This window comes from Pseudarthrobacter sp. fls2-241-R2A-127, assembly GCF_030209355.1.
GTDB lineage: Bacteria > Actinomycetota > Actinomycetes > Actinomycetales > Micrococcaceae > Arthrobacter.
In genome coordinates this window covers 400486-454853 of the sequence record NZ_JARVSF010000008.1, presented here as the reverse complement: position 1 = coordinate 454853, position 54368 = coordinate 400486, and the positions used below count along the sequence as shown (strand labels likewise).

Annotated in this window: 43 protein-coding genes (1 of these 43 running past the window's edge); 28 read left to right on the top strand and 15 right to left on the bottom strand. The window is 63.5% G+C overall.

What is annotated here, in order from left to right; translation table 11 throughout:
• The first annotated feature begins 1008 nt into the window (after positions 1–1008).
• Positions 1009–2046, top strand: coding sequence for a YncE family protein (locus tag QRN53_RS06665; protein WP_285243222.1), 1038 nt, complete (start codon positions 1009–1011; stop codon positions 2044–2046).
• Positions 2047–2749: 703 nt separating this feature from the next.
• Here QRN53_RS06665 and QRN53_RS06660 read toward each other — a convergent pair.
• Entirely contained in the window at positions 2750–3493 is a 744-nt protein-coding gene (locus tag QRN53_RS06660; RefSeq protein WP_285243221.1) for a GntR family transcriptional regulator, read from the bottom strand.
• Positions 3494–3888: 395 nt separating this feature from the next.
• On the opposite strand from QRN53_RS06660, the gene QRN53_RS06655 reads away from it, so the two are divergent.
• From QRN53_RS06655 to QRN53_RS06635, 5 genes are all read left to right on the top strand, one after another.
• Positions 3889–5154: a RuBisCO large subunit C-terminal-like domain-containing protein gene (locus tag QRN53_RS06655; RefSeq protein WP_285243220.1), complete on the top strand. Its 1266-nt coding sequence runs from the start codon at positions 3889–3891 to the stop codon at positions 5152–5154.
• 1 nt (position 5155) lies between these two features.
• On the top strand, positions 5156–6454 hold the full coding sequence (locus tag QRN53_RS06650; protein WP_285243219.1) for a four-carbon acid sugar kinase family protein: 1299 nt from the start codon (positions 5156–5158) through the stop codon (positions 6452–6454).
• 53 nt (positions 6455–6507) lie between these two features.
• Positions 6508–7254 carry a zinc-dependent alcohol dehydrogenase gene (locus QRN53_RS06645; RefSeq protein ID WP_285243218.1) on the top strand — a complete coding sequence of 249 codons (747 nt, stop codon included), beginning with the start codon at positions 6508–6510 and terminating at the stop codon, positions 7252–7254.
• A complete protein-coding gene (locus tag QRN53_RS06640; RefSeq protein ID WP_285243217.1) occupies positions 7230–7550 on the top strand; it encodes an MDR/zinc-dependent alcohol dehydrogenase-like family protein in 321 nt (106 codons plus the stop codon). The genes QRN53_RS06645 and QRN53_RS06640 overlap by 25 nt, the downstream gene beginning before the upstream one ends.
• A gap of 70 nt (positions 7551–7620) precedes the next feature.
• Positions 7621–8652 (top strand): 2-keto-3-deoxygluconate permease, encoded by a 1032-nt coding sequence (locus tag QRN53_RS06635; protein ID WP_285243216.1) that lies wholly within the window; start codon positions 7621–7623, stop codon positions 8650–8652.
• Positions 8653–9091: 439 nt separating this feature from the next.
• On the opposite strand, the gene QRN53_RS06630 is transcribed toward QRN53_RS06635, so the two are convergent.
• The 4 genes from QRN53_RS06630 to QRN53_RS06615 all read right to left on the bottom strand — a co-directional run bounded on the left by QRN53_RS06630 (position 9092) and on the right by QRN53_RS06615 (position 14653).
• A complete protein-coding gene (locus QRN53_RS06630; protein ID WP_285243215.1) occupies positions 9092–11287 on the bottom strand; it encodes an alpha-galactosidase in 2196 nt (731 codons plus the stop codon).
• Between the two features lie 94 nt (positions 11288–11381).
• Positions 11382–12719, bottom strand: coding sequence for an ABC transporter substrate-binding protein (locus QRN53_RS06625; RefSeq protein ID WP_285243214.1), 1338 nt, complete (start codon positions 12717–12719; stop codon positions 11382–11384).
• 75 nt (positions 12720–12794) lie between these two features.
• The gene (locus QRN53_RS06620) at positions 12795–13697 is read right to left on the bottom strand and encodes a carbohydrate ABC transporter permease (protein ID WP_285243213.1); all 903 of its coding nucleotides are present in this window, start codon (positions 13695–13697) and stop codon (positions 12795–12797) included.
• An 11-nt stretch (positions 13698–13708) separates the two neighbouring features.
• On the bottom strand, positions 13709–14653 hold the full coding sequence (locus QRN53_RS06615) for a carbohydrate ABC transporter permease (RefSeq protein WP_285243212.1): 945 nt from the start codon (positions 14651–14653) through the stop codon (positions 13709–13711).
• Positions 14654–14808: 155 nt separating this feature from the next.
• Here QRN53_RS06615 and QRN53_RS06610 point away from each other — a divergent pair, with 155 nt between their 5' ends.
• The 3 genes from QRN53_RS06610 to QRN53_RS06600 all read left to right on the top strand — a co-directional run bounded on the left by QRN53_RS06610 (position 14809) and on the right by QRN53_RS06600 (position 18861).
• Entirely contained in the window at positions 14809–16041 is a 1233-nt protein-coding gene (locus QRN53_RS06610) for a Gfo/Idh/MocA family protein (RefSeq protein ID WP_285243211.1), read from the top strand.
• Positions 16042–16053: 12 nt separating this feature from the next.
• On the top strand, positions 16054–17103 hold the full coding sequence (locus QRN53_RS06605; RefSeq protein WP_285243210.1) for a LacI family DNA-binding transcriptional regulator: 1050 nt from the start codon (positions 16054–16056) through the stop codon (positions 17101–17103).
• Positions 17104–17313: 210 nt separating this feature from the next.
• Positions 17314–18861 (top strand): glycoside hydrolase family 32 protein, encoded by a 1548-nt coding sequence (locus QRN53_RS06600; RefSeq protein WP_285243209.1) that lies wholly within the window; start codon positions 17314–17316, stop codon positions 18859–18861.
• Positions 18862–19121: 260 nt separating this feature from the next.
• Here the strand turns inward: QRN53_RS06600 and QRN53_RS06595 are convergent, their stop codons facing one another.
• Together QRN53_RS06595 and QRN53_RS06590 are read right to left on the bottom strand one after the other, a co-directional pair.
• Positions 19122–19982, bottom strand: coding sequence for a 3-hydroxyacyl-CoA dehydrogenase family protein (locus QRN53_RS06595; RefSeq protein ID WP_285243208.1), 861 nt, complete (start codon positions 19980–19982; stop codon positions 19122–19124).
• A gap of 11 nt (positions 19983–19993) precedes the next feature.
• Positions 19994–21205: an MFS transporter gene (locus tag QRN53_RS06590; protein WP_285243207.1), complete on the bottom strand. Its 1212-nt coding sequence runs from the start codon at positions 21203–21205 to the stop codon at positions 19994–19996.
• A 94-nt stretch (positions 21206–21299) separates the two neighbouring features.
• On the opposite strand from QRN53_RS06590, the gene QRN53_RS06585 reads away from it, so the two are divergent.
• Positions 21300–21875 carry a TetR-like C-terminal domain-containing protein gene (locus QRN53_RS06585; RefSeq protein WP_285243206.1) on the top strand — a complete coding sequence of 192 codons (576 nt, stop codon included), beginning with the start codon at positions 21300–21302 and terminating at the stop codon, positions 21873–21875.
• Positions 21876–22273: 398 nt separating this feature from the next.
• Positions 22274–22420: a lmo0937 family membrane protein gene (locus tag QRN53_RS06580; RefSeq protein WP_285243205.1), complete on the top strand. Its 147-nt coding sequence runs from the start codon at positions 22274–22276 to the stop codon at positions 22418–22420.
• 149 nt (positions 22421–22569) lie between these two features.
• Here QRN53_RS06580 and QRN53_RS06575 read toward each other — a convergent pair whose 3' ends face one another.
• On the bottom strand, positions 22570–24978 hold the full coding sequence (locus tag QRN53_RS06575) for an alpha/beta fold hydrolase (protein ID WP_285243204.1): 2409 nt from the start codon (positions 24976–24978) through the stop codon (positions 22570–22572).
• 133 nt (positions 24979–25111) lie between these two features.
• Between QRN53_RS06575 and QRN53_RS06570 the strand changes: the two genes are divergently transcribed.
• Positions 25112–25681, top strand: a complete 570-nt coding sequence (locus tag QRN53_RS06570) for a TetR/AcrR family transcriptional regulator (protein ID WP_285243203.1) — start codon at positions 25112–25114, stop codon at positions 25679–25681.
• Positions 25682–25704: 23 nt separating this feature from the next.
• Positions 25705–26559 carry a 3-hydroxyacyl-CoA dehydrogenase gene (locus QRN53_RS06565; RefSeq protein ID WP_285243202.1) on the top strand — a complete coding sequence of 285 codons (855 nt, stop codon included), beginning with the start codon at positions 25705–25707 and terminating at the stop codon, positions 26557–26559.
• A gap of 15 nt (positions 26560–26574) precedes the next feature.
• Here the strand turns inward: QRN53_RS06565 and QRN53_RS06560 are convergent, their stop codons facing one another.
• Entirely contained in the window at positions 26575–26859 is a 285-nt protein-coding gene (locus QRN53_RS06560) for an FAD-dependent oxidoreductase (RefSeq protein WP_285243201.1), read from the bottom strand.
• 135 nt (positions 26860–26994) lie between these two features.
• Here QRN53_RS06560 and QRN53_RS06555 point away from each other — a divergent pair, with 135 nt between their 5' ends.
• From QRN53_RS06555 to QRN53_RS06545, 3 genes are all read left to right on the top strand, one after another.
• The gene (locus QRN53_RS06555) at positions 26995–28347 is read left to right on the top strand and encodes a bifunctional glycosyltransferase family 2/GtrA family protein (protein WP_285243200.1); all 1353 of its coding nucleotides are present in this window, start codon (positions 26995–26997) and stop codon (positions 28345–28347) included.
• Between the two features lie 8 nt (positions 28348–28355).
• Positions 28356–30500, top strand: coding sequence for a glycosyltransferase family 39 protein (locus QRN53_RS06550; RefSeq protein WP_285243199.1), 2145 nt, complete (start codon positions 28356–28358; stop codon positions 30498–30500).
• A gap of 236 nt (positions 30501–30736) precedes the next feature.
• Positions 30737–31591, top strand: coding sequence for a serine hydrolase (locus QRN53_RS06545; RefSeq protein ID WP_285243198.1), 855 nt, complete (start codon positions 30737–30739; stop codon positions 31589–31591).
• A 66-nt stretch (positions 31592–31657) separates the two neighbouring features.
• On the opposite strand, the gene QRN53_RS06540 is transcribed toward QRN53_RS06545, so the two are convergent.
• Positions 31658–32461, bottom strand: coding sequence for a glycoside hydrolase family 25 domain-containing protein (locus QRN53_RS06540; RefSeq protein WP_285243197.1), 804 nt, complete (start codon positions 32459–32461; stop codon positions 31658–31660).
• A 730-nt stretch (positions 32462–33191) separates the two neighbouring features.
• Here QRN53_RS06540 and QRN53_RS06535 point away from each other — a divergent pair.
• The 8 genes from QRN53_RS06535 to QRN53_RS06500 all read left to right on the top strand — a co-directional run bounded on the left by QRN53_RS06535 (position 33192) and on the right by QRN53_RS06500 (position 44433).
• Positions 33192–34220, top strand: a complete 1029-nt coding sequence (locus tag QRN53_RS06535) for a LacI family DNA-binding transcriptional regulator (protein ID WP_502934822.1) — start codon at positions 33192–33194, stop codon at positions 34218–34220.
• Between the two features lie 77 nt (positions 34221–34297).
• A complete protein-coding gene (locus QRN53_RS06530; RefSeq protein ID WP_285243195.1) occupies positions 34298–35605 on the top strand; it encodes an extracellular solute-binding protein in 1308 nt (435 codons plus the stop codon).
• A 6-nt stretch (positions 35606–35611) separates the two neighbouring features.
• The gene (locus QRN53_RS06525; RefSeq protein WP_285243194.1) at positions 35612–36571 is read left to right on the top strand and encodes a carbohydrate ABC transporter permease; all 960 of its coding nucleotides are present in this window, start codon (positions 35612–35614) and stop codon (positions 36569–36571) included.
• 154 nt (positions 36572–36725) lie between these two features.
• On the top strand, positions 36726–37481 hold the full coding sequence (locus QRN53_RS06520) for a carbohydrate ABC transporter permease (protein WP_285243235.1): 756 nt from the start codon (positions 36726–36728) through the stop codon (positions 37479–37481).
• A 6-nt stretch (positions 37482–37487) separates the two neighbouring features.
• Positions 37488–38570 carry a glycoside hydrolase family 130 protein gene (locus QRN53_RS06515; RefSeq protein ID WP_285243193.1) on the top strand — a complete coding sequence of 361 codons (1083 nt, stop codon included), beginning with the start codon at positions 37488–37490 and terminating at the stop codon, positions 38568–38570.
• Positions 38571–38604: 34 nt separating this feature from the next.
• On the top strand, positions 38605–40680 hold the full coding sequence (locus QRN53_RS06510) for a hypothetical protein (protein WP_285243192.1): 2076 nt from the start codon (positions 38605–38607) through the stop codon (positions 40678–40680).
• Positions 40681–40756: 76 nt separating this feature from the next.
• On the top strand, positions 40757–41824 hold the full coding sequence (locus QRN53_RS06505) for a glycoside hydrolase family 130 protein (RefSeq protein WP_285243191.1): 1068 nt from the start codon (positions 40757–40759) through the stop codon (positions 41822–41824).
• Between the two features lie 41 nt (positions 41825–41865).
• Complete coding sequence (locus QRN53_RS06500; RefSeq protein WP_285243190.1) at positions 41866–44433, top strand: glycoside hydrolase family 2 protein; 2568 nt, start codon at positions 41866–41868, stop codon at positions 44431–44433.
• Between the two features lie 108 nt (positions 44434–44541).
• On the opposite strand, the gene QRN53_RS06495 is transcribed toward QRN53_RS06500, so the two are convergent.
• From QRN53_RS06495 to QRN53_RS06475, 5 genes are all read right to left on the bottom strand, one after another.
• On the bottom strand, positions 44542–45798 hold the full coding sequence (locus tag QRN53_RS06495) for a phosphatidylserine decarboxylase family protein (RefSeq protein WP_285243189.1): 1257 nt from the start codon (positions 45796–45798) through the stop codon (positions 44542–44544).
• A gap of 23 nt (positions 45799–45821) precedes the next feature.
• The gene (locus QRN53_RS06490; protein ID WP_285243188.1) at positions 45822–46790 is read right to left on the bottom strand and encodes a magnesium transporter CorA family protein; all 969 of its coding nucleotides are present in this window, start codon (positions 46788–46790) and stop codon (positions 45822–45824) included.
• 161 nt (positions 46791–46951) lie between these two features.
• Entirely contained in the window at positions 46952–47587 is a 636-nt protein-coding gene (locus tag QRN53_RS06485; RefSeq protein WP_285243187.1) for a hypothetical protein, read from the bottom strand.
• Between the two features lie 62 nt (positions 47588–47649).
• Complete coding sequence (locus tag QRN53_RS06480; protein WP_285243186.1) at positions 47650–48096, bottom strand: hypothetical protein; 447 nt, start codon at positions 48094–48096, stop codon at positions 47650–47652.
• A 232-nt stretch (positions 48097–48328) separates the two neighbouring features.
• Positions 48329–49699, bottom strand: coding sequence for a NosD domain-containing protein (locus QRN53_RS06475; protein ID WP_285243185.1), 1371 nt, complete (start codon positions 49697–49699; stop codon positions 48329–48331).
• A gap of 290 nt (positions 49700–49989) precedes the next feature.
• Here QRN53_RS06475 and QRN53_RS06470 point away from each other — a divergent pair, with 290 nt between their 5' ends.
• The 4 genes from QRN53_RS06470 to QRN53_RS06455 all read left to right on the top strand — a co-directional run.
• Positions 49990–51273: an ABC transporter substrate-binding protein gene (locus QRN53_RS06470; RefSeq protein WP_285243184.1), complete on the top strand. Its 1284-nt coding sequence runs from the start codon at positions 49990–49992 to the stop codon at positions 51271–51273.
• A gap of 84 nt (positions 51274–51357) precedes the next feature.
• Positions 51358–52245 carry a carbohydrate ABC transporter permease gene (locus tag QRN53_RS06465; protein WP_285243183.1) on the top strand — a complete coding sequence of 296 codons (888 nt, stop codon included), beginning with the start codon at positions 51358–51360 and terminating at the stop codon, positions 52243–52245.
• Positions 52245–53276: a carbohydrate ABC transporter permease gene (locus tag QRN53_RS06460; protein WP_285243182.1), complete on the top strand. Its 1032-nt coding sequence runs from the start codon at positions 52245–52247 to the stop codon at positions 53274–53276. Before QRN53_RS06465 ends, QRN53_RS06460 begins: the two co-directional genes overlap by 1 nt.
• A 70-nt stretch (positions 53277–53346) precedes the next feature.
• Positions 53347–54368, top strand: the 5' portion of a protein-coding gene (locus tag QRN53_RS06455) for a LacI family DNA-binding transcriptional regulator (RefSeq protein ID WP_285243181.1). It continues 22 nt past the right edge of the window; only the first 1022 of its 1044 coding nucleotides appear in the window; its start codon is at positions 53347–53349; the stop codon falls past the right edge of the window.

Genomic DNA, 54368 nt, shown 5'->3' with positions numbered 1-54368 from the left:
TCGGACCCTGGCGCTAACCCGCACCACACATGGACCCCTCAAGAGCGAATATTCATGTGCGCCAAATACCCAGTTGGCGAGAATTAGGTCGACCGGGCTCGTACCAAGCAGTGCAATACGGGTGGCTCAGCGCTGATTCAACACTGCCTGGGCCTCACGGCTCAGCGAGGCTGTCAGAGATATGTCGACGAGCAACGGTCAATACGTTGCCAGCTGCAGGATCAAGTACGGCCGCCATAGCCACAGGGAATCGCTGTAGGCCACCTGATTGGGATAAGTCCGCGCACGGTGGCAAAGCACCTGGAGCACGCCTATGCAAAACCCGGCTGCAGCAGCCGCATTGACGCACTTAGCCGTTTACGGGGCGAGTAATGGATCCATTGACAGATGGGCGAGCTGGCCCGGAGCTGCCGGAACAGCAGTACGTAAAAGAGCGTATGTACCGTGTCTCTTCACCTCGGGAAAATGAGGTCAACGGCGTTGTATCCCAATGGCCGCTGTTCTGACCCGACCTCGTAGACCCAATCCATGAAACCAAAATGGAGTAGATAATGTAACTCGTCATTAAGCGCGTCCTGAATACAGGCATCGCGGTCATCGAAGCCGACTTTGCTTCCGCTGCACCCGGCCTCGCCGGGGCCCGGGTCAGCCACCCCTAAGCCGACACTGAGCGCTCTCCGCCCCCGGCCACCGACCCCGTGCGCCGGGGCGGACCCACGATCCTCGCAACTATGTTCGCCCCCACAGCCGCCCAGGCGTTGCTCTCCAAGCCACCGACTTGGACCAATTGGCCCCCGACCTTTCCGCCCTCGCTTGGCCTGCTCGGCAGCGAAGGACGCAATTGTCCTCTTCGACCTCACAAGGGCCTGCTTCCTGGGATAGAACCACCCGCACACCTCGTGCTGCTCGACGAGGCGCGCGGAAACCCCGGTCGACTCCGCACGCACATACGCAGGGCAAAACGCCGGGTCGCCGTCGACTACGTCACCACCCGAAAAGGAGATTCCCATGAAATCAGCGTTCCCTGCCTCCGTACCGACGGCGCGGACGCGACACTGCGCGCTCACGATGAAGCGTATCTCGGCCGTGCTGCTGCTGGCAGCAAGCCTTGTATTTCCCGCGGGCCTGGCCAGGGCAAGTGCTGCGGTAAAGTACGTCACCCACAACATCCCCGCCGGGCAGTACCCGATGAGTTTGGCTGTGGACCCGGGGACCCACAACGTTTACGTGGCCAACGAACAGTCGAATACTGTAACCGTCATCAACGGCTCGTCAATCATCGCGACTATCCCCGTGGGACAGTACCCGGTCGGCGTCGCCGTCGATCCCACGACCCATACCGTCTACGTCGCGAACCTGACCACTGCCAACGACCCGACGACCAACGGCAGCATCTCGATCATCAACGGGACCTCGGTCACCGCGACTGTGTCCGTGGAGTCTGGCCCCACTGGCGTCGCCGTTGACCCGACGACCCACACGATTTATGTGACCAACACATCGAGCAACACGGTGTCCGTGATTAACGGGACCGCCGTGACCGCTACGATCGGCGTCGGCTACCATCCTGTCGGTGTGGCGGTGGACCCGGGCTCGCACACCGTGTACGTGACCAACGCCTACACCGAAGGCTACACATCGGTCATCAACGGGAACATTGTTAGTGCCACGATTCCAGCAGATGACCCCTACGGAGTCGCTGTCGATCCCACCACGCATACGGTCTACGTCACCAACCTCAGTGACAACGGGCTCCCCTACAGCAACAGCGTTTCGGTGATCAACGGAAACACGATCACAAGTTCTATTCCGATGAACTATCCGATGCCTTGGGCGGTCGCGGTCGATCCAACCACTCACAGTGCCTTCGTCACCGTCTCCGGGACCTCTTCGGGCAACTTCATCGAGGTGATCAGCGGGACGGGTATTACCGCCGACGTTCCTGCCGGGAATTATCCGGTCGCAGTGGCCGTGGACCCGACACCGCATAAGGTGTACGTCGCCAACGTCTACGACGCAACCCTCACGGAATTCAGGGGCAGGTAAAAGGACTGAGTCGGAGACCGGGAGGAAAGGCGGCTACCGGGTCGCGAGCCTCCCGGTAGCCGGGTCCGCCGGATATAAGTGGAACAACCACCTGCAAGAAAGGTCGGGTCGAATCTTATATGCGTCGCCTTCATACCCTCGCGGTAGCGGCGGACTCCGTACCCACACCGTCTACGTTTCCAATCCCCGCTACGGCACAGTATCTGTGATCAATGGAACCTCTGTCATTGCGACCCTCGCGGCGGCAAATACGCCACGAGGGGGTAGTCGTGGATCCGACCATAAAAGGCAGACTCACCGTACTGCTGTGCGTGGGCGGTCTACGATTGGACCTTGAGCTGGAAGCATCCCCCAACAGCGCTCCTTGGCCCATCTTGAATGACCCCCTACTACCCGGACGCCTGGCGCTATAGGCCTACCCGTTTAGTGTTGGACAGCCAGAGGGCAATTGCGCGGACTTCAAATAGAACGTGCACTGCCCTCTTCGCGGTGATCCGGGGGCGTGAATTCGACCAGAAGGCGACCGACCGAGTTCGGGATAATCTGCCCAGGGGAGGGTGTGGACAGTATCCACACTTTTGGTAGGGGAGTACCGCGTACCGCCCACGAACTGCTCCGGATGCCGCATTTTTTCGCGGGGTCCGCTCGTCGTGGGGCGACACGCTTTCGCCACGAGGTGTCTCTGTGCGGCGGCATCGCAGCCTTAGTGTGCCCCTCGCTCAAGATCTGCTAGTTCAGATTCCAGTTGCTGGGTCAGGGTCCGAAGGCGGCGGATGTGCTCTTGGGAGATGCCTCCGGGCTGCGTGGTGACTTGTGCGTCGACGTCGAACACGGTGTTGGGGCTGTGCCAGACGTTGAACCACTCGAGGCCGTGGCCGAGGGCGTCGCGGGTAACTCCTTGGAGCAGGAGCAGAGGTTCGCGCGTGGCGATGCTGAGCTTCCCGGCCAAGTCGGCGTCCGATGAGACTGCCTGTACTTGGCGTGGTCCGCCGGCGGGGTGGTAGCCGTGGTCGCGCATCAGGTTCAGGAGTGATGCATTTTCCAGCAGTTCTGCAGTGAAATGCGGGAAGAAATCCCGAGGGACCCAGGTGCGCATGAAGGCTACGGGAAGGCCGTCGAGGTAACGGACCCGCTCGATCTTCCAGGTGTTCGTGGTGTTGAGGGCCTCGACGCCGGCCCTGGGCGGCTCGGATGGTTCCACGGTGAGGACATGGGTGCGTAGACGCTGGCCATGTGCTGCCGCTTGTTCGTCCAGACCGCCCGCGCGCTGCACGTGCCGGCGGAGGACCGGCATCGCTGCCACGACACTCCCGCGGCCGCGCTGACGGCGAATCAGGCCCAGATCGGCCAGTCCAGACAATGCCTGGCGGACGACGCTGCGGGAGACGCCGAACTGCCTCGTCAGCTCATCCTCGGTAGGGAGCGAAGAGCCCGGGGAGAGTCGCAAGTCAACAATTTGCCGGTGGAGAATGTCCCGGATTTGGGCGTGGAGAGGACCCCCCTCCTCCCGATTCAGAGGGCTGGTGCGTCCGGCCTGCTCTGCCGCTGTTTCTGTTGGTTCCAAACTCACTTTGACTCCCTCGCCACTGTGCACATCTTAGCCCTGGGGGCGCCCCTTCGAAGCTGAGCAATACCGGACGGCCATCTTGACGTGATCCATGACACCTACTATTGTACGTATCAAAGGTACGTACAACTTCTAATTCCGGAATCACAGAAGATGCCGCGAAAGCGAAGTCCGAAGTCACCTGCTTAAGCCCGCATCGGCGCGTGAGCGAAGTGAATGTACCTGCAGGTGACAGTCGGATACGTAAGTTTCAAGCCCCCACATTGGAGAGTTCCATGCGCGACCCGCGCTCGGTGCGTTGCACCTACTACCTAGAATCTGAAATTGACCCGGAGAAGGCCGCCGCTATCATGGCCGGCGAACAGTCAAGCGGCACCTTCCTGCCGGTCCCGGGCGAATCCGCCCGGATCCGGGAGAGGCACGCGGCCCGGATCTCGGATGTCCAGGAACTCGGCTTTTGCCGCCCCTCCCTGCCATCACGGGCCAACCCGGAAAAAGTCCGGGCTGCACTGGTGACCGTGGACTTCCCCATGGAGAACGTCGGCACCGACCTGGCAACGCTGCAGACCGCCATCGCAGGCAATCTCTTCGAGTTGGGCGATCTTTACGCCTGCCGTCTTCAAGACATCCAGCTGCCGGAGGACTTTGTCGCCGCCCACCCGGGGCCGGCCTTCGGTATCGAGGGGACCCGCAAGCTCATCAGCGATGTCCAAGGCGTGATGGTTGGCACCATCGTGAAACCCAACGTCGGGCTGTCCGAAGAGGAGTTCCGACTGGTTGTCCGCGAGCTGGCCATGGCATCCATCGACCTGATCAAGGACGATGAACTCATGACTGATCCGGCCTATCTGCCGCTGGAACGCCGGGTCGCGGTCGCCACCGAAGAGATCCGCGCCGCCGAACAGCACACAGGGCACTCCACCATGTACGCCTTCAACATCACCGGTGACATTGCCGGCCTGCAGAAGCGCCACGACCTGGTCGTCGAAGCCGGCGGCCGCTGCGTGATGCTGAACATTCCCGTGATGGGACTGCCGGCCCTCGCGCTGTTGCGCAGCTTCGCCGAGGTTCCAATCCACGGCCACCGGGCAGGCCTCGCAGCATCCATGCGGTCCAAAGCCCTGGGCATGGACTACCGGGTGTGGCAGCAGATGGCCCGCCTGGCCGGTGCCGACCACCTGCACGCCAGCGGGTTGGGCAGCAAGTTCTACGAACTCGACGAAGAAGTGGCCTCGAACATCCGCAGCCTGCTCAAACCGCTGGGCCAGACTATTTCACCGCTGCCCGTGTTGTCTTCGGGGCAGAACGTCACCACTCCGCACCCGACGTTTGACGCAGTGGGTTCTACCGATCTGATGATGCTCGCCGGAGGCGGAGTCGCCGCACACCCGGATGGCCCCGGAGCCGGAGTGCGCAGCCTCCGCCAGGCCTGGGAAGCAGCCGTAGACGGAGTGCCGCTGCAAAGCGCAGCCGAGAAGCTGGCCATAGCCGGGAACACTGACCTCCTGCACGCAGTCCAGACATTCGGGAAAGGTGCATGAGATGCCAACCTTTGGTTTCGTCGCCGACGACCTCACCGGAGCCGCCGATGTCCTCGCCCAAGCCCACCGCTACGGACTGGAAGCAGCCCTCGTCATCGGGGACGCCCCACTGCCCACGGATACCGACGTCGTCGGGTTCGCCGGCCCTGCCCGCTCCCTGTCCGGCACGGCCTTCGACAACCTGGTCACCCGCGACCTGGCAGGCATCGCCGCACTGAACCTCGAGGTATTGCTCTACAAGGTCTGCTCCACGTTCGACAGCTCCACCACCATCGGGAGCATCGGCCGCGGTATCCAACTGCTCCACCAGCAGTTCCCCCTGCATGGGTCTATCCCGGTAGTCCCGGCCCAACCCGCATTCGGCCGCTACACCGCCTTCAGTAACCACTACGCCACCTACGCCGGCCAGATCTACCGGTTGGACCGCCACCCGGTCATGTCCCGCCACCCTTCCACACCCATGTCTGAAGCGGACCTGCGCCAGGTCCTGGCCGAACAGCTCGGCGACGAGATAGTACCGGGGGCCATCCAACTGCCGGCTTATGACGACGGAACCTTCAAGGACGCCTGGGCGGACCGGAGGCGGGAACCGGGCGCACAAGCGTTAGTGATCGACGCCGTCGGCGAACACCACATGGACGCCGTGGCAGAGGCACTAACCCGGGAAGAGCACGGGCACGGCTCCTCGATCGTCGTCGGATCCGGCGGCATCATGGCTGCCCTGGCCAGGTGCGTCTCCGACCAGCCCGCACGGACGCCCGGCCAACAGAAGCCATCGGGACCGGTGCTGGCCGTCAGCGCCTCAGCCTCCAGCACCACGGCAGAGCAGATTAACGACGCAACCTCCAACGGCTGGGAGGACGTCCCGGTCCCGGCCGAGCTGCTGCAGCGTGATGACCCAGCCCTGATTGCGGCACTGGATAAGCAAGTCTCAGCGGCCCTCCGGTCGGGGCGCAACGTCGTCGTTCACACCACCCGCGGCGCGGCTGACCCACGCTACGGGGCCAGCACACCAGTGGACGCCGGCTACGTCGGGACCCTGATTGGCGGCATTGCTGCCCGTATGGCCGATGCCGGGCTCACCCGAGACCTCGCCGTCTGTGGTGGCGATACCTCCAGCCACGCACTCATCGCCATGGGCGTAAGGCAGCTCCGGGTATCCGACCACTTTGTCACCGCCGGCCCCATCCTCCGGGCCGATGGTGCTTCCGCGGTCGGCGGATGCCGGCTCCTGCTCAAGGGCGGACAGGTAGGACCCACCGACATCCTGCGCCGCTTCGCCGGCCAGACCCCCAGCTGACACTCCACACAATTTCCTCCACGCATCACCAGAACCAACGAAAGGCGGCCCCAATGCGGGCAGTAGTCAAGAACGCAGCCGAACGAGGAGTCAAGTACGTCACCGACGCCGGCGACCCCAAGGCAACAGAAGGTTCCGTCGTCATCGAAGTCGGCGCAGCCTCCCTGTGCGGGACCGACCGTGAACTCTACGAATGGACCCCCTCCGCCCAGGCCTTCAACCTCAACCTCCCGGTCACCCTCGGCCACGAAGGCGCCGGGACCATCGTTGAGGTCGGCCCCGGAGTCACCGGTCTGAAGGTGGGCGACCAGGTCGCCCTCGAAAGCCACCTGACCTGCGGTCAGTGCTTTCCCTGCCGCACCGGTGACGCCCACACCTGCGAACGCACCGGCATCCTCGGCATGCACATCGACGGCGTCTTCGCCGAATACGCCGCCGTCCCCCAGGACATCTGCGTCAAGCTCCCCACCGGCCTGTCCCTCGAATCCGGTGCCCTGCTCGAAGCCGCCGGCGTCGCCGTGCACGCCATCCAGCGCGCCAACTACTCCATCGCCGGCCGGGCAGTACTCGTCAGCGGCGCAGGCCCCGTCGGCCTCGTCGTCGTGAACCTGGCACTGCTCATGGGAGCCTCCCATGTCATCGCCGTCGACCCCAACCCCTACCGCCGCGCCCAAGCCGAAAAGCTCGGCGCCACCGCCCTGCACCCGAACGACGGAATTATTGAACGCTGCCGCGAACTCACCGGCCGCCGCGGCGGATTCGACGTCGCCTTCGAATGTTCCGGAGCCCCGGGCACCTGACCACTCTCTTCGAAGCCGTCCGCCGCGAAGCCACCGTCATCACTGTCGGCCACCCCAGCCGCCCAGCAGAGGTCGACATCGCCGCCGACATCAACAAAAAGGGCATCACGCTGCGCGGTATCTTCGGCCGCAGGCTCTGGGAAACCTGGGAACAGAGCCTGCTGCTGCTGGACTCCGGAAAGCTCGAGCTCGACTGGCTCATTACCCACCGCAAGAAGCTCAGCGAGATCGACGACGCCGTGGAGCTCCTCACCGGCGACGCCTGCAAAGTCCTGCTCATCCCTGGCCTCGGCTAACCCTACAAACTACGGAACTGACGGACAGAACAGCAGTTCCCACCACACAGCTATTCACTAGGAGAAATCAATGTCGATTCCCATCAAGAAGGCTCTGGAAAAGGTCCCTGGCGGCATGATGCTCGTGCCACTCGGCATCGGCGCCGTCATTCACACCCTGGCCCCGGACGCAGGCAAGTTCTTCGGATCCTTTACAGGAGCCTTCTTCACCGGCCTGGCGCCGCTGCTGGCCGTGTTCTTTGTTTGCCTCGGCGCCACGCTCGAGGTCAAATCAACGCCCTACATCCTCAAAAAGGGCGGCGTGCTCCTCGGCTCCAAAATACTCTTCGCGATCCTCATCGGCGTCATCGCCGGCCGCTTCCTCGGCGAGGCCCCCATCGACTCCGGAATCCTCGCCGGCCTGTCCACCCTCGCACTCGTCGCTGCGCTGAACGACACCGACGGCGGACTTTACATCTCCCTCATGGGACAGTACGGGCGCAAACGCGACGCCGGCGCCTACTCCATCCTGTCCCTGGAATCAGGCCCCTTCCTGACCATGGTCACCCTGGGCATCGCCGGCCTGTCAGCCTTCCCCTGGCAGGCACTCGTCGGCGCCATCCTGCCCCTGGCCCTGGGGATGCTCCTCGGGAACCTCGACAAGAACATGAGGAATCTCCTCGCGCCACTGGTGCCGGCGATGGTGCCGTTCCTGGGCCTGGCCCTCGGCCTGACCATCAACCTCAACGCCGTCGTTGAAGCAGGCCTGCTCGGCATCGTCCTCGGCCTTTTCGTGGTCTTCGTCGGCGGAGCAGTGCTCCTCCTCGCCGACAAACTCACCGGCGGCGACGGTGTCGCCGGCCTCGCTGCAGCAACCACGGCCGGCAACGCAGCCCTCGTCCCCGCCATCATCGCCACAGCCAACCCCGTCTACGCCCCGGCCGCCGACCACGCCACCGTCCTCGTGGCAGCATCAGTCGTCGTGTCCGCTGTGCTCTGCCCGATCGTGACCTCAGCATGGGCAAAGAGGGTGCAAAAAAAGGCCGGCATCCAGGACAACGAAGACAACGCCGCCGAAGAGAAGACCATCTTCCCCAACCACGCAGTAGAACCCCAGAACTGAATCTTGCCAGGTCAAAGTATGGAGGCGGGGCGTGAATAGAGCACGCCCCGCTTCCTTATGCCATGTCTGTCACATATGCCGCCAGTTTGGGCGGTAGCAGCGGGTCTCAGCCCGTGGCTGTTGGGTCTTCCGACTGATGAGCTGGCAATATGAGCGTCCTCGTTCCGGTTTTGTTGGGAGGCCGGAGTTGGCCTATACCTATTCATGCGCCGGGGGGGCGGGGGCGACATGACCTCCGCGATGTCGATCTACAGAATTCCGGCGAGATATCTGCTGCGTCCATGGCGCGCTTCATGGCGCCGTCAACTTTGGCAGCCTTCTAAAGCGGTGCCGCCAGTGACCAGAACGTTCATGGATTCCCTTTGTGTACCGAGCAGGCTGCCCCGCCGCTTCCGCTGCTGCGGAGAGCAGGGGAGCGGCGGGGCAGGCCCTTCCGTTGCTACAGTGCGGTGAAATTCAGCAGCAGTGCGTGTTCCGGGTTGAGGGCGGGCATGGGCAGACCGACCTCTGCAAGGAACCGTCCGTTGGCTACGGCGCCGTCCGCCAGCCACGCCGGGGGGCGGACCTGCGTGAACGTGTGCGAATAGTCCGCGTCACCCGGAACAGGGAAGACGGCCTCCACGCGGTACTCTCGGTCCGGCTCGAGGCCGGGTATGGAGATCCGTCCCGGTTGTTCCGCGAAGGCGGTGCGCGTGCTGACTAGGGCAAGAAGCGCCGCCGTCGCACCCGCGACAACGGAACCGTCACCAGCAACTACGCCGTGAAGCATCAGTGAGTCATCGGGGACGTCGGCCCGCACCATACGCCCGGAGTGGATGAGGTTCCGGTGCTCTTTGTAGAGGGCAACGAAGCGCTTGAGTTCTTCCCTTTCAGCGCCCTCAACGCTCCGGACATCCCATTCCATGCCGAAGTGCCCGAACAGGGCGGTGATCGCGCGGAATGACAGGTCGTGGGTGCGTGCCGTGGTGTGCGAGGTGGTTGGGCCGATGTGGCTGCCCACCAGCTCCGGCGGCACCACGACGCCGGTCCAACGCTGGATGGACTGGCGCTCCAGCGCATCGTTGCAGTCCGAGGCCCAAATGCGGTCGGTCCGCTCCAGGATGCCCAGGTCCACGCGGGCGCCCCCTGAGGAGCAGCTTTCAATTTCGACTCCGGGATGCGCCTTACGGAGTTCATCAAACAGCCGGTAGGCGACGAGGGTCTGTTCGTGGACGGAGGAGCGGCCGGCGTGCCCGTGTTCGAGCAGGTCGCGGTTTTGGTCCCACTTGAGGTAGCTGATGTTGTTTTCGCGCAGCAGCGCATCCACGCAGTCGTAGATGTACTGCCACGCGTCGGGGTTGACGAGGTCGATGACATGCTGCTGCCGCCATTCGAGCGGAAGGCGGCCGCCGTCCTTGTAACTCCGGACGGCCGGCCCAACAATCCATTCGGGATGCGCGCGGACGACGTCGGAGTCGAGGTTCACCATTTCCGGTTCCACCCAGAGGCCAAACTCCATGCCACGGGAAGTCACGGCGTCGATCAGCGGGGTGAGGCCGTCGGGCCAGAGTGTTTCGTCGACGTACCAGTCGCCCAGCCCGGCCCGGTCGTCCCGGCGTCCGCGGAACCAGCCGTCGTCGAGCACAAAACGCTCAACACCAAGGTCCGCGGCGGACTCGGCCAGTTCGATCAGGGTGGCCAGGTTGTGGTCGAAGTAGACCGCTTCCCATACATTCAGCACAACCGGCCGGGGCTTTCCAGCGGGCAGGCCGGCGCTTGCCGTCGGCAGTACATGGTGGGGGCGGGAGCGGAACCAGCTGTAGAAAGCCTCGCTGATGCCGTCCAGGCCGCGGTTCGAGTAGGCGGCGAACAGGGCCGGAGTGGTGTAACTCTCTCCGGGTGCAAGGATGACCTCGGCCGGGCCCAGGAGCTCGGAGCCGCCGATCATGGTGCGGCCGTCACCGATGCTGTCCGAGAACTGCTCGTGGTTGCCACTCCAGGCCAAATGGGTGGCCCAGACCTGCCCGCGCCTGTTGCCGAAACCGGTGGTGCCGGCGGCGAAGAGCAGGGAGGAGTCGTGCCCGGTGCGGCCGTGCCGGCCGGTGCGGACCCAGGTGCCCTGCTGGATCGGGCGGCGCTGCGGGTGGCGTTCCCGGCACCAGCGGCCGGTCAGGTCAAGGAGTTCGACGGCGTCGGGTGCCACGGGGAGGACTGTTGCCAGTTCGTCGACTTGGTATGGCGTGTTGGCGTCGTTGGTGACGGTGTGCCGCAAATCCAGCAGGCCGCCGTCGTGCATGGCGAGGGTGGAGGATACGGTGAGGCCGGCGTCGGGGTCGGACTGGACGATGACAGCGGAGTTGCCTTCGGCGCTGGCAGTGAGGACGCGGAGACGGGCTGAGAAGTCAAGGCCGGAGACGCCGTCGGTGATGCGGTGCCCGCGGAGGGCAGGCCTGCCGCGCCAACCGGATGAGGCCTGGGGCAGGAGACCTGTGGGTACGGTGGCATCGATGGATGAGGGCGGGATAGCGGCTGTGAGGATGGCGAGGTCCGGCAGCGTGATGCCAAGGTCAGCGCCCCAGTGGATGATCTCAGCCTCTCCGCTGTCGAAGCTGATCACCAGGCTGGTGCCGGCGGAACGGAGGTGGAGCGGGTCCATAAATGACGTCCTTTGCGGGTGGTGACGTAAGGGGTGGGCTGCGCGCCGCGGGGAAGACGATGCCCGCGGCGCGCAGCCGGTATGGCGGATGGCCTTACTTGAAGAGGGCGTTGACCTTTTCGTTGGCCTGGGTGAGGGAACTGGCCGGGGCCTTGCCTGAGACGACTGCGTCCATGGCAGGGTTCATGATGCCGTCCACTTTGGCGGCCTTGTCCGCGATCGGGAAGAGGAACGTCGTTCCGTCCTCCACCTGTTGGGTGAAGGGGGTGACGTCGACGCCCTTGGCTTTGAAAGCCGCGGCTGCCTTGTCGGTGGAGGACTTGATGGCGGGAAAAACGACTCCCTTGGCCGCGACGACGTCCTGGCAGGCTGAGGAGGCGAGGTACTCGACCCATTTGACGGATGCTGCCGGGTTCTTGGTACCGGCCCAGATGGAGTCGGCCAGGCCGTTGAACATGGAAGCGCGCTTGCCGTTAGGTCCTGTCGGGGTGGGTGCGATGCCGGTCTCGATGCCCTTGTAGCTGGTGTATTGACCGATCGTCCAGTCTCCCGCGGTGTTGATCGCGGCCTTCCCGGCGCCAAAGTTGTCCTGCATGCTGGCGCCTACCGTTGTTTCCAGTTTGGGCATGTAGCCCTTGTCCGCCAGCCCTGCCCACCAGTTGATGGTGTCCTGGAACCGGGGGTCGTCGTAGTTGAATTTGGTACCCCAGGGGTTCTTGTCCGTGTGGGTCCAGCCGGTGGTGGCCGTCAGGAAGCTCCACTGGGTCTGGCCCTGGCCCGAGCCCGAGGACTCCAACCCCAGGCCGTAGACGGCCACGTTGTTCTTATCGAAGCCGGCTTCGTCGCCGCGTTTGCCGTTCTTGTCCACGGTCAGGTGGGCGATGGCCTTTTCGTAGCTGCCGCCATCCTGGGGGTTCCAGTCCAGCTTGGCCATCTGCTCAGGGGTGATGCCGGCGGCGTCGGTCATGGCCTTGTTGTAGAAGAGGCCTACGGTGTCCCAGTCCTTGGGAAGGCCGTAGCGCTTGCCGTCCTGGCCCACCCAGAGATCGGCGAGGCCCTTGTTGTAGATCGAAAGATCGACGTGATCCTTGGCTACGGCGTCGTCGAGGGTCAGCAGCTGCTTCTTGGCGGCCAATTCCGGGTATTTGGACAGGTGGTCGGCGAAGACGTCCGGGGCGTTTCCCGCGACGAACCCGTTGGTGAGTGTGGTCCAGTAGTCGCCCCAGCCGCGCTGGGTTACTTTGACCTTGATGTCCGGGTTGGCTTTGGTGAAGTCGTCCGCGCACTGCTGGTATGCGGGCAACTGATTGGCATCCCACAGCCAATAATTGATTTCACCCTTGGCCTCGGTGGAGGTGGATCCGCCGCCGCAGGCGGAGAGAGAGATGGCGATGGCTGCGGCGGCAGCAACGGCGCCGAGGGATTTCTTCATGATGGACCTTTCGAATTGGGCATGAGGTTGCCTCAGGGATGGTGTTGAGGAGGACTTAGCTGGGGTCAGGGGACGTTATTTGATGCCGGAGAACCCGATGGAGTTGACCACTTTCTTGCCGAAGGCGAGGAAGAGGATGAGGATGGGCACGGCCGCGACGATGGTGGCGGCCATGAGTCCGGACCAGTCGGGGGCGCCCTGGGGGGACTGGGACTTGAAGACGCTAAGGCCCACGGTGAGGACGCGGATACTTTCGTCGTTGCCGACGAGCAGCGGCCAGAAGTATTCGTTCCATTGGCCAATGAATGTCAGCAGCGCGAGGGTGGCCACGGGCGCGGCGGCGTTGGGCAGGACGATCTGGAAGAAGATGCGGCCGTGCTTGGCGCCGTCGAGCATTGCTGCTTCCTCTACTTCCCGGGACATGCTGAGCAAGAACTGGCGCAGGAAGAAAATGGCGAACGCGGACATGAACAGGTATGGCAGTGTCAGCCCGGCGAAAGTGTTGAGCAGGCCAAGGTTCTTGACCATGAGGAAGTTGGGCAGCGCGGTGAAGATCCCCGGGATCATCATGGTGGCCAGAAATACGGAGAAGACCGCGTCACGGCCGGGCCAGCGGAGCCGGGCAAAAGCGTAGGCGGCCATCGCACTGAACAACACTTGGCCCGCGGTAGTCACGGTGGAAAAAAGTATTGAGTTGCGCAGGTACAGCCAGAAGTCGATGGCTGCCCCGGAACCGCCTTCGGCGATGGCCTCCTCTGTCGTTTGCATTCCAAAGACACGCTTGAATGCGCCCCAGGAGAAGTCAGCCGGCAGGAGGTTGGCAGAGTTGGAGGCCAGCGAGTGGTTGCTGGAGAGGGCCGTGCGGAGCATCCAGAGGAACGGGAAGATGGTAACGGCCAGTGCGACGGCGATGACAGCCCATGCACCGATACGGTGCCAGTCCAGGGCTTTGCGGGTCGGGAGCGTTTGAGTGGTCATGGCTGGGTTCCTTAGTCCAGGTCCGATTCGTTGCCCTTGAGGAACTTCATCTGGACGAAGGCCACAAGCGCGAGAATGACGAACAGAATGACGGACAGGGCGGAGGCGTAGCCAAAGTCCGATTCGCCGAAGGCTTTTTGGTAGATGTACATCTGGATGACGCGGGTGGCGTTGACCGGGCCGCCTTGGGTGGTGACGGCGACGGTGTCGAAGACCTGGAACGATCCGATGACGGTGACCACCAGGACCAATACCAGGACCGGACGGAGGAGCGGCATGGTGATGCTCCAGAACGTCCTGGTGGGGGAAGCCCCGTCAAGTGATGCCACTTCGTAGACGTGACGGGGAATGGCCTGTAGCCCGGCGAAGATCAGCAGGGCCGTGTAGCCCATGTGGCGCCAGACGTTGACGAAGGCGATGGTGGGGATGGCCCATTGCTCGCTGCCAAAGAAGGCGACGCGGGGAAGACCCAGCCAGCTGATGAATTCGTTGACGATGCCGATCTGGTAGTCGAGCATCCAGAACCACAGCAGAGCGACGATCACATTGGCGACCAGGAAAGGGAGCAGCAACGCCCCGCGGATGAACGTGGACTTGGCTACGCGGTGCATCAGCAACGCCAGACCGAGGGCGATGACTGTCTGGAAGACGATGTTGATTGCGACGTACTGGAGGGTCACCGCCATCGCGTTCCAGAAAAGGTCGTCTTTGAAGACCGCTGTGTAGTTGTCGAGGCCGATCCAGGTGGGCTCCCCAAGGATGCTGTACTCGGTGAAGCTCAGGTAGATGCCGCGGATTGTCGGGACGAGCGAGAAGACGACGAGGCCGATCAACGCCGGGAGGATGAACAGCAGCGCGATCCTGAAGTCGCGCAGTTTGGCCATCCGCAGGCCTGGCTTTGATCGACGCGGCGCCTTACGCGCTGTGGCTGGTGGGTGCTTTGTAATGGTGGTCATCTTTGATCCCTCTCCTGTGAGGCAGGTAACAATTGACGGATACTCTACGCGCGTTGCGTTGGGATGAGCAACTCTTTTCTTCAAAAAACTAGCAATTTGGGCCTTCTTATTTATTTGGTTGACGCGCGTAGATTTGCGCGTGCATACTCTTTGCCATGACTTCTTCACTTGGAATCGTTGGCGCCGGACAGTTCGCGGGCGTCTTCGGCAAGCTCTTCGCTGCCCACCCTGGAATCTCCGACATCTATTTCACCGACCTCATTCAAGAGCGGGCTGAGGCCCAGGCCCGCAGCGCCGGTGCGGCCGGCACGTTCGACAGCTTCGAATCAATGCTGGAAAGCGATGTTGATGCCGTTGCGATCTTTACCCAACGATGGACTCACGGTCCTTTGGTGGTGCAGGCGCTGCGGGCCGGCAAACACGTCTACTCAGCCGTGCCAATGGCAATCTCTGAAGCCGAGATCGCCGACATTATCGAAGCGGTCCGCGAAACCGGCCTGACCTACATGATGGGCGAAACCAGTTACTACAACCCGGCAACAGTTTTTGCCCGCAAGAAGAACGCAGAGGGCGCGTTCGGCCGGATCTTCTATGCAGAGGGCGACTACGTCCACGACATGGACCTTGGCTTTTACGATGCGTACCAGTACAGCGGCGGGGAAAATTGGAAGAGCACCGCCAGCTACCCGCCCATGCTCTACCCCACGCACTCAGTTGGCGGGGTCCTCGGAGCAACCGGAGGCCATGCTGTCAGTGTCAGCTGCGTTGGCTACCGGGATGAACGCGGTGACGGCGTCTTCGACCGCGACGTAAGCATGTTCGCCAACGATTTTTCCAACGCCAGTGCACTTTTTGAACTTGCCGGTGGCGGGTCTATGCGGATCAACGAGTTCCGCCGTGTGGGCTACCCCTCCCACTTGCGCGAAAGCCGCTTCCGCTACTTCGGTACGGAGGCCAGTTTTGAACAGCTTGCCCTGGTAAGTGTGTGGCAGGACAAGCAAGCCGTGACGGACATCAGCGGAGAGCTGGAGACCGTGGCCACCATGGATGTGGATGACCCCTTGCTGGCTGATGTGGCTCCTGCGCTTCGCGACGCCTTTATTTCCGGTATGTCCGCCGTGCACGACTCCGGCCGCCTGCCCGAAGAGTTCCGTGGGCTGCCCAACGGGCATGAGGGCAGTCATCACTTCCTCGTCGATGACTTCGTCACTGCGATTAACACCGGCACACTGCCGCCGGTCAATGCCTGGGAAGCGGCTCGTTACACGCTGCCCGGCATCGTAGCCCACCAGTCGGCCCTGCGCGGAGGCGAACGTCTGCCCGTACCCGACTTCGGCGACGTCCCGGCCAGCCTGGCGCGCCCGGCGCTCCGCGACTCGGTCAAGTAAAACGCCGCTAGCATGGTTGCCATGCCGCATCCGACCCCGCACGCCAGGCCCGCTGTCACACGCGACGATGTCGCCCGGCGGGCCGGCGTCAGCCCCGCCGTCGTCAGCTATGTCGTCAACGGGGGGCCGAGGCCAGTTTCCGCTGCGACCGAGGCCAAGGTGCGGCAGGCTGTCAAGGCATTGGGTTACCGGCCCAACTCGGCAGCCAGGGCTCTCGCGCTGGGTTCAAGCGAAATGCTGGCCATGATCGTCCCCGACGCCATCAATCCGTTCTACGCCTCGCTCGCCCGCGCAGTTGAAAACGCCGCGGCCGAGCGGGGCTTCACCCTCCTTTTGGCGGATTCCCAGGACTCGCTGCGCACAGAACGCCGTCTCATCAAGAATTTTGCCGCTCGCAGGGTGGATGGCCTGTTCCTCTCGAGCGTGCTGTTCGAACCCGATCTGATGGATTTGGAACAGGCCGACATTCCCGTCGTCCTGCTGAACCATCCCGCTGATGTTGTCCTGAAAGGCGGTGTTGGCGGGCGCGGCGCCAATGCTGTCGGAGTGGACTTTCAGGAAGGTGGGCGCCTGGCTGTGGAGCACCTTATCGGCCATGGGCACGAAAGGATCGGACTGGTGATGGGCGGCAACGCCGACAGCGAGCTTGACGCACGCGAGGTCGGCTGGCAGCAAGGCATCCGGGACGCCGGCCTCACTCCAGGCCCAATCATTCGGGTGCCGTTTACCCGTCAGGGCGGCTACCGGGCCGGGCAGGAACTGCTGGCCCGTACCGAGCGGCCCACCGCCGTCTTCGTCTGCTCCGACCAGCAGTCCGCGGGTCTCCTCTGCGCCCTCCACGAGGGAGGCCTTCGACTGCCGGAGGACATGGCCGTGTTCTCCTTCGATGGCGCGCCCGAATCTGAGTACACCTGGCCACGGCTCAGCACCGTCGCCCAACCCTTGAAAGACTTGGCACAGGGCGCCCTTGACGCACTCCTAAATCCCAAGCCCGGACCGGAAAACAACACCAAAATTTTCCCCGCTGAGTTGATTCTGCGCGCATCCTGCGGCTGTCACTGATAGATACATCCCTCACCGGCCGTGCTGGAGCAGTCACCGGCCCGGGATAGTGCCATTTCGCACACTGCGGGAAACCGGCACTTCCCCCTCGTGGCCGGCATGATTCAGCCGGCATCAGCGGCGACTGTGCTTTCTTGCTGCCCGGAAGCCACGCGGCAGCCCCGACTTCACCCCGCGAACACCATCAACGACCCTTAGGCACCAATCGACATGACTGCGCTTTCCGTCCACGACGATGACATTTTTCGGCCCGTTTTCCACTACAGCGCCAAGAACACGTGGCTGAACGATCCGAACGGACTCGTACACCACGAGGGCATTTACCACGTCTATTACCAGAACAACCCCTTTGGAAGCGTGTGGGGCAATATGTCCTGGGGCCATGCAACCTCCACGGACCTGCTCCACTGGGACGAGCAGCCCGTCGCCATCCTCTGCGACGCCGAGGAGGACATCTTTTCGGGCAGCATCGTCATTGACGAGTACAACACCAGCGGCCTGGGCGACGGGCAGACCGCCCCGCTGGTGGCAATTTACACCAGCGCCTACAAAGACAGCTCAGTCCGACGCGGCACACAGGCCCAGTCCTTGGCCTGGAGCTCTGACGGTGGCTACACCTGGACCAAGTACCAAGGCAACCCCGTCCTCGACAGGAACTCCGCGGACTTCCGCGATCCGAAAGTTTTCCGCTACAACGGGCTTTCGGGCAGCTATTGGGTGATGGTGGCCGTCGAAGCCAACGAGCACAAAGTAGTCATCTATAGCTCCGAGAACCTTCGGGACTGGCACTATCTCAGCAGCTTCGGACCCGCCAACGCCACCGGGGGCGTCTGGGAATGCCCTGACCTTTTCCCTTTGCCCCTGGATGGCGACGAAGGGCAGACCAAATGGGTTCTCACCCTGAACCTCAATCCTGCAGGGCCCAACGGCGGGTCCGGAGGCCAGTACTTCGTCGGCCACTTCAACGGCGTGGCCTTCACATCCGAAACAACCGTCACCCAAGGGATAAGCAAACGGGCTGATCTCGACGCCTACCAATGGCTCGATTGGGGACGTGACTACTACGCGGCGGTGTCTTTCAACAACGCCCCCGACGGGCGCCGTCTCATGGTCGGCTGGATGAACAACTGGCAATACGGCGCAGCCATCCCGACCTGGCCATGGCGCAGTCCAATGTCCCTTGTACGCGAAATGTCCCTCGTTACCGACCAGGGCCGGCCGCGACTGGCCCAGCGGGCCGCCGACGAGTATCTAGCCCACAACCCAGAATCGGTGGACACCTGGCCTGGTCTTGCGATAGCTGAAGGAATCCACCATCTGGGCGCGGGAGTAGCGGTAGGGATCATCGAGGTGACCTTCACCCCGGACTCCGCAGAGGAGTTCGGACTCATCATTCGAGGCAACGGCTCCGACGGCACACGCATCGGCATTCGCCCCTTAGAGAACCGGCTCATCACGGACCGGACACGCTCTGGAGACACAGAATTCCATGACGCCTTTGCATCAGTAGACACAGCCCCAATAAGACCAGCCTCCGACGGGTCCTACACGCTCACCGTCTTCATCGACCGCTGTTCCGTGGAAGTCTTCGCCCAAAATGGCCAAGTCACCATGACAGGACTCATCTTTCCAGAGCCGGACAACACCGATATTTCGCTGTATTCCGAAGGAGGATCCGCCACTGCCTCCTGCCTGAAAGTGACGCGCCTCGCGGAGCTACCTGCGCACGTGACAGAGCCAATGCTTCTGCGTGGGTAGACATCGCCTAGCCACAGAGAATCCAGGCATGCAAGATTTCGCCTTCCGAATTACACCCCCCGGGGGGGGGGGGGGGGGTCCCTCATGGTCTGCGAGCCAGTACCCGCCAGCCCCAGGGTCATAGATACCGACTGGGCCAGTTGCCCTTTTACTGTTGATAAAGCGGCATATTGCTGGGCTCCTGCTTCAGCGCGGGGCCAGGTGCGGCCGGCGCCCGAGGGCGCGACGGCTGCAATTGGGCCCCGCATAGCTAGTGGAGGTTAGGCGTAGTCGTTGTAGAAGCCGCGGCCGGACTTGATTCCCAGCCAGCCCTTGCCGATGTATTCCTGCAGCAGCGGGGCGGACTTGTTTTCCATGCCGGCCAGTTCGCAGTAGTGGTTCTCGATGTCGAGCACCACGTCCAGGCCCACCTGGTCCATGAAGCGGAACGGTGCCGTGTCCGCCTTGAAGACGTCCACGAACAGGGCGTCCACGTCCTCCGGCTCGGCCACGCCCTCGGCCACCACCAGCAGTGCCTCGCGCTTGATCGCGGCCCAGACCCGGTTGAAGATGAAGCCGGTGCTTTCCTTCCGGACCAGGTGCGGGGCCAGCGCGTAGCCGGGCAGTTCGGCCATCAGCAGGTCCAGGACAGCCGGGTCAGTCCGGCCGCAGGACATGAGTTCCACCGAGCGCACGGCCGGCGGCATGTAGAAGTGCATGTTCAGGACCCGCTCCGGGGTGGACACGCCGCCAATGAACTCCGAGGACGCGAACGACGACGAGTTGCTGGCCAGCAGCGCGTCCGCCGGGGCCAGCCGGTCCAGGTCCGCGAAGATCCCGCGCTTGAGCTCCAGCATTTCGGGCACCGCCTCGACCACCAGCCAGGCGTTGTCCAGGGCGGCAGCGAGGTCGCCGCCGGCGGTGATCCGGCCGGCTGCCGCGCCGCCGTGCTCGGCCGCGACGGCGGGCCGCTCGGCCTCGATGAAGTCGACGGCGGCCTGGCCGACGGCCGGGTTGAGGTCGAAGATGCGCACGTCGGCGCCGCGCAGCGACAGCATCAGGGCCACGCGGCGGCCCAGGGTGCCGCCGCCAATGACGGTGATGGGCCGGACGGCGGTGTGGGCGGGGAGGGAAAAGGTCATGGCGTTTCCTTTCAGGACGCTGCCGGGGAATCGGTAGCCAGGGTGGGACGGTGGGCGGGGTTTTTCCGGATGGTGCGAAGCAGGGCCGGAATGGCGGCGAGCACGAGGGCCACGCCGTAAATCAGCGTGGTCCCCTTCATGCCGGCCACGGCCACCAGCAGCCCGGCGGCCACGGCGGGGACGCTGAAGCCGAGGTAGCAGATCAGGTAGATGCTGGAGAGCATGCCCACGCGCTCGTGCGGACCGCAGAGCGGGAGGGTCATGCGCATCGCGCCGAAGTACCCGCTGCCGAAGCCGACGCCGGCCACCACGGTGCCCGCGAAGTACAGCGGCGCGGATCCGAGCTGGACGGCCAGCACGGTCAGGGAGATGCCGGTGATCAGGGAGACGACGCCGGTCAGCAGCGTGGTCCGGTCCGAGCGGCGGCGGACCACCAGGATGGCCAGGGCGCCGGGAACGAAGAGGGCAAAGAGGGCCAGGCCGCCCACCAGCACCGAGTTGCCCCGGGTGATGGCGTGCGCCAGGGCCGGCCCCAGCGAGAGGTAGAACCCTGCCAGCGCCCAGGTGGCCGCGGCCACCGGCATGGTGGCGGCCATGGTTTTCCGGGCGGAACCGGGCATCCGGGCCTCGGGTATCAGGGAGCGCAGCCAGCCAGGGGCCACCTGGCCGGCGCTCGGCAGCCGGAGCAGCGCCACACCGAGGACCAGCAGCAGCACGGCGAGGAAGAAGTAGACCGTCTTGGTCGGCTCCGGCAGGAACCTGACGACGGAGGCGGATCCGAGCGCGCCGATTGAGAGTCCGATTGGCGAGGCGGCACTGTTGACCAGGGACCCGCGGCCGCGGCGCTTCGGGCCTTCAAACGCCAGCAGTGCGGCGCCCGCGGCACCCATCGCGGCACCGGTGGCAACACCCTGCAGCGCCCGGGCGGCCAGCAGCATCTCCGGGCCCGGCGCGAAGGCGAAGGTCATCATCGCGCCGATCTGCAGCGCCACCGCGCCCAGGAGCACCGGCCGCGTGCCCACGTGGTTTGCCAGCGAACCGACCACCAGCAGGGTCAGCAGCACGGCCAAGGCGTAGACGGCGAAGATCACCGTGACGGCCGCGGAGCCGAGTCCCCACTCGCGGGCGTAGAACTCGTACAACGGCGAGGGCGCCGACGAAGCGCCGATGAAAACCGTCAGGAGCGCCGCGTGAAGCCAGAACGCGGTACCGGTGTTCTTCACAACTAATCCTGCCTACTCGAAATATCCAAACGCACAATCTGTGCATTAAGAGGCTATACCCGCTAAAGCGGATAGTATGCCTTAGGCTGGTGTGATGATGACGACAGCGACCCCCCGCCCCGGCGGCCGGAGCGCCCGCGTCCAGCAGGCCGTGCACCAGGCCGTGCGCTCGCTGCTGGCGGAGAATGACGGCGACCGGACCGCCCTCTCCGTCCCGCTGGTCGCGGACCGGGCGGGCGTGAACTCCTCCACCATCTACCGTCGCTGGGGCGACCTGCCCCGGCTGCTCGCCGCCGTTGCCTCGAACCAGATGCTGCCGGAGCAGGTGGAGGACACCGGCTCGCTCAGGGGCGATATGGAGGCGTGGTTCGTCCCCTACGTGGAGGAATTCTCATCACCACTCGGACGGCAGGTGCTCAGGGACATGCTCGCGGACGGCGCAGTAACCCGCGACTATTTCCAGTCCATGCAGGGCCACGTCGAAGAGATCCGCAGGCTGGCCGGACTCCGAGGCGAAAGAGCGCCGGCGACATCGGAGATTGTCGATGCTGTTGTCGCCCCGGTGATCTACCGGATTCTCTTCAACCATGAATCAGCAGCCGCCCTGGAGGTCCAGGGCCGAATCGAACGGCTGCTGGGGGAGCGGTCGAAGGGTCCCGCTGAGACTTAGATTCCAAAACCCTCCTTCAGGCAAACGTGGTCGGCCGTTGGATTTGGCTGTCGGTATCCGTCCAGACAATCCGCCGCTGGTCTGTTCGCGCTCTTTGGGCAGCGTTGGCGAAAGCGCCAGGCCCACACAGTCGGAGCGGCGGGAATCACCTGGGCCGCGAGCTCTGCCCAAGCGGGATGCCAGAGGCGCGTCCCGGCCCCCTCGCGCGCTGGTGCGGGCGGCCAACGAGCACCGGACGGCGGGCTGGATTCCAAGCCATGGAGTCGACACGAAACATAGAGCCCAACGAATCACACCATTGGCACTAAGCATGCTTAGTATTAAGCTGAAGCTGTCCGAACTCAAGCGCCCGGACCACGGGACTGCATTTCGGCGAGTAACAACTAAGGGAGACACTCATGTTGCTTTGGATTGCCATAATCATCGCCGTTCTTTGGCTGCTTGGCCTGCTGGCCAATATCGGCGGAGGATTGATTCACATCCTGTTGGTGGTTGCCGTGATCGTCCTGATTGTCCACTTCGTCCGTGGCAGGTCCCGGGTCTAACCACCGCGACATCACGAAGGCCCGCATCCTTGATGCGGGCTTTTGTTTTGGCTGGAAATTGGCCGCGCCAACATCGGCGTGTGACTAATGCCTTTTTGGAACCTATCCTGACGGTCGTTCCCCAGCCTGGCCGACGTCGAGAAGCGCCTTTAGATGCTTGCCGCCTGACGGTCTGCTGAGACCCTCGTGAGGAAGTCCTCCACTACGGCCGCGAACTCGTCGGGCCGTTCAATCTGCGGCATGTGTCCGGTTTTGGCGAAGACGTGCGACTCTGCGCGGGGCAGTGCCGCCACGGCCGCTTCAAGGTGGCTGAACGGCAGGACGTGGTCGTGGTCGCCCCACACCACCAACGCCGGAACGTCGGACTTGGCGAGCGCCCCGATCAGAGCGGTACGCCACCCGGGCCGGACACCGGAGATCGTTCCGAGGTCGCGGGCCATGTCGAGCAGTGTCCGGCGATGCGCCTCACGCTGCGACAGGGCTAACGCGTGGCCGATGCGGTCCTCCGTGACCAGCGTTTTGTCGTAAAAGATCGCTCGGACGGTCCGGCGTGATGCTTTCTCGTCGGGCCGCAGGAGCAGGGCCGCCAGCGGGCGGACCGAAAGAAGGCGAAGGACCAGTGCCACGTCCTTGCCGAATCCGGCGCTGTTGGCCAGGACGAGCGCGGAGACGCGGTCCGGATGGTCGGTGGCCAACTTCATTGCCACGGCACCGCCCAGCGAGTTGCCCATCACGGGCAGCGGCCCGGAAACCCCTACGGCGTCCAGGAAGCCAGGCAGGATCCCGGCCAGCCTCGCGAGCGTCGTCGTGCCGGGGAGCCGTTCGGAATACGCGAAGCCGGGAAGGTCGACGCTGTAGACCGTGTGTCGGTCCGAGAGCCGCTCGTGCTGTTCGTTCCAGTCCTCGAGGCTTTGGCCGATGCCGTGCAGCAGCAGGACCGGGTCCCCGCTGCCGGTCTTCCGGTAGCGCAGGCGTGTCCCCGCGACGGTGGCGTAGCCCGTTCCCGGCAGCGAGAGGGGATCCCGGGCAGGGGCCGCGGGTTGCCGGTCGGTTGCCCGCACCGGCTGGCCGCGCCGGCCGAACCGGACGTGGTCGGTCAGCCTGCCGGCCCGGAGCAGGGCGAAGTCGCGGAAGTAGTTCTGGTGCAGCCGCCACGGTGAGCCTTCGCCCTGCCGGGGGAGTTGGTCGGCGCCGCGGAAAATGTAGCCGGCCTTCAGGTCGATCAGCGAGGACAGCGTGCCGTTGGCGACGTCCGCGGGCGCAACGGGCACCACCCACTGGAGGTTCCGGCGGTCGAGCTGCTTGATCAGCCTGCAGATGTAATCGGCGACCAGGTCCGCCTTGAGGGTCCAGGACGCGTTGGTGTAGCCGATGGTGAGGGCGAAATTCGGAACACCCTCGAGCATCATGCCCTTGTAGGTGAGGGTTCTGCCGACGTCCACGGGCTCGCCGTCGACGGAGAGCTTCGTGCCGCCGATCACCAGCAAGTTCAGTCCCGTGGCCGTGACAATGACGTCGGCGGGCAGCGATGTGCCGGAGGCCAGGTCAATCCCGTCCGGGGTGATCCGGGAGATCGTGTCGGTCACGATCCCGGCAGTGCCGGCACTGATGGCCCGGTACAGGTCCCCGTTGGGGATTGCGCAGACCCGCTGGTCCCACGGCTGGTACGACGGGGCCAGGTGCGTGTCCACCGGGAATCCCGCCGGCAGTTTGGCTACTGCCGACTTGCGCAGGATCGCCTTCATCGTCTCGGGCCGCCGTCGGCTGAGCTGGTAAGTGAACATGGAGAAGAGAATGTTCTTGGAGCGTACGACGTCGTACGCCAGTTGCGCGGGCAGCTTGCCCCGGAGACGGTCGGCCAGGTGGTCCCGCGCGGGCACGGGGGCGATGTAGGTGGGGGAGCGCTGCAGCATCGTCACCTTGGCCGCCGACTTTGCCATGGACGGCACCAGGGTCACGGCCGTAGCGCCGCTGCCGATGACCACCACCTGCTTTCCCGCATAGTCGAGGTCTGCCGGCCAGTGCTGCGGGTGGACGATGCTTCCAGCAAAGGTGTCGGCCCCCTCGATAGCCGGGGCGAAGCCCTCGTCATAGCGGTAGTAGCCGGAGCAAACGGACAGGAACGAGCAGGTGAAAGTGACCGGCTCGGGGGAGGAAGCGGTGTCGCCGGCCCGGAACTCGCCGCCGGAGGTGCGGACCGCCGTCACGGTCCACAACGCGGTTTCGCTTGACCACGCGGCGGAAACGACCCGGGTGTTCAGCCGGATCCGCGGCGCCAGGCCCTCGTCGGCGACCGTTGCCTCGATGTACTCGCGGATGGACTCGCCGTCCGCGATCGCCTTTGCGCCGGCCCAAGGCCGGAAGGAGTAGCCGAGCGTGTACATGTCGCTGTCGGACCGGATCCCGGGGTACCGGAAAAGGTCCCACGTCCCCCCGATGGCGTTCCGCGACTCCAACACGGTGAAGGTTTTTCCGGGTACCTCGCGCTTCAGCCGGCTGGCGAAACCCACGCCGCTCAGCCCGGCGCCGACAATCAACACATCTACGTGCTCGCTCATGCCGCCAAGCTATCGACTTAGTGTTGAGATAGTCAACACTGTGTTGATAACCGAGGCTAGGATGGGACGCATGGTTCAAAGAGGAAGACGCAGCGCGAGGGTTTCGGGGGATGAGCGGCAAGACGCAATTCTGGTGACCGCGGAGGCCCTCCTGGCCAGCCGTGCCTTTGACGACGTCTCCATCGAGGACCTGGCCCGGGGTGCCGGCATTTCGCGCCCCACGTTCTACTTTTACTTCCCCTCGAAAGACGCCGTGCTGCTGGCCCTGCTGGACCGGGTCATCACCGAGGTCGAGCACCGGGTGGGGCACCTGCCGCGCGATTTCGAGAGCGACCCCGCGGGTGCGTGGACCCGTTCCATCGGAATGTTCGTAGAGGTATTTGTCTCGCACCGCGCTGTGTCGACCGCCGCCATCGGTGCCCGCGCCCGCAACGACGAGGTGCGCGGACTCTGGTCCAGATCGATGCAGTCCTGGGTCGACTTCTCAAGCGACGTCATCCGTGCCGAACAGGCCCGCGGGGCCGCGCCGGCGGGCATCGACGCGCACGACCTCGCGGTGAGCCTGAACCTGATGAACGAACGGGTCATTACTGCTGCCCTTAATCGGGAGAGTCCCGCCATCGCGGAGACCGCCGCCCTGGACGTCCTGTCAACCATCTGGATCCGCAGTATTTACGGGTCCGACAACCCCGGCGGGCGCTAAGCCCGCGCCGAAAGGAAACCAGAATGCCCTCCATCAAGACGCTCACGGTGCTCGGCACCGGAGTGCTCGGCTCCCAGATCGCCTTCCAGGCCGCATTCCACGGTTTCGCGGTCACCGCCTACGACGTCGACGAGGACGCGCTTGCCAAGGCGCGGGACCGTTTCACCCGCCTGGCCGGCATCTACCGGGCACAGGTAGCGGGCGCGTCCGGGGGCAAGACCGAAGCAGCCCTGGCAAACCTCCGCCTCACCGCAGACCTCGCGGACGCCGTCGTCGACGCGGACCTCGTGATCGAAGCCGTTCCCGAACTGCTGGAACTCAAACGCGGCGTCTACCGCAAGCTCGCTGAGCTGGCACCGGCCAAGGCCATCTTTGCGACCAACTCCTCCACCCTGCTACCCAGTGACCTGAAAGACTACACCGGACGCCCGGACCGCTTCCTCGCGCTCCATTACGCCAACAACATCTGGGCGCAGAACATCGCCGAGGTCATGGGCACCGCGGAGACCGACCCGTCGGTGTACGCCGCCGTCGTCGACTTTGCCCGGAACAGCGGACTGGAACCGATCGAGATCAAGAAGGAGAAGGCCGGCTACGTCCTGAACTCGCTGCTGGTTCCGCTGCTGAACGCGGCCGCCGGACTGCTGCTGCAGGGTGTCGCTGACCCGCACACCATTGACAGGACCTGGCGCACCGCCACGGGGGCCCCGAGCGGACCGTTCCAGATCTACGACGTCGTTGGCCTCACCACCGCGTACAACATCGCCTCGGCCTCCCCGGATGCCGGTTCCCAGGCGTTCGCCCAGTACCTGAAGAAGCACTACATCGACCAGGGCAAGCTGGGCGTCGCCTCGGGAGAGGGCTTCTACAAGTACTGAGCCGCCGGGGGACCATTATTGCTGCTGCAGTTCGTCCCGTGGCATCCACGGTTGTGCCGGCTGGCTTGTTGGCTTCATGGCAGCGCGAATCTGGGCTGCGACCCGTTCTCCTTCGGAATACGCCCCATGGGTGCCGGCGGTTTCCGACGTATAGTCACCGGCGAAATGCAGCCAACCCACGGCGCGCTGGAGTTCGGGAAGGACGGATGCCCGTTCCGGGCTGAGCAGGGCGAAACAGTGCTGCCAGGTCTGGGCGTGCACGCCGAGCACCCGGCCGCGAAGCTCGGGAGCTGTCCACACCTACTTACGCTTTATTGATCCGACGGCGGTAAGTGCCGGCATGGTCTACCACCTCACCAATCGCAGGGCATACCTAAGCGCGGATTTACAGGATCTCTTCGGGAAGGGCACAGCTTCGCCGCTTAACTTAAGCGCATGCCCAGTACGACTACTACCCACTCCGGGGGCCTGATCGCCGAACCCCCCGGCGGACACGAGCCAGCAGGCGTGTCCGCGGGCGGTCGCGTGCCTGCTGTCCGGCCCGAGCGTGCTCCGGTTCCTACCTCCAACGGCATCGTGGTTCTCGATGTCGCGCTCCCGGTCTACAACGAAGAAGCGGCTCTGGAAACTGCGGTCCGGCGTCTGCATTCCTACTTGAAGGACAGTTTTCCGCACCGCTTTGTCATTACCATTGCGGATAACGCGAGCACGGACTCGACCCTGGAGATTGCCCACCGTCTTTGCGCTGAGCTCGGTGACGTGCGCGTCGTGCATCTAGACCGGAAGGGGCGCGGACGGGCGCTTCGGACGGTTTGGCTTGCCTCTGAGGCTGCAGTTGTGGCCTACATGGATGTTGATTTGTCGACTGATCTGGCTGCACTGGGGCCGCTTGTCGCACCCCTGCTGTCGGGCCATTCGGACTTGTCCATCGGGACGAGGCTGAACCGGAACTCACGCGTGGTCCGGGGGGCCAAGCGTGAGTTCATTTCCCGAAGCTACAACCTGGTTCTCCGGGGCTCCTTAGGCGCCCGGTTTTCAGACGCCCAATGCGGCTTCAAAGCTATCCGATCCGACATCGCCCGGGCCCTCCTGCCATACACCGTCGATGACGCATGGTTTTTCGACACCGAGCTTCTGGTCATCGCCGACCGGGCCGGATTGCGGGTGGCCGAAGTGCCGGTGGACTGGACTGACGACCCGGACTCGTCGGTTGATATTTTGCGAACTTCCATCGATGACCTGAAGGGGATCGTACGGATCGGGCGGGACATGATCACCGGACGCATCCCCGTCACCGAGCTGCGCGACGCCCTGGGCCGCAACGCCCCGGACAGAAGCAGCGGAGCTCTCCTGGGGCAAATGGTCCGCTTTGGTGTCATCGGGGCCTTATCAACCTTGGCCTACCTTGTACTCTTTTTGACACTCCGCACGATTGCCGATGCCCAGGCTGCGAATTTCGTGGCGTTGCTCATCACTGCCGTCGCAAACACGGCAGCCAACCGGTTGTTCACCTTCGGGGTCTCCGGGCGCTCGGGCGCCTTACGACATCAATTCCAAGGCCTCGCAGTGTTTGTTTTGGGCCTGGCACTGACGTCCGGAGCGCTGTTCTGGCTTCACTCCGAACACGAACCCTCCAGGGGTGTCGAAGTGGCGATCGTCGTCGGCGCCAACCTCCTGGCCACCTTGCTGAAATTTATCCTGTTCCGGTCCTGGGTTTTCAAACACCCACGCCGCCACCCCGCCGCGCCAGCCCCGCCGGGGCCCACTGATGCGCCCGCAGTCAAGTGAAAGACACCATGAGCACCGAATCCATCACCAACACCAGCCCCATACCGGACCCGTCCCGCGACGCATCCCGGCAGGCCGCGTCCGCCGCCCAGTGGAAGCGCCTGGCCTTCGGCGAGGGGCAACCCCGCTGGGTGCGGCCCTCCGCCGCGGCGCTGCTCCTGCTGACAGGGCTCATCTACTTGTGGAATCTGACGAACTCGGGTTATGCCAATGCCTTCTACGCAGCAGCCGTCCAGTCCGGGACAAAAAACTGGACGGCATTGCTTTTCGCATCCCTGGACCCGTCCAACGCCATCACTGTAGATAAACCACCGGCAGCTTTCTGGATCCCGGCCTTGTTGGGCAGGATCTTCGGATTCAGTTCCCTCACCATGCTCCTGCCCGAAGCCGTTATGGGAATCGCATCCGTGGGGCTGCTCTACCTCGCCGTGAAGCGGGCGGCCGGACCGGCCGCAGGTCTTCTCGCTGGAGCCGCACTCGCCGCTACACCCGTCGCTGCCCTCATGTTCCGCTTTAACAACCCCGACGCCATGATGGTTTTCTGCCTGATGGCCGCTGCTTGGATGACGACGACGGCCATCCAAAAGGGCAGCCCCGCCTGGCTCTTCTGGGCAGGAACCTTTGTGGGCATGGCCTTTCTAAGCAAGATGCTCCAAGGATTCATGACTGTCCCCGCTTTCGGACTCGCCTACCTGATAGCGGCCCCGGTTTCCCTGAAGAAGAGGTTTCAGCACCTGCTCGCCGCCGCCGGCGGTATCACGGTTGTCACCGGAGCCTACGCGCTGGTATTCCAGCTCTTCCCGGTCTCGGCCCGGCCATACATGGCCGGTTCCCAAACTAATTCACTTTGGGAACTCGTCTTCGGCTACAACGGACTCAGCCGCATCCTCGGTCGCGGCGCCGGGAGGTCCGGTGGCGGTGTGGCACCGGATTTCGCCGGTAATCCCGGGGCCGCGGGCGGCTTCCCCGGCGCAGCCGGGGGTGGGGGCGGATTTTCCTTCGGGGGCCCTCCGGGCGTCCTCCGCCTGTTCGGAGGAGAGTTCAGCGCGGAAGTGGCATGGCTGCTGCCCGCGGCAATCGTCCTTCTCGTCGCCACGCTGTGGTTTATGCGGCGACTGGCGAGAACAGATATTGTCCGCGCGGCACTAATCATGTGGGGCACTTGGCTGCTTACAACCGCGGCTGTTTTTTCGTTCATGAGCGGCACAATCCATGCCTATTACACTGTCGAACTTGCTCCCGCTGTGGCTGCCGTAATCGGTATCGCCGGAGTCCAACTCTGGAGGCAACGGTCCATGGCCGCAGTCCGGGCTGTCCTGGTGTCGGCCCTATTGCTCACGGCAGCCTGGTCTTTCCTCCTTCTCTCCAACAGCCCAGGCTGGCTCCCGTGGCTCCGTTGGACCGTGCCCGCCGTCGGCATACTCAGCGCGGCCCTCATCGCGGCCGGTCCCGTCCGGACCGCGCGCGCCGGTGTTGCGGCGGCAGTGCTGGCTCTCGTTTCTGCAGGCCTTGGCACGGGTGCATGGACTCTCGCGACGGCGGCAACCGGCCATACCGGCGGCTCTCCTTCTTCCGGGCCGGCCTCCGCGGCCAACAACCAAACAATGGGACTGGCCGGCATCAGCAGCCCGAACGTCGCCGGCGGCCGCGGCGGGGCAGCACGCGGACGTCCCGACTTCCGTGCCCCGGCCAACTTCGAACCGGGGGGAGCACCCGGAGGTTTGGCGGATGCTGCCCCTAGCGACCCGGCACTGAATGCACTGCTGCAAAAGGAATCGACAACATGGTCCGCCGCTACCATCGGGGCGAACAGCGCCGCCGCTCTTGAGCTTGGTTCCAATACGTCAGTCATGGCCATCGGCGGGTTCAGTGGCACTGATCCTTATCCGACGCTGGACCAGTTCAAACAAATGGTGTCCGCAGGACAGATAGCCTATTTCATCCCCGGCAGGCCTTTCGGGGGCCCCGGAACGCCTCAAGGAACAGCGGGCGCCCGGCCGCAGGACAGCGGCCCGGGTGCCGGAGCCGGGGGTAATAATGGGGCTGGACGGTCCGGAGCGGGCGGCACTTCCTCGGCCATCACCCAATGGGTCCAAGCGACATTCCCGGCCACAACGGTCGGCGGGAGCACCGTCTACCAGCTGCGCAAATAGCAAAAAATTCCGGACCGTACCGGGAATGACAGGGACGACTCTCTGCACGGCGGCGAGATAACAGCCGGTTCAAAGCTTCGGCATAGGTTCCACGTTTATCGTTACCGACTGTGGACGAACCAAAACCCCAGCGGCCTGACCGACAGTCATCCAGGATCGGCCGCGGCCGCCACGGATCCAGGGCGTTTCGCCGCCGCCGTGCGCTCATACTGGGGGCGTGCGCCGTTCTTCTTGCCGTGGCAGTTCCCGTCAGCGTCCACGTGGCGGCGCAGGCCCGATCAACACCCACCGTGGGGTCGGGCAGCACGACGACGACGGTTTCGGGCCAGAAGCCGGCTCCACCAGCGAAAGCTGCGTCCGGGGCGTCCGGGGCGTCCGCCGTCATCGACGCTGCCCTGGACGCCACGATTAACGGCATCATCGACGCCCACCCGGAGTATCAAATCGGGGTGGCGCTCATGGAGATACCGGCCGGGGCTGCCAGCGATCAAGTCCACCTGTACGGTGTCGAGGAACCATTTGAGGCTGCCAGCACCGCCAAAGTCCTGGCAGCCGAAGCGTATTACCACCTTGTTGAAACCGGCGAAGCATCGCTGAACGAGCCCCTGGGGGCCTATCCCGCGTCCTTTCAGCTGCAGGCAATGATCCAACAAAGCGACAACGACTCCTGGTCGCTGATCATGGACGCCGTCGGCCACCAGGAGCTGACCGACTACGCCAGTTCTTTGGGCGTACAGTACGACCCGGAAAGCAACACGCTCACCCCCGCGGACATGGCCCACATCCTCGCGGGGCTCTACTCCGGGAGCCTGCTCAATGCCGCGGACACCTCACAGTTGTTATCCACCATGCAGAACACGAACGATGAAACTCTCATCCCGGCCGCAGTTCCCGCAGGCGTCACGGTTTACCACAAGTACGGGGAGCTTGACGGGGAACTTCACGATGCCGCGGTCCTGGCCAAGGACGGACACGCCTACACCCTGGTGGTCTACACCAAGGGTGAAGACTTAGGCAGCGTCCCCGAGCGCACCGACATCATCCGTCAGGTGACAGCGGCAGTGGCAGACGCCCTCTTCCAGGCTCCCTGATTCACTGGCCCGGAACGTTTCCTGCGTCCTGCACCAGGAGTCCCGCCCACCATCGCGCGGCTATTCTCACTGACCCGACGGGCTGCGTGCCCACGGCACCCCCTCGGGGAAGGTAAGCAGTCCGCCCAAGTCAAGGGAATTTCGCTCGTCACGGCCTGCAGTTCCGGGACCCTCCCCCTGGCCGGTGCCGGTGCGGGCGTCGGGTTGCAGGGCCGTATGGCTTGGGCAGGCGAGGTTGTAGTCAAAGGATGCGGTGGTGAACTGGGTCTGCGTCACGGTCCCACCGGGTGTGAGCGGATCAGCCCCGCAGTTAGCCTCCGCGGACGCAGGGGAGTCTGCACCAGCGATCCAGTCATCGAGTTTGTTCAGGTTGCTGCCGACATCAATGACGCCAGCGATTTCGCCGAACTGGTAACCGGTGGAGTAGATTCCAACCTGTGCGCCGATGCCCTCCAAGTAGGCCGTCATTCCCTCCAGAACGGCCGCGTTCGCCCCGGAGTCTGACGACCAGCTGTTCAAGGTTTCTACATCCAGCCACCACAAACGGTGCGCCGGGTCCGGGACACCACGATGAATGACGTCCTCAAAGGCCAGCCCATAGCCGTAGACGTACGCGCAGGCCGCAGTAGCGGTTCCGGCGCACACCCCATACGGATTGTTGATCTGGTTCCCGTTGTAGACGTTTGACGTGGGCCACCAAGATCCGCCGGCGCCCGGATTTGCGGTATTTACGTACACCGGAACGTGGTTGCCGGCCGGGCCTCCGGGGGTGCCCGTGGCCCAAGCCAGCTGTGCGGCTAAACAGGGGTTGGTCGTGTCCGGAAGGCCGCCGTTCACCCCCACGACAGCGAAGCCCGGAAGTTCCGGCATTTCCGCGCCGCACTGCGGCCAGGAGATGTCTATCCCGGAGGCAGCGGCGACCGGTGGAAGAGCCCCGGGGGAGTTGTCTGCCCGCGCCGGCCCGACCTGCCACCCCAACAACAGGCAACCAACGGCCAAAAGGCACGAACCGACAAAAATTATTGCGTTTCTCAAAACTTCGCCTTAGTTCTTCCACTGGCTACAACGGGTACCAGTATTTGCCGGGTAGGCCCGTCGTCCGAGTCGGCTGGCTGGCTGATTGTTCGGAACTGCGGGGCATGGACTTCCCTACGAGCAACTGCGTGGGTGGCTCGGCTGCGGCGCCGTCGTGGCTTGTACCGAGGGAATGGCGCTCGGCGATGCCCCATCGCTGGGTATCCGGTTCTGACGGGTTCGGCCTTGTACACCATTTAGGTTCTGGAACTGGCTCCTGCCGGGCCAGCTCTGTCCCGCGCCGGCGCTTCATCGGACGTGTGCGAATCTCCTCTTTGAATTTTGCTTGACCGCCGCGGATGACCAGCGTCGCGTATGGCATGCGGGAATCCTATGGCCCTTTGCTCCGAACTTCCCGAGAACTAACTGATTCCCTGTAACGCGGATGGGATACCTACGTTCAAGGGAACCGCCCTCCGAGGCAGCGCTCCGTGTGCAGGAAGTTTTGCAGAAAATCCTTGACCGAATTACTAAACCGGTTTAGTCTTACTTTACTGAACCGGTTTAGTGACCCAGATCATAGGAGGTGTTGGGCTTGGCGGGTGCCACGATCAGCGACGTCGCCAGCGCGGCAGGCGTCAGCAAGGGCGCTGTTTCGCTTGCCCTGAACGGTCAGCCGGGCGTCGGCGAGGAAACGCGGAAGCGGATCCTCGCTGCAGCGAAGGCTCTCGGATGGACCCCCAGCCTCCGAGCCAAGGGGCTCGCGTCCGCACGCGCCTACGCTATCGGCCTGATACTGGCACGAGACCCGAAGCTGTTGGGTACTGATCCGTTTTTCGCAGGATTCATCGCCGGGATCGAAACCGTCCTGGCGGAGCACGAGTACACTCTCGTGCTCACGGTCGCCGCGGATGAGACAGCGGAACGAAAGAGTTACCGGAAGCTCTCTGCGGGCAGGGTGGATGGGTTCATCCTCACGGACCTGCTCCTCGATGACCCGAGGATTGGGCTGTTGGAGGAACTCAAACTCAAAGCCGTGACCCTCAACCGGCCGGACATCGAATCTCCCTTCCCGGCCGTCAGCATGAACGGCACGGAAGGATTCACAAAGGCGGTTGAACACCTCGTAGCCCTCGGGCATACCCGCATTGCCCATGTCGGTGGACCCTTACGCTACGTGCACGGAAGGGGCCGATACGACGCATGGAAGGACGCACTCCAGGCAGCCGGCCTCAAGAGCGACCTCTTCATTGAGTCTGACTTCACGGCCCCAGGCGGCGCCGACAGCACCGAACGTCTCCTCGCAATGGACGACCGGCCGACGGCGATCGTCTATGCGAACGACCTTATGGCTACGGCAGGCCAGTCCGTGGCGCAGGCTCGGGGTTACTGCGTCCCGGATGACCTCTCGATCACCGGTTATGACGATGCCGAGTTCGTTCGGTATCTGAACCCTCCGCTGACCACAATTTCTGCCGATCCGCTGCGTTGGGGCCACGAGGCGGCACACGCCATGCTTGCCCTGTTTGACGGCAGCCATGACGGGCAGGACGTCCGCCTGCCTCCGCCGGAACTGATCATTCGGGGTTCGACCGGGCCGGCACCCGACCGCTGATCCCACCTGTGAGGCAGCAAATCACTTCGCACCACATACACAATCTCGTTCATTAAAACCAAGTATTAGGAGACGCAATGAAGCGTGGAAAAAACCATGCCCGGATTCTGTCGATAGCCGCCATGGCCGTGCTCGGCACTACCCTCGCCGCATGTGGCGGAGGGGGAGCCACCGGCACCGGAGGCGCAGGTTCCGCGACAACGGCCAAGGGCCCAATTAAGATCTGGTACTCGAACAACGCCGCAGAGGTGAAGTGGGGCAAGGACATGGTCGCCGCCTGGAACTCCGCCCACCCCGACGAACAGATCGACGGGCAGGAAATCCCTGCCGGGAAGAGCAGCGAGGAAGTTATCGGCGCCGCGATCACCGCCGGCAACGCACCATGCCTGGTGTTCAACACGTCCCCGGCCGCAGTGCCTCAGTTCCAGAAGCAGGGCGGGTTGGTCCCGCTGGATTCCTTTCCGGACGGTGCACAGTACATCAAGGACCGCACCGGCGACCTGGCGGATCAGTACAAGTCCTCAGACGGAAAGACCTACCAGCTGCCATGGAAGTCCAACCCGGTGGTCCTGTTCTACAACAAGGACCTGTTCAAAAAGGCCGGCCTGGATTCGGAGAACCCGAAGCTCTCCACCCAGTCTGAGGTCCTGGACACAGCTCGCAGCCTGGTCAAATCCGGTGCGGTCCAAACGGCGATCTGGCCTTCCCCCTCGAGCGATTTCTACCAGCCGTGGTTTGACTTCTATCCCTTCTATGCCGCATCAAGCCAGGGATCGCAGCTGGTGAAGGACGGCAAGTCCACCTTCAACGACGACCAGGGCAAGCAGGTCGCCACTATGTTCCAGACGCTGTACAAGGAAAAGCTTGCCTCGGCTGAGGCTTACCAGGGCGATTCCTTCGCGGAAGGCAAATCCGCGATGGCGCTGGCTGGCCCGTGGGCGATCGCAGCCTACAAGGACAAGGTGAACTGGGGTGCCGTGCCGGTGCCCGGTCCGCAGAAGCAGGACAAGTCCTATACATCCTCCGACGCCAAGAACGTCGCCATGTACTCTGCCTGCAAAAACCAAGGCACAGCGTGGGATGTGATGAAGTTCGCCACCAGCCAGGACGAGGACGGCAAGTTGCTGACCGAGACGGGCCAGATGCCGATGCGCAAGAACCTGACCACAACCTACTCGGATTACTTCGCAAAGAACCCCGCCTATACCCAGTTCGCCGACCAAGCGTCCCGGACCGTGGAAGTTCCCAACGTTTCCAACTCAGTCCAGATCTGGCAGACCTTCCGGGACGCCTGGTCCAAGTCCGTGATTTTCGGCAACCAGAGCATAGATGACGCCTTCAAGGGCGCCTCGGACAAGATCGACCAACTGGCCGGGCAAAAGTAGGCTGCCATGACCAGGCCAGGATCAACAGGCGCTCCCCTCCAGGTCTCGAACCTGGAGGGGAAGGGCCCGAAGGGTCAACGGAAACGCCCGGCACTGCTCGGCGCCCAACCCCTCGGCTTGCTCTTCAGCGCCCCTTACGTGCTCTATGTCCTTGGCGTGCTGGCATTTCCCTTGGGATATGCCGTCTACATTTCACTCCACCAGTTCTATTTCACCGCCCCGGGCGTGCAGGTAGACAGGCCCTTCGTAGGCTTGGATAACTACGTGACAGTCCTGTCCGACCCGCAGGTGCAGCGGTCGTTCATTAATATCGGGATCTTCCTGGTCATTAACGTCCCCCTGACGGTCGGACTCTCCCTAGTCCTGGCCAACGCACTAAACAGGGTGCAGAAACTTAGGACATTCTTCCGCGTCAGCTATTACGTTCCCTACGTGACGGCCAGCGTCGCCGTGGTCGGCGTCTGGTTGTTCCTGTTCCAGCAGAACGGCCTGGTTAACTCCCTGCTCGGCCCGCTGGCACCCAACCCGTCCTGGCTCGTGAACTCGTGGCTGGCGATGCCCACCGTCGCGTTGTACGTGACATGGAAACAACTGGGCTTCTTCATCCTGCTCTACTTGGCTGCGCTGCAGAACATCCCGGATGAACTCTACGAATCAGCCTCCGTGGACGGCGGCAACAAGTGGATCCAGTTCTGGAATATCACCGTTCCCGGCGTCCGGTCGGCAAGTGTCCTGGTGACCCTTCTGGCCACCATCACCGGTGCCAATCTCTTCACCGAGCCCTACCTGCTCACAGGCGGGGGAGGTCCCGACGGAGCCTCCGCCTCGCCGGTGTTCCTCATGTACCAGAAGGGAATCCTGCAAGGCAACCCGGACGTCGCTGCGGCACTCGGCGTCGTTCTGGTAATCGGCGTCCTGCTGGTCACCCTGATCCAAAAGCGCCTTGTCGGCGGAAAAGAGGATTAACGTGGCACTTGATAATGTCCCGCGCACCGCGGCCGGAGAGCCAGCCCAGGCCAAGCAAAACGAGGCAAGCGTCGGGAAACGCGCCCATCTGGGCGTCGGCAGCTTCATCCTGCTCGCCCTCGGTGCGTTCGTCTTCCTGTTTCCCTTCTACTACATGTTTATCGGCTCGCTGCAAACCAGCCCGGATACCTCTGTCGCCGGCGCTTTTCCCAACCCGGCCAACCTCACGCCGGAAAACTACGCCAACATCAACGGCTCCATTAACTTGCTCACCGGCCTGGCCAACTCCGGTATCTTCACCGGCGGCGTCATCTTGGGCACGGTGCTCTTCGGGATCCTCGTCGGATATGCCTTGGCCCAGATGCAGTTCCGCGGCCGCGGCGTCGTCTTCGGCATGTTGCTGCTGGTCCAGATGGTCCCGTTCCAGCTCCTGCTGATCCCGCTGTACGTGATGATCGTGCGCGACTACGGGCTCTCGGACAACTACCTGGGAATGATCCTGCCGTTCGCGATCAACTCCACCGCTGTGTTCGTTTTCCGGCAATACTTCCTGCAGTTGCCCTCAACCCTGTTCGAAGCGGCCCGGATCGACGGAGCCAGCGAACTGAGGATCCTATGGCAGATCGCCATCCCCCTCGTCCGCCCGGCCATTGTCACAGCGATCCTGCTGACCTTCATCGGCCCTTGGAATGAGTTCCTCTGGCCATTCCTGGTCACCAAGGACGCCGCCATGCAGCCGCTCGCGGTGTCGCTGGCCAACTACATCTCCAACATCGCCGCCACGGCGGCCAATCCCTTCGGGGCAATTCTCGCCGGCGCCTGCGTCCTGGCAGCACCCGCCGTCGCCCTGTTCATCTTCTTCCAACGCCAATTCATTTCGACCAATATCGGCTCCAGCGTAAAGGGCTAACAACCAATGACTTCCACAGCATCGCGACTTCCCACTGTCCCATTCAAACTCACCCGCGCCGGGGTCATCATGACTCCCGAAGAAGGCAACGAGTTCGAAGCCGAGGGGGTGTTGAACCCCGCCAGCGGCCGAACACCCGACGGCGAGCTGTACCTGTTGCCGCGTCTCGTCGCCAAAGGCAACGTCTCCCGCGTGGGACTGGCCAAGGTGCTCATCGGCGATGACGGCGTTCCCGACGGCGTCGAGCGCGAAGGCGTCGTCCTGGCCCCTGATGAAGGATGGGAACGCGGCGTAAATAACGCCGGCACTGAAGACCCGCGCGTCACCTGGGTTCCGTCCCTCGGCAAACACCTGATGACCTACGTCGCGTACGGGCCGCTGGGGCCCCGCCTTGCCCTCGCCTGGTCCGAGGACCTGCGCACCTGGCACCGGCTCGGACCGGTTCATTTCGAGTACCAGGCCGACCTGTCCATGGACCTGAACCTCTTCGCCAACAAAGACGCTGTGTTCTTCCCGGAACCGGTCAACGACCCCGACGGGATCCCGTCCTACGCACTCTTGCACCGCCCAATGTGGGACCTGGGCTGGATCCGTGAGGGTGAAGGCGAACACCTCCCTGCCGGGATCACCGATGGCCGCCTCGGCATCTGGATCTCCTACGTGCCGGCCGCCGACGTCGAAAAGGACATCCGCAACCTCGTCCACCTGCGCCACCACAAACTGGTGGCCATGAGCGAGTTCCCATTCGAGAACCTCAAGATCGGCGGCGGTCCCGCCCCGATCCGAATTGACGAAGGGTGGCTACTGATCTACCACGGGGTGACCGGAACCATTGAAAAGTCTTCCTTCGACCACCAACAGAACGTCAACTACGCTGCGGCCGCCATGATCCTGGACGCGCAGGACCCCTCGACAGTGATCGCGCGCAGCCACGAGCCCCTGCTGGCCCCCGAAACGGACGATGAAAGGTCCGGCATAGTCCCCAACGTCGTTTTTCCCACGGCGATCGAAAAAATAGGCGAGCAATTGTTCGTGTTCTACGGCATGGCTGACTCAAAGATCGGCGTCGCGCGGCTCGACCGCGTCTGAAAACCAAGCCCCTCCCCGGATTCCAGGAGCCACGATGACCCGTGCCAGCACCCGCCAACGTTCCAGATACGCCCCTGTTGCGTCTCTTGCAGCAGTATCACTCCTACTGACTGGGGCCGGAGCCGCAAGCGCGGCTCCACCGTCCCCGTCCGCGCCCCCGACCGTCGGCACGCAGGCACCACTGACCAACCTGTCCCACCTGAATTTCCTGCTGGACAGTGTCCCGCTGCACGCCGTCGACGGCCACACCACTTACCAGCTGGACGAACGCCCAACCGCCCAGGCACCGTGGACCTATGCCAACAAGAACGACGACGGCAGCTACACCCGGGTCGGCGGCGGAACCAAAGACGCTGCCACCGGCTACTGGACCCAGGGGGCCTTCAACGCCGACGACATAGCCCGCACCGCCGTCGTCTATCTTCGCCACTGGCAGCAGACCGGCGACACTACCAGCCGGGACCATGCCTTCGAGGTGCTGCGCGAACTGACATACCTGCAAACCTCCTCCGGACCGAACGCCGGAAACGTCGTCCTCTGGCAACAGCCGGACGGGTCACTGACACCGAGCGCGAAGCCTGCCGAACTGCCCGATCCCAGCGACTCGGCAGAGTCGTACTGGCTCGCGAGGACCGTTTGGGCCCTGGGGGAGGGCTACGCGGCGTTCAAAGTAGCCGATCCACAGTTCGCAGCGTTCTTGAAGGCGAGGCTTGACCTCGCTGTGGCGTCCTTGAACAAGCAGTCCCTGGCCAAGTACGGAACCTATGACATCGCGGACGGTGACAAGGTGCCGGCCTGGCTCATCACGGGCGGAGCCGACGCCTCAGCCGAAGCAGTGCTGGGACTCACCGCCTACACCCAGGCTGCCACGGACGACGGAGTCGCCGCGACGGCTCTCCGGGAGCTCACCGAAGGCGTGGCTGCCATGTCATCCGGCTCCGTGCGGCAATGGCCTTTCGGAGCAATCCTGCCCTGGAACCAGTCACGGACCCTGTGGCACGCCTGGGGCGGGATGACCGCTGCCGCCGTCGCGGGCGCCTCACCCGTCCTCAACCGTCCCGACCTGCTGACCGCTGCCGTGCGGGACTCCGCCCAGTTCACGCCCCAACTGCTTGCCGCCGGCGGTCCGGACAATGCTTGGAGCCCGGTCCCCGGCGAAGCACAGATCGCCTACGGAGTGGACTCCCGGGTCGAAGGACTCGTCGCAACAGCCCGGGCCGCCCACGCACCCGGCCTGCTCGACGTCGCAGCCGTGACCGCCGGCTGGTACTTCGGGGCCAACCGCAGCGGCAAACCCGCTTACAACCCGGCCACCGGAACCGCTATTGACGGCATCGAAACCGACGGCCGCGTCAATCCCAACTCCGGGGCGGAGTCCACCATCCACACCCTGCTCTCCAGGCTGGCCCTGGACGCCAACCCGGAGCTCAAGGCCAAGGCCCTTGGCATCAACCACACCGTGGGGACCGACGGGCTCAAAGTGGCTGAAGCCGAATCAGGGGCCGTAACCGGCGGCCAAGTCGTCAAACCTGCCTCCGCCTGGACCGGCGAGGCCAACTGGTCCGGGGGAGCCTACGTGGCCCTCAACGCCGGCGGTACGTTGCGGATTCCGGTGCCGGCAGCCGACCAGCCACAGAACATCTACCCCATCGTCAACCAGCTCCCGAACCCTGCCGGGACAACGTCCTGGACCTCCGGGGACACCGTACTTGGCACCACCGCCAACGGCGGGGCAGGGGAGCAGGGCATCACGGCGGCCCCCGGAAAGCTCTCCCCGCTTTCCCTCGACAAGGCCCTGCCAGCCCATCGAGACAGCGTTCTCGCCACGGCCGGCAGCAACGTCGCCATCGACGGGGTGCTGGTGCAGCCACAGATTTCCTCCGTCAGCGTTTCGGGCCTGTCCGGTGAGCGCACGCTGTTCATCAGCGCGGCCAGCACAAGCGTTGACCGGAAGATTGACGTGCCACAGGGCTTTCACCTCAGCCAACAGGCCTACGATGCCAGCGGCCGCGCCCTGCCCCCGACCGCAGACCAGAACGGCGCGGATCACGCAGGTCGCGTCTCTGTCGCGCCAGGGGGCTTCACCTGGGTTTCCATCGACCAAAACTGACCAACACCCCACCCTTCTTTCACAGCAGGCCCGGCCATCCCCGTCCGGGCCTGCCCCAACGACAGGCAACGCCACCATGCAGAAGATCACCACAGCCGCACTGCGCGAGACTTATGAAAAAGCGCTCACGTTCAGCAACCCGCTGACCGACACCATCTCGACAGACCAGTTCTCGGCCGAATATCCCGACCGGCCCGAATGGGTGGTAGGACCTTTCCAGAAGGACGACTCGCTGACGTTCCGGCAGGAGACGGACTGGGCCGACCCGACAGGAATCGGCTGGACCTCAGATTCGATCTTCAACCCGTCTCTCATGGTTCGAGACGGCAGGCTCTACCTTTTCTACCGGGCCTCACCGCGCAAGGAATCCATCTCCAGCCGGATCGGGGTCGCAGTCTACGATTCGGAGGCAGGGTGGCAGGACAATTCCGCCAACCCCGTCATCTACCCAACGCAGGACAACGAAATCCTCGGTTGCGAAGATCCAAAAATATACGCGGCCAACGGGCGCTACTACATGTTCTACAACGGGATCTGGACCATCGACCGGAACGGGGACCAAGCCACCGGCGATGACCCGGATGTATACCCCCTCGGGGACGTTGGCTGTGACATCAATTTGGCCGTCTCCGATGACCTCATCAATTGGGAAAAGCTCGGCCTTGCGGTCCCGCACGAGATCTCCCGCTACTGGGCCAAAGGGGCTGTTATCCCCCGCAACGCCCGCGGCGAGGCGGTCAAGCTCGGCGGACACTACCTGATGTACCTGTCCGAAGGATGCGGAGGCACCACTCACGTGGGCCGTTCCACGGACATGGTCAACTGGACGTTCGAGCCCCAGGACTACCTGGACCTCGGCCCGCTGGGCGGCTCCCTCCACGAAGTGGCCTGCGCCATCGTCGAAGACGACGGATCCAAGCTGGTCCTGGACTTCTTCTACGGCGACGCCGATGGACAATTCGCCGCAGCCCAGGCCCTCTACGACACGAACGCACCTTTCACCCAAAAGGCACTCTACCTGGGCGGTTCCCTCGCGTGGGGCGGCTTGCTCAAATTCAGCGGAAGCTGGATGTTTGCCCAGGGGTGGGACGCCCCATCTGGGTCCAGGGAGATGTACTTCTACCGTGCCGACGGCAACCAGTAATCCCCTCCACCACGCCAACATCCCCAGATAAGGCAGAAATCATGATTGAGACGACCCGTCTCACTGACGGATGGGTGCTGCGCACGACGATCCCGGCCGATGACGCTCCCGATGGAGCAGCCGCCTGGAGGCTCCCTGCGTCCGTACCTTCGGTTGTTCACACCGTACTCCTGGATCATGGGCTCATCCCCGACCCGTACGCCGGTCAAAACGAGGACACCCAACACTGGATCGGCCGCAGCGAATGGGAGTACGCAACTACTTTCGAGCACGACGGGGCCAGGCACCGCCCTACCGAGCTGGGCTTCGAAGGACTGGACACCGTGGCCGTCATCCGCCTCAACGGCGTGGACCTGGCGCACACCTTCAATCAGCACCGCAGCTACACCGTCGACATCACTGACCATGTCAAAGCCGGCATCAATACCCTGGCCCTGATATTCAAGGACGTTCGCGCCCATGCCGAGCTGGTCCGCGCGGAGGCCGGGGAACAGCCCAATGAAAATCCAGAACCCTTCCAATACGTCCGCAAATCCGCTTGCAACTTCGGGTGGGACTGGGGACCAAACCTGGTCACCGCCGGCCCCTGGAAACCGGTCAGCATCCGCCGGTACACCACTGCCCGCTTTCAGTCGGTCCGCCCGTCCATCACCACCAGAGTCAAGCCAGCCCAAGTCGGCACCACGCCCACCCACGGGAGCGCTCGGGTCGAGGTAAACGTCGATCTGCTCCGGGCCCCGGGCATTCACAGTGGGCTGCCTATCGAGCTCGCACTGACCGTCGGCGTGAACGGGACCACGAGGACCGTCCCCATCATCCCGGACTCAATCTCCGCTACCGTCGTCCTCGAATTGGACGAGGTGGAATTGTGGTGGCCCCACGACTTGGGCGCTCAGCCTCTCTCCCGGCTTGCAGTTTCCCTGCAGATGGGACACCAGACCCTCGACACCTGGTCCAAGGACGTCGGCTTCCGGGACTTTGAACTCAAGACTGACCGGGACGAAAACGGAACCGCCTTTGTCTTTGCCGTGAATGGCATCGACATCTTTGTCAAAGGCGCCAACTGGATCCCCGATGACTGCTTTCCGTCCCGCATCACTGAGGACCGCCTGCGGGAGCGCATTTCCCAAGCCATTGGGGCGAATATGAACCTCCTCCGGGTCTGGGGCGGTGGGGTGTATGAGTCAGACGACTTCTACGACCTGTGCGACCGGATGGGCATTCTCGTCTGGCAGGACTTCCTCTTCGCCTGCGCCGGCTACCCCGAGGACGGTCTACTCTACGATGAGGTCGCCGGTGAGGTCCGGGACAACGTTGTCCGGCTGATGAGTCATCCAAGCCTCGTAATCTGGAACGGCAACAATGAATGCATCTGGGGATACGAGGACTGGAACTGGAAAGCCCAGCTGGACGGGCGCGGCTGGGGATGGCGTTACTACGCCGAACTCCTGCCTGACCTCATTGCCGGGCTGGATCCCACCCGCCCTTATTGGCCCGGTAGTCCCTATTCGGGAAACCCTGAACTGCACCCGAACGACCCACAGCACGGCACCGTGCACATTTGGGACGTGTGGAACCAGGAAGACTACCTGGACTACGCACAGTGGAACGCCAGGTTCGTTTCCGAATTCGGTTTCCAGGGCCCGCCCAACTGGTCCACCCTGGCCCGGACACTGGAGCCCGCCGACCTGGACCTCGACGCCCCAGCCTTCCTCAACCACCAAAAGGCCCAGGACGGGACCACGAAACTGCAGCGCGGACTTGCCGCGCACCTGCCCGACCCAGCGGATTTCGTTGACTGGCACTTCCTGACCCAGGTCAACCAGGCCCGCGCCGTCCGGTTCGGCATTGAACACTTCCGCGCCGGGTCGCCCGTGTGCGCCGGGTCCATCGTCTGGCAACTCAACGACTGCTGGCCCGTCACGTCATGGGCCGCCGTCGATGGCTATGGACAGCTCAAGCCGCTCTGGTACGCCATCAGGGACGCGTACCGGCCACGGCTGGCGACGGTCCAGCAGCGCGGCAGCGAGCTCGTCGTTGTCCTGGTGAACGACACAGCTGACCCTTGGAGGGGAACACTGAGCCTGGAGTTGATCAGCACGGACGCCGCCACGGACGTCACCGCTCAACGCCTGAAAGTGATGGCATCCCATCTCTACGATTTCGACGTCGAAGCACGCGCCACGGCGGACATCAGCCTGCCAAACGATGTCGGCCGGAGTGATTTCCCATTGACCGAGGTCCTCGTCATCCGCGGCGAGGGGATAGGGCCCGGGGACCGCATCCTTCATTTCCATGCCGAGGACAAGGACCGCCTCACTGAACCTGCGCGAGTTGCCGCCTCAGCCGTGAAGACACACGACGGGGTGGCTGTGACGGTCACGGCCCACACTGTTGTCCGCGACCTTGTCTTGCAAGCGGACCGCATGGACCCCGGCGCCACAGTGTCCGAACAGTGCATTTCCCTGCTTCCCGGGGAAAGCCACACCTTCCGTGTCACAACATCCACCATCGAGCAGGACGCTGAAGAACTCGAGCGATGGACCCTGCACCCGGTTCTGCAAGGTGTAGGCCTTACAGCATCCGGCATCCATGCTCACGAAGGATAGCCAAGGTCAGGCGGCGAAGAGCACCATGCACGTGGAGCACCGGCATAGACGCCCCGATCACGGTGCTCGCTGGCTGGCAAATGAATGAAAGGGTTGTGCACTTGCCTTTCAGCGTTTTGCGGTAGCCAGCTTCGATCTCACCCGTACGAGGGGAGCGTTTTGGTTTTGGGGCTGCGGTATTGCTTCCAGGGCGAACTGGTCGATGGCACCGGGCCGGAAGATGAGGCATTCAGTTGAGCCGCCGAACTGGAAGTAGCCCAGTTCGTCGCCTTTCTTCACGTGGTGTCCCGGCACGATGTCCGGGTCGATGACGCACGAGGAGACTTCGATCATGCCGACGGGGACGAAGGCCATCAGGCCGATCGCAGGGTCGTCGGCCTGGATCAGGATGATCGCCCGGGCGGCCACGTGGGCCAGGTAGGCCTGTGAGAATCTGGAGTCGACCGCATTGGCACCCTCCGACTCCGCCTCGGAAAAGTAGGTGCCGTCCTTGAGGTAGGCGCGCACGATAGTCCCTGCGACAGGTGCGTGCCACCGGTGGTAGTTCAGTGCGCTCAGGAAGGCCTGATAGACCGTCCCGCCGACGAAGTCATCCACTGAGTCGTCGCGGGCGAGCAGGTCATCGAGGGAGTATGGCTGGTTCTTGACCCAGAACCGGCTCTGCCGTTGTACGTCGGAGCTGATCTTGTAGGGGGTGGATTCGCAGGCACTGACGATGACCTTGTCGTCGTCTGCGTCAGCAACGGGCCTGGACGTCGAGGTGAGTCGACGGGAGAAGAAGTCGTTCCACGACGTGAACCCCCAGTGCTCGGCATGGGGATCATGTTCGTAGTCACTTATCCCGACGGCCTGCTGGGCCTTCTCCGACATCCATCCGGACGGGGAATCGTTCAGCACGTACAGCGACTCCGGACTGGTGAGAAAAGTGCACCAAGCGTCCAGGACCTTGCGGAACATGGCGACGATCCGGGGGTCGCGGTGGGCAGCGAAGCCGGCCTCGGTTCCCATGGTCCAGTCTAGGATTGCCGTCAATGGGGTAGTGACCATTCCCCCTTCGCTGAACTCCGGGGCCATTGTCAGGACTTCGTTGATAAGCCGCAGCATTTGATCGACGCTGGTGAGGTGCCGTTTGCGGTACGGTTTGGATTTCGGAACCTGTTCGATCATCTCGGTCATGTAAAGGCGGACCACAGGATCGCTGGCGATCAATTCCTGGAATTCGACGATCACCGGATGCAGTGGCGAATCTTCCGGGCGCGCTTCTACTCGTTCCCGATGACCGGCAAGCCAGTCTTCAAGTTCGTCCTGTTCTGGCAGCCAGCCCCCTGGGCGCGAGATTCCGTGGAATGAATTCTTAGCGGTCATGTTGCAGAGCCTACTCCTGCTGTTCAAATCCACTCTTTCTTCTTAAAGCTCAGGTACAGCCCTGCAGAGGCAACGATGATCAGTGTCAAGGAGAGGGTGAGGCCAAGCGGGGACTGGAAACCCAGGAACGGCACATTTTGGCCGAAGAACCCTGTAACGGCGGTAGGGACGGCGATAATGGCGGCCCAGCTGGTGACCTTCTTCATGACCAGGTTCATGCGGTTGCCCTGGATGCTGATGTGTGTTTCCAGAATGGTGGTGACCAGGTCGCGGAGAGACTCCGTCCATTCGGAGACCCGCAGCACGTGGTCATAGACGTCCTGCAGGAATGGCTGCATTTCGGGATCGAGGACTTCCAGGTCGCGGCGGAGAAGAGTGTTCAAGACCTCCCGCATCGGCAGGACCGCGCGGCGGAGCCGGACGAGGGATTTTCTGAGCTCGAACGACCTGCGCTGGAGGTCATGATCAGGGGCATGATCAACAAACAGGACGTCTTCGAGGGAATCAATTCGGGAATCCAGTTCCTGTACGGTATCGAAGTGCCCGTCCACGATTAGATCAAGCAGGCCCCAGAGCAGAAACGATGTGCCGTGCACGGCAAGGTCCGGCTCGGCGTCCCAGTGCGCCGTGAGCTGCCCGGGATCCATTTCCGGGCCGTGCACGGTGACCAGGGCTCTTTTAGTGATGAAAGCCTTGACCTCAGCGATCTTCAGCTCATTGGACTCCCCGGCCAGCTCAGCGTGGTAGGCGGCCAGAAAGAGGTGGCCGGGGTAGCGGTCCAGCTTGGGTCGCTGGTGTTCATGGACGGCATCCTCGACGGCAAGACGGTGCAATCCGAGTGCTTTTTCAATACCTGCCAGATCATCCGCTGTAGGGGACATGTAGTCGATCCAGACCGTGACCCCCTCTTCGCTGAGGATGTTGTCCAGTTCTTCCAACCGGAGATCCTCGCGTTCGAGCCGTCCATGGCGGTAGAGCCGAGTACACATCATGCGGCAATTTTAGGCATGGTGCCCGGTGCGGGGGAGTAGTCACCATCGGGCAGCGAGACCCCGGGAGCACCGTCCGCTTGGCAGATTTCACCGGTGTCCCTGCAGGACGACGTGGAGGGTAACCTGCCCGCCGCAGTACGTAGTAGCCTCCCGGCCACCGCCTACAAGCCGCTTGGGAAGGTGAATGAGGCTGGCAGAGGTGACGGTGCCGCGCCGTGGAAGAGTACGATCTCGTCGTGGGCCTTCAGGACCACGTCGGAAATTTTCCCGTCGTGAGGGACGCCATTCACGGCTACCTTCCAGCCGTCCTGGGCCGAATGCGCCGTGCCGGGGTTCGCATCGGTGCCGTCCAGGACACCCCACTCCGTGAGGAACTGCCCGAGGGTGTACGTGACGCCGGCGGTGGGCGCTTCAATATGGATAATTCCCGTTTCGTCGTGGCTGTGCAGCGCCGAAATTCCGTTGGGCTGGCCAGCGGAGTTGAAGCTGAAGCCGATGTCAGCCGGGACGGTGACAGGCTTCCCGTCCACGAGCACATCCAAGTGCGCGTGGAAGTGCTCTGCGGCGCCTTCTGCACGGAGCACATCCAGTCCGGCGGCTTTGATCCGGTCACCGCCGCCCTGGACAGCAAGACCCCAGCCCGCGGACGGGGCGGGAGCGGAGGCCGTGGCAGCCGGAGCAGGCTGGGTAGCCGGGGACGAGGTGGAGACGGCACTGCCCGAGGTTGGGGCGGAGCATGCGGCGGCCGACAGGGCGATGCCTGCCAGTGCTGCACCAAAGGGTATGAACTTTTTCATGAACAACAGCTTTCGGTAAGGACAGGTACGTCGGTCACGCATGCGGACAGCCCACATCTCCTTTATGTCAGATCTGCCCTTCCGGCCCGCCGAAATTCTCTGGCAGCAGAACAGTAAAGGCCAAAGACCCAAGTGCATGGCCTTGGTGGCCGTGTTGCTGAGGATGCGGCCGAAGTCTCCGCGCTTGTGCTCGGGGTGGCAGACACGGGCTCGACGTTTGTCCGGGCCAGCAGTGCCTCAACCACTTCGGCGACTAAATCTTCCTTGTCCCGCCGCTTGGCGTCCTCCTGCTGCGCGACCTCGACGCGGGCTGCCTGCCATGCCGACCAATGGCCGGAGACTAAGGCCCAAAGCGAGAGCGCCGAGACGTAGACCACTGAATCCAGCCACCCCATCAGCAGTGAAATAGGGATCATCAAGATCCAGATAATGGCCAACCAGCCGTTGACCCGCCGCATGAAGACCGGGTCTCCCTGGACCATCGCCCACAGACTCTTGATGGGGCCCACGCATCCTCCTCGGTCAGTTGACGGCGGAGCGCTCCGCCTCCGGGACGGTACCTGCGAAGACTGGAAGGAAGCTGGGAATCAGGTCGTAAGCGGATGTTCTGACATCAAGGTCGCGGGTGCCACTATCGAGGTCGCGGGTGCCGCCTATGACTGCTCTGTCCGGCAGGAGTCCTTGCGGGAGCGCGCCCGAGGAGGCGGATGCCGTGCCTCGAGGCGCGCCCGCGTGCACTTGTCAGGGAGTCGGCCGGATGGCCGTGTCAGGGCTGTATGACGTGACCTGGGATGCGGCGCCGCTGTCGAGGACTTTCGAGTGTGTGGTCGACGCGTCGAGGACGACATGCTGGGAGGCCGTGTTGCTGACGACATGATTGAGGGCGACCACGTTGGCATCCCCTCCGGCGATGAGGATCTGGGTTGGCTGGGCGCCGGCCGGGGCGATGTTGGCGGGAGGGACGTTGAAAGCGAAAAGGTTGTTTGAGACGAGGTTGTTGTCTCCGGCCACGTGAACGACGCCGTAGAGATCGTCCAAGCCGTTGCCGCGCCCGATAAACGGCGGGAACCCCTCGTTGGTCCGGCGAATGTGGTTGGCCGTGATGAGGTTCTCCTTGCAGCCGTTCAGCAGGCGGAGCATGCCCGGGTAGAAGCCCTGGAGCCTGTTTGAGGAAACTGAACAACGGTTGCACCCGGTGAGCTCGACGAGGCTGCGGCCGCGGGGGAAGAGGTTGTTGCCGGTGACGAGCAGGCCCTCGTGGTTCTCTGCGAGGAGTGTCACCCCGTCCGGGCCCGCACCCATGAGATTGTCACTCACCACCGTTGCTTGGCCGGCGCCCGTCAATTCGACGCAGTTTCCGCACTCCGCGATCATGTTGTCGTGTACGCGCAGTGCGTCTGCGCCGCGAACTATGAGGGCGTGCTCCAGGTAGACGAATCCCATGCCCGTGATGTGCAGGGAGTCGTTATCGGAGGCCACCTCGATCCCGGTCCGGCCGTTGCGGTAGCTGTTCCCGTCAGGTGTAAAGTCCACTCCGTCAAGGCAGAAATCCCTGAACACGATTCCGGACAGCCTGGGACTGCCGCTTCGGCGGACGAGGAACGCCTGTGGAGTGGCCGCCGGTGTCAGGACGCGGATGTGACTTCCTCCTGGTTGAAGCTCCAGCCAGCCGGTGGTGTCAACGTTGTTGGCGATACTGCGCGAGAAGAAGCCGTGGCCAAAGCCGGAAATGGTCAGGAAGCTGATGTCCACAACCACTTGGGTGCGAAGGTCATAGTCGCCTGGCGGAATGATGATGACCGCTCCGGGCTTCGCCTCCGGCTGTGATTGCCGGCCTTTGATATCGGCGATGATGTCATTGATGATCGCGCCTACGTCGGACATGGCGGTGACCTCCGGATGCCCCTTGATCTTCCACGCGGTGACATCGTAGGTGTTGGATGAGCCGGACAGAGCTCCGTTGCCTCCGGCGTCGGCGTTGGCGTTGGCGTTGGCGCTTGATGAAATCCCCAGCGTCAGTGCCGCTGCCAGGGTGCCTGCGGCGCCGGCACCGAGCATCCGGCGACGACTTGGACTGGTGGCGCTGAGGTTGTCGTCTTGATCCAGCTTCATTTGTCTTCCTCCATGCAGGTCAAAGATTGCTTCATTGGGATCTTTCAGTCGGCCATGAGCCAAAATGTGAAAAAACGGTTTTGCCGGCGGACTTGACCGAGCCTATTGAGCGCCGGGAAGTCATGTCAACGCCAAAATCGCGCCGGCGGATTTTGTCAACCTGCGGCGGTATCCAGCCCTTGACACACCTCGCCGCAGAGTCCTAATCTGAGTGCCAAGTCGTTTTAGCAAAACGGTTTGGCACCTCCACGTTCCAGTCTCTCCGTTCAAGAGAAAGGGAGTCGACAGCGATGTCCTCTCGAAAAACCATCTCCAAACTCGCGGGTATCGGCGGTATCTGCACCGCCGTCGCCCTTGCCGCTACAGGCTGTGGCGCCGGCGGCCCGGCAGCCACTGAAGGCGGCGGCAGCAGCAATTCCATCAACGTTCTGGTCGAGGCCGGCGGACATGCCGAGCTGCAGCCCATCGCCGATCAATGCGCCAAAGACACGGGCGTCAACGTGAACTTCGTGGAACTCCCGTACGACGGGCTGTTCAACCGCCTCTCCAGTGAGTTTTCCTCCGGCGCGGTTTCCTTCGACGTTGCCGCCCTTGACTCCGTCTGGCTGCCAAGCTTCAAGGATGCCCTGCAACCCATCGACGAACTTTTCACCGACGAAGCGAAGAAGGACATCTTCCCTTCGCTGGTGAAGGAAGCCAACGTCGATGGCCACTTCATTGGAATGCCGGCGTGGACCAACGCCGAGATCGTTCTTTACCGCAAGGATCTCTTTGAAGACGCCAAGAACAAGGCGGACTTCAAGGCGAAATACGGCTACGACCTCGCCGCGCCGAAGACCTGGCAGCAGTACCAGGACATCTCCGCCTTCTTCACCAAGGACGGCATGTATGGCACAGACGTCAAGGGCGGCGTTGAGACTGAGTACCTTGCCCACGTGCTGCAGGCCGGCTCACCCATGGTTGTGGACAGCAACAACAACGTCGTCATTGACAATGCTGCCCATAAACAAGCGCTGGATTTTTACACCAGCCTCGTCAAGGACGCCCCCGCCGGGGCCGCCCAGGTGGACTGGGCCGCGGCCCAGAACCTCTTCAACCAGGGCAAGACGGCGATGACCCAGTTCTGGGCCCATGCGTACCGGCAGATCCCGAAGGACTCTCCCGTCTACGGCAAGGTGGGAACCGCGCCAATGATCGGCGGTTCCGCCGGTGTGGCCGGTGTACCCGGGCCTTGGTACCTCTCGGTCCCGAAGGCAACGAAGAATGCGGATGCTGCGAAGAAGTTCGTCAAGTGCGCCTTCGACCACAACGACCTGGCCATCCAGTCCAGCCTTGGCTTGGCTGCAAGGGTATCTGCCTTCCAGAAGTACCAGGACCAGCCCGGCTACGAGAGCTTCAAACCGCTGATCGAAACACTCAACGCGCCTGCGACGGCAACACGTCCGGCAACGGCGAAGTGGCAGCAGATTGTTGACACGGTCCTCGTGCCGATGCTCCAAAAGGCCGTCGCCGGCGGAGACAGTGCCACCCTGCTCGCCGACGCCAAGACCAAGATCCAAGCCCTCCTCAAGTAGAGACTCCGCGGCCGGCATCAAGCAGGTGGCACCGCCACCAGACGCGGTGCCGGCCGCGGCCCCAACCAGTGGAAGAAACCTCCTGTGCGCATCCCTGATCGCCGCTTTGCCCTGTACCTCATGACACCCGCGGCGCTGTTCCTAGCAGTCTTTGTTGCCTACCCGTTGTTCCGCCTGATCTCCGACAGCTTCTTCAAGATTTCCCCTCTTGTGGGGGGTCCCCGCGAATTTGTGGGCTTTGACAACTACGTCCGGGCCTTCACGTCCCCGGACTTCATCAGTGCGGGCTGGCGGACGTTCGCCTACACCCTGACGGTCGTGTCTCTTGAGTTTGCCCTCGGCCTTGGCATGGCGCTGCTGTTCACCACCCTGGGCAGGAAATCCCAAGTCTGGCGGACACTGTTCCTGTACCCCTTGATGATCGCGCCGATCGTGGCCGGTTTGCTCTGGAAGTTCCTCATGATCGACAATTTCGGACTTCTCGGCACCTTGCTGCACCAAGCGGGCATCCTGCAGGACCCGAATCAGATCGGCTGGCTCTCAAACCCCGACATCGTCCTGTTCTCCGTCGCCGTCCCGGACATCTGGCTGACGACTTCGTTCATGTGCCTGGTGCTCTTCGCCGGATTGCAGAACATCCCCGGAGATCTCATTGAAGCGGCCAGGCTCGATGGCGCCCGGGCGCCGTCGCTTCTGTTCCGCATCATCCTTCCGCTGCTCCGGCCGGTCATCGCTGTGGCGCTCGTGGTCCGCGGCATCGACGCGGCGAGGGCTTTCGACACCATCCTTATCCAGACCAATGGCGGGCCGCAGTCTGCCTCTGAAACCATGAGCCTGCTCGTGTACCGGACCATGATCCGCTTCGGTGATCCCGGGCTCGCCAGCGCCATGGGCACCATCTACCTGTTGGCCATGCTCGCCATAGCCTTCGTCGCAGTCACCACGATCTGGCGGCCGGGAAAGGACACCTGATGAGCATCGCAGAAGCCAACAACCACGGTGGCAGGCCGATCGGCCCGGCCGCGCCACTGCCAGCAGGCGTGGCACATTCGAACGCGCAGGCACCGGCGAGCGCGGTAGCCGGCCGGTCAGCCTTCCAACCCGGGCGGTCCGCGTCGGCGCCGACCCCGGCAGGTGCCGGCCGAAAGCGCCGGAGCGTCCACCGCGAGGGACTCGAAGCCGGAAAGCGCAGCACCAGGACCATCCTGTGGATCCTGCTCGCTGCCTCGTTGATCCTTTACGGATTCCCGTTCGTGTACCTGCTTTTCACGTCCTTCAAGACGCCCATCGATACCATCGCCGTCCCGCCCACTATCCTCCCCAAGGAATGGACGCTGCAGAATTACGCCAACGCACTGGGCCGCAGCGGTGTGCCGGCATCGTTCATCAACAGCATCCAGACGGCGGTCATCAGCACACTTCTTTCCCTGGTGCTCTCTGTCCCGGCAGCCTACGGGATCACGCGCTACAAGACCCGCAGCGGGAGGATCTTCATCATGGCCGCCCTGGTCACCCGCATGGTGCCGCCAGTGGCCATCGGTATCCCGCTGGCGTCGATGATGGCCTCCGTCGGCCTGGCCGATACCCCGATTGCCCTGTCCATTGCGCACACCACCATCTCGCTGCCCCTTTCGATCTGGCTGATGTCCAGCTTCTTTGAGGCCGTGCCGAAAGACCTGGAGGAGGCTGCGACGGTGGACGGTTGCAGCAGGCTGGGGGCCCTGTGGCGGGTGGTGATTCCGGTGGTGTCCGGTGGCATCGCGGTTACCGCGATCTTCGCCTTCCTGGCTTCCTGGAACGAGTTCCTGTTCGCACTCTTGATGACGGCCATCCGGTCCCAAACCACACCCGTGGTCATCGCCAACTTCCAGACCCAGTTCGGCCTGGACTGGGGATCCATGACAGCCCTGGCGGCCGTCTATTCCATCCCGGTTATCCTCCTGACCCTGCTGCTGCAGCGCAAGATCGTCGCAGGCATGACGCTCGGCGCCGTCAAGGGCTAGGCCACCAAGCAACGAGTAGCCTACTGGTAACCCCCAGGGGCATCACCAACCATAAGGACGTGGGACACAGATGAGTAACAGGAATATCGGAATCAAGGACGTGGCCGTCGCCGCCGGTGTGTCCGTGACCACCGTGTCCCATGTCCTCAATGAGGTTTCCTATGCGCGGATCAGCCCTGAAACCCGGGACAAGGTCAAGTCTGTGGCGGAGCAGCTGGGGTACGGCCCCAACCGCCTTGCCCAGGCGCTCCGCACGCAAAGGACCGGGATGCTGGGCCTGGTCAGCGAGGACATCGCCACCACGCCCCACGCCGGCCGGATCATCCTCGGTGCCGATGAGGCGGCGAAGGCCAGGGGGTACAACCTCATGATCATCAACACCTCGGGTTCGGCCAGCCTCGAGTCCCGGCAGGCCGACGTCGAAGCCCTCCTGGAGCGCCGGGTTGACGGGATCCTCTACGCCACCATGTATCACCGCACGGTGAAGCTGCCGGCCAACCTGGGCAGCGTGCCCTCCATCCTGGTGGACTCGGTGGCTACCGACGGAAACATCACTGCCGTGATTCCGGACGAGGAAGGCGGGGCTCGCGCGGCGGTGGAGGCGCTCCTCGAAGCAGGCCACACCCGCGTGGGCTTCATCAACAACACCGATGATGTGCCCGCGACCCGGCAGCGGCTGCAGGCGTTCCGGGCGGCCCTGACCGAGGCAGGGCTCGACGGCGGTGCGGCACCTGTGGAGTCGGCAGTCTCCGAGGTACAGGGCGGCTACGAGGCTGCCCTGCGGATCCTGGCACGCGGCGACCGCCCCACCGGGCTCTTCTGCTACAACGACCGGATGGCGATGGGCGCCTACCGGGCCGCCGCGGAACTGGGACTCTCCATCCCGGCCGATCTTTCCGTCGTGGGCTTTGACGACCAGGAACTGATCGCCGCCAACCTCCACCCTGGCCTCACCACAGTGGCGCTGCCCCATTACGAGATGGGCGCGTGGGCCACCGAACACCTGATTGACGCTGTCGAGGGGAAAACGGACCTTTCCCTCATGGCACTGCACCCGACCATCCTGGGCTGCCCGCTGGTGCGCCGCGATTC

What these genes read in the sequence shown, in the direction of transcription:
- QRN53_RS06540 (WP_285243197.1), bottom strand. Translation starts at nt 32,461, where the DNA reads ATGCCGGAACTTCCGGGCTTCGCTGTCGTGGGGGTGAACGGCGGCCTT.
- QRN53_RS06635 (WP_285243216.1), top strand. Translation starts at nt 7,621, where the DNA reads ATGTCGATTCCCATCAAGAAGGCTCTGGAAAAGGTCCCTGGCGGCATG.
- QRN53_RS06650 (WP_285243219.1), top strand. Translation starts at nt 5,156, where the DNA reads ATGCCAACCTTTGGTTTCGTCGCCGACGACCTCACCGGAGCCGCCGAT.
- QRN53_RS06620 (WP_285243213.1), bottom strand. Translation starts at nt 13,697, where the DNA reads ATGACCACTCAAACGCTCCCGACCCGCAAAGCCCTGGACTGGCACCGT.
- QRN53_RS06555 (WP_285243200.1), top strand. Translation starts at nt 26,995, where the DNA reads ATGCCCAGTACGACTACTACCCACTCCGGGGGCCTGATCGCCGAACCC.
- QRN53_RS06505 (WP_285243191.1), top strand. Translation starts at nt 40,757, where the DNA reads ATGCAGAAGATCACCACAGCCGCACTGCGCGAGACTTATGAAAAAGCG.
- QRN53_RS06640 (WP_285243217.1), top strand. Translation starts at nt 7,230, where the DNA reads ATGTTCCGGAGCCCCGGGCACCTGACCACTCTCTTCGAAGCCGTCCGC.
- QRN53_RS06495 (WP_285243189.1), bottom strand. Translation starts at nt 45,798, where the DNA reads ATGACCGCTAAGAATTCATTCCACGGAATCTCGCGCCCAGGGGGCTGG.
- QRN53_RS06515 (WP_285243193.1), top strand. Translation starts at nt 37,488, where the DNA reads ATGACTTCCACAGCATCGCGACTTCCCACTGTCCCATTCAAACTCACC.
- QRN53_RS06645 (WP_285243218.1), top strand. Translation starts at nt 6,508, where the DNA reads ATGCGGGCAGTAGTCAAGAACGCAGCCGAACGAGGAGTCAAGTACGTC.
- QRN53_RS06530 (WP_285243195.1), top strand. Translation starts at nt 34,298, where the DNA reads ATGAAGCGTGGAAAAAACCATGCCCGGATTCTGTCGATAGCCGCCATG.
- QRN53_RS06655 (WP_285243220.1), top strand. Translation starts at nt 3,889, where the DNA reads ATGCGCGACCCGCGCTCGGTGCGTTGCACCTACTACCTAGAATCTGAA.
- QRN53_RS06580 (WP_285243205.1), top strand. Translation starts at nt 22,274, where the DNA reads ATGTTGCTTTGGATTGCCATAATCATCGCCGTTCTTTGGCTGCTTGGC.
- QRN53_RS06575 (WP_285243204.1), bottom strand. Translation starts at nt 24,978, where the DNA reads ATGAGCGAGCACGTAGATGTGTTGATTGTCGGCGCCGGGCTGAGCGGC.
- QRN53_RS06470 (WP_285243184.1), top strand. Translation starts at nt 49,990, where the DNA reads ATGTCCTCTCGAAAAACCATCTCCAAACTCGCGGGTATCGGCGGTATC.
- QRN53_RS06520 (WP_285243235.1), top strand. Translation starts at nt 36,726, where the DNA reads ATGTTTATCGGCTCGCTGCAAACCAGCCCGGATACCTCTGTCGCCGGC.
- QRN53_RS06630 (WP_285243215.1), bottom strand. Translation starts at nt 11,287, where the DNA reads ATGGACCCGCTCCACCTCCGTTCCGCCGGCACCAGCCTGGTGATCAGC.
- QRN53_RS06625 (WP_285243214.1), bottom strand. Translation starts at nt 12,719, where the DNA reads ATGAAGAAATCCCTCGGCGCCGTTGCTGCCGCCGCAGCCATCGCCATC.
- QRN53_RS06605 (WP_285243210.1), top strand. Translation starts at nt 16,054, where the DNA reads ATGGTTGCCATGCCGCATCCGACCCCGCACGCCAGGCCCGCTGTCACA.
- QRN53_RS06550 (WP_285243199.1), top strand. Translation starts at nt 28,356, where the DNA reads ATGAGCACCGAATCCATCACCAACACCAGCCCCATACCGGACCCGTCC.
- QRN53_RS06490 (WP_285243188.1), bottom strand. Translation starts at nt 46,790, where the DNA reads ATGATGTGTACTCGGCTCTACCGCCATGGACGGCTCGAACGCGAGGAT.
- QRN53_RS06585 (WP_285243206.1), top strand. Translation starts at nt 21,300, where the DNA reads ATGATGACGACAGCGACCCCCCGCCCCGGCGGCCGGAGCGCCCGCGTC.
- QRN53_RS06460 (WP_285243182.1), top strand. Translation starts at nt 52,245, where the DNA reads ATGAGCATCGCAGAAGCCAACAACCACGGTGGCAGGCCGATCGGCCCG.
- QRN53_RS06525 (WP_285243194.1), top strand. Translation starts at nt 35,612, where the DNA reads ATGACCAGGCCAGGATCAACAGGCGCTCCCCTCCAGGTCTCGAACCTG.
- QRN53_RS06600 (WP_285243209.1), top strand. Translation starts at nt 17,314, where the DNA reads ATGACTGCGCTTTCCGTCCACGACGATGACATTTTTCGGCCCGTTTTC.
- QRN53_RS06665 (WP_285243222.1), top strand. Translation starts at nt 1,009, where the DNA reads ATGAAATCAGCGTTCCCTGCCTCCGTACCGACGGCGCGGACGCGACAC.
- QRN53_RS06610 (WP_285243211.1), top strand. Translation starts at nt 14,809, where the DNA reads ATGACTTCTTCACTTGGAATCGTTGGCGCCGGACAGTTCGCGGGCGTC.
- QRN53_RS06485 (WP_285243187.1), bottom strand. Translation starts at nt 47,587, where the DNA reads ATGAAAAAGTTCATACCCTTTGGTGCAGCACTGGCAGGCATCGCCCTG.
- QRN53_RS06510 (WP_285243192.1), top strand. Translation starts at nt 38,605, where the DNA reads ATGACCCGTGCCAGCACCCGCCAACGTTCCAGATACGCCCCTGTTGCG.
- QRN53_RS06475 (WP_285243185.1), bottom strand. Translation starts at nt 49,699, where the DNA reads ATGAAGCTGGATCAAGACGACAACCTCAGCGCCACCAGTCCAAGTCGT.
- QRN53_RS06565 (WP_285243202.1), top strand. Translation starts at nt 25,705, where the DNA reads ATGCCCTCCATCAAGACGCTCACGGTGCTCGGCACCGGAGTGCTCGGC.
- QRN53_RS06595 (WP_285243208.1), bottom strand. Translation starts at nt 19,982, where the DNA reads ATGACCTTTTCCCTCCCCGCCCACACCGCCGTCCGGCCCATCACCGTC.
- QRN53_RS06615 (WP_285243212.1), bottom strand. Translation starts at nt 14,653, where the DNA reads ATGACCACCATTACAAAGCACCCACCAGCCACAGCGCGTAAGGCGCCG.
- QRN53_RS06500 (WP_285243190.1), top strand. Translation starts at nt 41,866, where the DNA reads ATGATTGAGACGACCCGTCTCACTGACGGATGGGTGCTGCGCACGACG.